This is a genomic window from Chryseobacterium sp. YIM B08800, from assembly GCF_026163565.1.
In the GTDB taxonomy this organism is placed as follows: Bacteria; Bacteroidota; Bacteroidia; order Flavobacteriales; family Weeksellaceae; genus Chryseobacterium.
In genome coordinates this window covers 1-57,671 of sequence record NZ_JAPDKN010000034.1, presented here as the reverse complement: position 1 = coordinate 57,671, position 57,671 = coordinate 1, and the positions used below count along the sequence as shown (strand labels likewise).

Here is a 57,671-nt window from a genome sequence, read left to right as displayed (position 1 = left end):
AATATGTTGTCCCATCAATTACACTTTTTGAATGTACCTCAATTTCATCTCCAAGTAAAAAAGCGGCTAGAACTCCAATTCCAAATTTACCATTTCTATTAACTTTTGATTTACCATCTTCATCAATGAACTTTTTCTTCCAATCCATACTTTTTCTAAATGAAGTTCCAACACTTAAAAAATAATTGATAATTTCATATTCATTCATACCTTTTCCATTATCTATAATAGTAAAAGTGCTAATTGTATCATCAATTCTATTTAATGATACATTTATTTCTGGAACATAATTATAATTATCTTTTGAATACTCTAATTCTTTTCTTTCAAGACAAGAATCTATAGCATTTTGTAGTAATTCCCGAACGCCAAATGTTGGATTATCACCATATAAAGGAGCTACAAGTAATCTTGAAAGATTGTTGTCAACATGAAATCCAATATTCTTGGTCAAAAAAGGTAAACTCTCTACAAAATTTTTGTTTTCTAAATTTGAACTTATTCTTCTGAATTTTATTGAAGGTTTGTTTTGAGGTATAAACCCGTAAATTTCACCTAATACGGCCCAAGATGTATCAAATTCTTTTTGAATATCGTTAATTAAATTATATATTTTGATGAATTGGGAACTATCTTTAGGGGTACATTCAATGTATATTTTTTCAGAATCAATATGATTGTAGTTTATGGATTCTATTGCTAAATGAGTTTTGTGTTCAATACTTGAAATGGGGCTATTGAAAGTTTTAACCTTTAACAAATATTGATTTACTCGATTTTTATCAATTTGAATATAATCAGCTAATCTAATTATAACCATTAAATAAACAATATTAATATTTAGCGGGTTTCTCCAGCTGTCACTACCAATTTTCTTAAGATAATCAAAACAATCTCGAATATTTAATCCATGGCTTCTCGCTAGAATTCCAGCTAATTCACGATTTTTATTTTCTAATTTTTCACTTCCAAATACAATTGTATCATTATTTCCAATTAGTCCTTTAAGCGCAATTTCATGAGCAAATCGTGGATGATTTCGTCTTATAAATTCTCCGATAACTTTTTTGTCAATACCATCTAAATTATCTTTATTAGAAAGATCGGGTATTTTAAACTTAATATTCTCGTCTCCAAAAATATTTTTCTTTTGATATGTATTAAATCTCTTCACCTCAGATAAATAATCTAGCCAAAGCTCATTCCATGTTTTAGAATCAATATCACATTTTACATCATCATATTCACCCTCTAATAAAGACTTAAAAGTTGAATATTCTATGTGCATTCCTAAATCGTGAAGTATTACGGCAAGAATTAGTGTAGCAACTTCATTAGGATTGAGGTTTTTATATGACTCATCTGTTATTATAAATTCACAAGAATCTAAGACACTTTCTATATGATTTATGCCATGATCTGTATATTCTTCAAAAAAATACAGTTTATTATCTTTTAAAATTGATTCAAAAGAGGTTATAACGTCAAGAACGATTGAATAGAATGTTTGATTCTGTTTTAAAATTTCTTCAAATCGGAAAGGTATTTTCATTTATTACAGTTTGTCTCAAATATAAAACAAATCCCAATTAAAATCACTCTCTAAAGAAAAATCATACTGTTGAAAGTTCCATCAATTCTATCAATATGCTTTAGTTTTCTGAAGAATTTCAAGGATTTGTCATTATTTAAATATCAATTTTCAAAAGTTTTTTATAATTTTAGTCTTTTCTTATCCTATGTTAATCATTAAGCCTTCAAATTTTCGGAGGTTTGCAGAGTCAAAACAATAAAATAAAAGTTTTGAGGTTTTATTGAGACAACAAACAACATTAATATTAAATACTTTAAAAAATGAAGAAAATTGGCGTAATCGCTTTGGCAAGTTTAGGTTTACTTCTTGCATCGTGTGGTGACAAAAAAGAAGCTGCAACTGCAGGTCAGGAACAAACAGTAGCTGAAAAACAAGGTAATGTTTTCACTGTTGATACAGCTGCATCTAAAGTAAACTGGAAAGCCTTCCACAAAGGAGGTTTTGCTCCACGTTGGGGAACTTTAGCAATTTCTACAGGAGAATTATCTGTTGCGGATAATCAATTGGCATCTGGTGAATTTGTAATCGATATGAAGTCGATCAAAGTAGATCCTGCTTCTGTAACTGAAAAAGACAAAAAATATACAGATCTTGAAGGACACCTTAAAAATGCTGACTTCTTCGACGTAGAAAAACACCCAACTGCTGATTTCAAAATCACTAAAGTTGAAGATCTTGCTGCAGGTGCTCAAAACGCTGTAGAAGGCGCCAACAAAACGGTAAGCGGAAACCTTACTTTATTAGGGAAAACAATGAACGTAACTTTCCCTGCAAAAGTAGAAATCGTAGACAAATCTGCTACTTTGAAAGCTCAATTCACTGTAAACCGTGCTGACTGGGGAATCAAATTCGGAACTGACGAAACTGATCCTGCAGAATGGATGATCAGCAAAGATATCGAAATCGGTATCGATGTAAAAGCTGCTCAAAAGTAATAAAGAACACCAAAATATGAAGACATCTGTATAAATGCAGATGTCTTTTTTGTTTTAATTAATGAAATTCTGCCGTCAGTTCGAGTGTTTTTCCGTATCGAAGAGAAGGAAAAATGTATCGAGAACTTTAGTTAAGAATTAAAAAGTTCTCGACACAAAATTCTTTCAGAATTTCACTCGAACTGACGTTTAATTTATCTAGGCTTTACGTTTTTTTTGATTTTTGAATTTACCTATATCTCTAAAATCTGCTAAATCCCCAAAATCTGCGAGAGAATTACTTAAAACCTTGTTCTTTCTTCCATTTTCTCAATCTCAATCTTGCATTAGCATAAGAAAATAATACCTTCAAGAAGGTGAGCTCCGTAGGAGCGACACATTTAATAGATTCTAGAATTTAAAATGTCGAAGTTTTTCAAAATCAGCTTTTTCAAAAATATTACTAATGATCCCATTTTCTAAAGTAACGATTCGGTCGCAAGTATGAAAAAGTGTTTCAATAATATGCGAACTGATAATTACCATTTTATTACTTTGTTTCAATTCAAGGATGATGTCATACAATAAATGAACACCTTCAAAATCGACTCCGTTAAACGGTTCATCTAAAATATTGATGGGCTTATCGAGCATCAACATTCCAATTAAAGCCAGTTTTTTTTTCATTCCGCTTGAATAATATTGTACATATTTATCTAACGGAAGTTGAAATTTTTCAGCGAGCTCTATCGTTTTCGGAAGTTTATCTTTTGCGAAATAAGAAAGATATTCCCTTCCTGTAATGTAGGGATAGAAATAATTTTCCGTTTCAAGATAAGAGATGTTTTCACGGAGAAGTTTCTGGCTTTGCCACAAAATTTCACCATTGTATTTCTGGCTTTGATATAAAGATTCAAACAGTGTCGTTTTTCCGGCTCCGTTTTTCCCGAGAATGCCTAAAATAATGCCTTCTTCAATTTCTAAACTCAAATTTTGAAGAACATTTTTATCTTTAAAATTTACCGATATATTTTTAATTTCCAACATATTTGCTGATGTTTTGCTGTGCTTCTTTACTGTTTAAACGGATCATGATCAACGCAGGAATAATGGTTATGCTGTATGCAAAATATTCTATAAACACTGCGATGCTAAAATAATTGGCTTTTTCGTGATGATGATAAAGCCTGTATTTTCTGGTGAGAATTAATAAAAAATAACAATTCATAAAGAAAATATAGTACAGAAGATATAAACTTTCATTAAAATTTAAAATTAAAAACAAGATATAAGTTGGCGAAAGAAGCGCATTGAAAAAAATTACGTTTTTATATATTTTGTCTTTAAAATTCATCTTTTTAAAATAAACTTCAAGCATTTCTTTGTTCTCGTTATTCTCATAAACATGAGAAAGGTAATCGAGAAGGAAAATTCCGCATAAAATTAAACTTGCGCTATAATAAGCCGAAGCAATCATAACGATGTAGGTAAGAATAAACATCCATGTGTTTTTTCGCATGTAGCTTTTCCATTCAAAAAGATCATTTGATATAAAATTCCATTGCAGAGTAGGGAATGGTTTAGATTTGGGCTGTAAAAAACATAATGAAATGATTGCTACAAATGTCAGCAAACCAAATTTTTCAATCTTATAATTGATATTTGCCATCAAAAAAAGCATGTAAATAAACGCAGATTCCAGAAAAATAATTAATCTCCAACTACTAATAAATGTCTTTTTCAAAAACGGAATATCTTTTCTGTTGATATGAAAAACCAAAACCATTGAAAAATAGAGAAGCGGATAAAAAATAGTTTGCGGCAACTTAACAATCATTAATGTGCCGAAAACCAAAATGACAGATAAACTGACTTTTGGATTGAAATTAAAAATCCTAAAACTCTGATTAAATCTAAACTGAAAATGTTGATAAATTTTATGCAATGAAATTATTTTAGCATTGAATTAGTTTTGGATAATTTAATCAACTATCCAAAACTTTTATAGGTTTTCAAATATAAGAAAATCAATTTTAAACATCACCAAGTAAGGAAAATTTAGCGCCTCAATGAAAAAGAGAAACTCGAAAGTCTCTCTTTTAAATTTAATTTTTTCTTAGCAACAGTCCCAATTAAACCAAGCTTTTTCAAAACGTTTATTTTTTAAGTCTTCCGGATTGATAAAAAAATTGGCAACGCCAGAATCTCCAAACATAATTTCTTCATCGGTATCAATCTGTAGTAACAGCAAATCTTGCTTAAGATCTTTGTTGTAATCTCTAATGTCTGCCTGAGTAAAATAGGCATAACCTCCAATTTTGTGCCCCGTTCCATCGATGATTTTTTCTATTTCTTCTGCTTGGTTTTTTGTAAGAGTTTCTTGAAAATCCCAATAATCTTTACCATTAAACTTCATATCAAATCGAAAATCTTCAGAACTTCCGTATTCAATTTCTTTACTGAAATCGAGTTTATGTTCACGATAAATTGGTGATTCTTCATACATTTCTTCTGTTAAAAAAGAAAAATCAATTTGAAACTCTTGAGTGATCTTATCATGAAAAACAACTTTGTAATCATCCATATCAAACCATTCTGCAGATACAAAAAATTGCAATATTCCTTGATCAGGATAGCCATCAAGAGGCGGAACATCCGCAAAATTGATCTGCGTCCACAGAACCATCGGCTTATTTTCTTTGTCTTTAGGGTATTCCATATCTTTTGGTAAATAAGGTTTTCCTAAAAATTTACTTGAATGAATTTGAAGAGATTCTTCGTTTTTAAGAGGCGTGGCAGAAATTTTTATTGTTTCAAGCTTGTATTTTTCAAGCTGAGTTTTAAACTCATTGAGAAATTCTGGTATCATTTTGTTATTAGTTTGAGAAGTTATTAGTTTTTTTCAAAAATAGGAATTAAATGCTCCCAATTGAGCTGTTTCGCATAATCTAGGGCTGATTTTCCTTTATTTGTTTTTAAATCTTTATCTGCTCCGGCTTCGAGCAGTACTTCTACAGAACTTAAATTTCCGGCAATTGTTTCTCGATGAAGAAGGGTAAACCCATTTTCATCAATATTGGTCAGTTCGTTTGGATATTCCTCAAGAAATTTTATAAAATCTTCTTTCATATTTTTGCTCATCGGATGTTCGATGAGGTTTTCAGGCTTTTCTTTTTGTTCGTTAACGACTTCAATGTCATTAAAATCTCCAAAATCAAGTTGCCACGCTTCATCATGATCTCTTCTTTCAGATTCCGACATATCTCCGCGCATTTTCTGAATGGTAAATCCGCCATAAGCTTTGGGAAAAGGTTCTGAAGAAGATGAAAATAATTTTGAAAGCCCTTTTGCTTTTTTCTGCATCGGAGTAATGGCAAAAAGCCAGTCGCTGATTTCATTTAGAGGAATTTCAAAATAATCTCCGGGTTGTATGGTAGTCAAATCATTGGGTTGGTTGATGAGATATCCGCTAACTGTGTCGCCATCAAAATTGATGTCATTCATCCACATATGTTCTACGATTTTATCCCCATCGGAATTTACTTCAGAGAAAGAAGCTTTTACGCAGGCAAGATTCAACCCTGGAATGATTCTTCTGTATTCCCAAGATTGCTCTCTCCAGAAATATTTAAAAGTTTCCTGCGCTTTTTTATACGCTTCAATCATTTTCGGGTCTCTTCCGTCCGTAAAAATAAACGAGTTATTTTCCATATATTTTAAAAATTTGGTGATTTAGTTAAAAAAATATCAATACATATTCTGCCGAAAAGCCGATGAATAAATATGTAATGATATATTTACGTTACTAAAATACAGAAAATAATTAAACAGGAGTTTAAATTATCTCATGTTTAAAGAATTTTAACAATCATAAATTTTCCAGATCTTTTAGAAGATTCTCAGGATTGTATTCATAATCTTTTGGAAGCTCATTTCCATAAAGAAAATACTCAAAATATAATGGAGGTAAGCCTACTGATTTTCTTCTTTTATCAAGATTTTTGATGTCAAAGTATGTGGTATTGTAATTTAAATTTCCAAGAGTGTTTAAAGTATAAATAGAACCAGAATTTGTTTTATTTATAAAGTCATTCATTAAATTTTCAAATTCTTCGAAATCAACAAAAAAATCTTTGTTAATATTGTCTTTTTTTATTTCGTTCTCTAAATAAGGTTTGAAAAAATCCCAAACAAGTTTTTCTTCATTTGTATATCCTCGGTGATGCCACAATAAAATCCATGCCCTGTCTTCCCAACCATATTTTTTAGTAAGTTCTATTAGCTTGGTAATATTCGTGGAATCTGTTTTTTTAGCTAATTTACCGAAAACTTTATCTTCTTTTCTTATAAGCTGATCTGTGACTATAAGGTTTTGAATTTCCATATATGCCGCAGGATTTTTAAGCTCTCTGTAGTATTGATTTTCCAAATCATCATATTGAGCCAAAACTTCCTTCAATTCTTTAGAATCTTTATAAGGTTGAAGGTTTTCAAAATCTCTTAAAAAATCTAATGGAGCTAATTGTTTGGTAATACTTTGGGTAAGTAATTCTTTAGCTGTTTTATTATTTTTAAGTTTAAAAGCAATTGCTGCAGCTTCTAAATACGCATCACTATTGGGTGTTTTTGAATTTATTTTAAATGCTTCCAAATAGTGGTCTAAAGCTTTCTGATCTTCTTTTTGATGGGCATAATATTCTGCTAAATAGATTTGTTTTTGTGATTTAAAAACATTTTGTGCAGATGCTAAAGGAAATACCAATAGAATTAGTAATAAGATAATTTTTTTCATGAGATGTGTTTTTTTTGTGTTGTTAATATACTAAAGTTTTGTTTAAATTTTTCTTTTATTTCCACATTTAGGACAAAATGTAGCTGTTTCAGTTCTGTACGGTTTCCCACAATTTTCACAATCGGGACCATACATATCTATAAAATGATGCATAATGGCATTGTGATTTGTTTCTTCATAGCCCGTTATCTCTTTATAATAATCTAACAGTTTTCTAAAATTTTCCGAAAGTGGAGTTTTTGCTTGTTTTTTTATTTCCTGAAAGCCTTCTGCTAATAACTTTGATGCAATTTTACCTTCCTCGGAATCTAACATGGGAACATCCATTCTGCATCTCCAGCAATACCTTATTTTCATAATTAAACATCTTTTATAAAATCTTCATACTCATAATAAAACCTTTCAAAACCATCCATTTTTTCAACAAAAAACTCAAAAGCTTCCCGCCATGTATTTTTATTGAAAACAGAAACTCCTTCTTTTTCAACCCAAATTCTACTGATAACTTTTCCGCTTTCTAAAGTATAAAATTCTTCTTTATGAAAATCACCCACAAAATCTTTAAGAATATCTTCAAGTGACCATATCTTATTATAATAAGCATCTCTGAAAACTTCATCTTTCATTTCGATATCCAAAGAAACTTCTGCTTTCTTCTTATCTGCATAAAATTTAAATGAAAAATCCTTGATTTTGGTATTATACAAAAGCCATTTTCTCGGAAACGATTTTCCGAAAGCCGTCCAAAATTCTTTTTTTAATTGCTGTGCTTCTTCTTTACTGAACATGAAACAAAGATAAGTTTTTTTGGCTGGAAGTTAGGTGTCAGAAGCTGGAAGCTAGTAAGGGTAAGGCATCTGCAATTTATTATTAATCCGATTTTTTTAACCTCCGGCTTCCATCATCAAACTTCCAATCTCAATATCCAAACTTTTTCCTATTTTTGTGGTAATGCTGTCAAAAAAATCTCAATATGCTTTTAAGGCGCTTTCATATCTTGTAGAGAAGAGAAATGAAGGCCCGATTCTTATTTCTGAAATTGCAGAAAACAAGAAAATTCCGTTGAAATTTCTTGAAAACATTTTGCTCGAACTAAAAAAAGCAGACATCCTCGATAGTAAAAAAGGAAAAGGAGGCGGATATTTTTTTAAAGAAAATCCCCAAAATGTAACATTGGCAAAAATCATTCGTCTCGTAAATGGTCCTATTGCTATGCTTCCTTGTGTGAGTCTTAATTTTTACGAAAAATGTGCAGATTGTAATGAGGATCACTGCAGTTTGCACGATGTTTTAATTGAAGTAAGAGACGCTTCGCTTAAAATTTTAGAGAAAAAAACGCTTTTAGATTTAATAGATTAATTAAATCATAATTTTAATTTTATAAGTCTACTTATTTGGTAGGATAATATTTTTGTTCGATATTTGCTGATATCAAACAGAAAATTATGTTTTCAAAAGAGGATATAGACACTTTGCAGCAGCTTACTTTGGAGGATGGGTTACAGTTCATCACCTCTAAATTTTCAGAAGGGGTTGTTTTCTCAACTTCGCTTGGTCAGGAAGATCAGGTTATTACAGATGCTATTTTCAAAAATAATTTACCGATAAAAGTTTTCACCTTAGATACAGGAAGGCTTTTTTATGAGCATTACGATTTACTTTCAAAAAACAATTCGCGTTATCGAAAGAAAACTGAAGTTTACTTCCCTGAATCTTCTGATGTTGAAAAATATTTGATGGAAAAAGGCGTCAATGCTTTTTATCATTCTGTTGAAAACAGGAAAGAATGTTGTTTCATCCGAAAGGTAAAACCACTAAATCGTGCCTTGGAAAATGCCAAAGTATGGATTACCGGTTTACGTTCTGAACAATCTGAAAACCGTGAAAATATGCCGATTCTGGAGTGGGATGAAGAACGGAAATTATACAAATACAATCCTTTAATTAACTGGAATTATCAGGATGTTCTGGATTATTTAGAACAAAATAAAGTTCAGGAATTGTCTTTACATAAAAAAGGTTTCATCAGTGTAGGCTGTCAACCTTGCACAAGAGCCATCGAAGAAGGTGAAAATCCGAGAGCCGGAAGATGGTGGTGGGAAACTTCACAAAAAGAATGCGGTCTGCATTCACATTAATTTTAATTTAATCTTTCAAATAATAATGAGTGACTACAAACTAAATTATCTCGAACAATTGGAAGCTGAAAGCATTTACATCATGCGTGAAATTGCGGCTCAGTTTGAAAAACCTGCTTTGCTTTTTAGTGGCGGAAAAGATTCAATTACATTGGTTCATCTGGCGAAAAAAGCGTTTGCTCCGATGAAGATTCCTTTTCCTTTTGTGCATATCGATACGGGACACAATTTTCCGGAAGCATTGCAGTTCAGGGATTATTTTGCTGAAAGTCTTGGTGCAGAATTAATTGTAAGAAAAGTAGAAGATACGATTAAAGCTAAAAATTTAACCGAACCAAAAGGAAAATTTGCCTCGAGAAACTGGTTACAAACTCATACTTTATTAGATACGATTGAAGAATTTCAATTTGATGCCTGTATTGGCGGAGCAAGAAGAGATGAGGAAAAAGCCAGAGCAAAGGAGAGGTTTTTCTCTGTTCGTGACGAATTCGGACAATGGGATCCTAAATTACAGCGCCCAGAATTGTGGAATATCTACAACGGAAGAATCAACAAAGGAGAAAATGTAAGAGTTTTCCCGATTTCAAACTGGACAGAACTTGATGTCTGGAATTATATCAAAAAAGAAAATATTCAGCTTCCATCGATTTATTTTGCGCACGATCGTGATGTGATTGAATATGACGGACAATTAATTGCAGTTTCAGATTTTATTCAAATCGATGAAAATGATCAGATTCAAAATAAAAAAGTACGTTACAGAACCGTTGGAGATATGACCTGCACTGCTGCAGTGGAAAGTACAGCCGAAACTTTAGACCAGGTTGTAAACGAAATTACCGCTTCCCGAATTTCCGAACGTGGTGAGACCCGAATTGACGATAAAGTAACGGAAGCCGCAATGGAAGACAGAAAAAAAGGAGGATATTTTTAGGCTGGAAGCTGGATGAGGGAAGCTGGAAGTTTTTTTAGTTAAGCGTTCAACATTAGCCTCCACCTCAATCTTAGCCTTACTCTTATTATTCATTACCAATTACTCATTACTAATAAAATAAACGTGGACATATTAAGATTTATAACCGCAGGAAGTGTAGACGACGGCAAAAGTACGTTGATCGGAAGACTTCTCTACGACAGCAAAAATATATTGATCGACCAGCTTGAAGCACTGGAAAAACAATCAAAAAATAAAAACGGAAATGGAGTAGACCTTGCCATTCTGACAGATGGATTAAGAGCCGAAAGAGAACAAGGAATCACCATTGATGTGGCGTATCGATATTTTTCAACTCCAAAAAGGAAATTCATTATTGCCGATGCACCGGGACATATTCAGTATACCAGAAATATGATCACGGGGGCATCAAATTCTCAATTGATCGTGATTTTGATTGATGCAAGACAAGGGGTAATTGAACAAACCAGAAGACATTCCATCATCGCTTCATTATTAAAAATGAAGAATGTAGTGGTTGCGATTAATAAAATGGATTTGGTAGAGTATTCCGAAGAAGTTTTCAATGATATTAAAGCTCAATACGAACTGGTTGCTAAAAAACTGAAGCTTGAAAACGTCAATTATTTTCCTATTTCGGCTTTTAACGGCGATAATATTGTTTCAAAATCTAAAAATACGGATTGGTATCAAGGTTCTACACTTTTAGATTTCTTAGAAAGTGTAGAAATTAACGGAAACCAAGAAAATGAAGATCCAAGATTTCAGGTACAGTATGTTATTCGTCCGCAAACGGATGAACTGCATGATTACAGAGGGTATGCTGGAGAAGTGATTTCGGGAATTTACCAAAAAGGAGATGAAATTACGGTGCTTCCACAAAATATTCAAACCAAAATTTCAAAAATTGAAACCGGAGGAAAAGAAGTAGATTTTGTATTCACAAATCAACCAGCCGTGATTCATATTGAAGATGATATCGACATCAGCCGTGGTGATTTTTTAGTGAAAACGAATCAACAGCCGAAAGTTGAAAATGAGCTGGAAGCTGTAGTTTGCTGGCTCGACAAAAAAGAACTGAACGAAGGCAACAAATATTTTATTCAGCATAAAAGCAAAACTTTGAAAGCCATCATCAAAGAAATTGAATATAAAATTGATGTGAATACTTTAGAACAAACTCCAATTACTGAAAGTGTAAAACTAAATGAAGTGGTAAAAGTACGATTGAAAACGGCATCGCCTTTGGTTTTTGACAGTTTTGAAGACAGTAAATCTACCGGAAACGCAATCCTGATTGACGAAACCAGCAATTCTACCGTTGGAGCGGTGATGATCTTATAATTTTTGATTTAAAACCAATTGATGATATGGTAATTTCACAAAAAATTCAGTTCAGGCTCAATGTACTTTTTATTACGGTTGCAGTTTTGGCAATTACATTTCTGTCGCTATACAGTTTAGGATATTTGGATGAACTTGAAATTATTCTTGCCAAAGACAATTATATTTTTTATTGGATGCTTTTGGTAGGAGTTTTTGCTGAAGTTGTCGCCGGATCAATGGGAATGGGGTATGGCGTGATTTGTACCACCACACTTTTATTTTTGGGAATTCCTCCACATGCAGTGAGTGCAAGTATTCATTCTGCCGAAAGTTTTACAACAGCGGCGGGAAGTATCAGTCATATTAAACTGAAAAATGTAAGCAAAAGTCTGGTTAAAAAACTTGCTATTCCTGCAATTATCGGAGCTATTATCGGAGCTGTTTCACTGACTTATCTTGGCGAATATTATTCGAAAATTACAAAAACAGTAATCTCTTTTTACACTTTGTATCTAGGAATTCAGATTTTGTCGAATGCTTTTAAACCTAAACAGAATAAAGCATTAAAGAAAAAAACAAACCTTACCAGATTGGGAGTAATCGGTGGTTTTATCGATTCTTTTGCCGGTGGAGGATGGGGACCTTTGGTAACCGGAACTTTAATTAAGAATGCTTTTACACCAAGATTTGCAGTAGGAAGTTCTACGGTTGCAAAATTTATTCTGACGGTAACTGCTGCAGTGACTTTCTTTTTAACCTTAGGAATTCAACACTGGAATATTATTTTAGGTCTTCTAATCGGTGGAATTATTACTGCGCCATTTTCTGCAATGCTTACAGCAAAACTTCCTGTGAAAAATATGTTTATCATTATCGGAACTTTGGTGATTGTGATGAGCTCGATTACGATTTATAAATCTGTTTTTTAGTTTCGAGTTAAGAGATACGAGATGCGTGTTTCGGGATTCGGTTTGGAATGTTTTTTTAAAGATGATTTTAGATAATTGAGATGTTTTTTGTGAAAAATTTAGCAGAATTTGAATTCAATTAAAATCAAAAATAATTTACATTTACAGCCTAAAAATAATACATGAATTTACATATCGTTGCTCTTTTCAGATTTAAAGAAAATAATTTGATGGAAGCTGTAGAATTATTTCAAACTTTGGTGAGAGAAACCAGAAAAGAAGATGGATGTCTGCAATATGATTTAATTGAAGATAAAGATAATAAAGGTACATTTTTCCTGATTGAATTATGGGAAAGTGTAGAACATCATAACCAACACAACGGAGCAGATCATCTGATGGATTTCAGAAAAAATGCCTCTAAAATACTTGAAGAAACAACACATGTTTATAAAGGTTTTAAGATTTATTAATTTTGCTGGAAGTTAGAAGTTAGAAGCTAGAAGCTAAAAAAGTCAAAAGGCAGTTTCATCATTCTTGAAACTGCCTTTTTATTAGAAAAAATAGAAAGTATATTTTTAAAGGTGAATACTAATATGTGAATTTGCTTCGCAGTGAATATGTCAATTGTCAGTTTTGAAATTTACGATTGACAGCAAAGTGGATTCACTATTCACGTTTCTTATTTTACAATAAGTTTTTTGGTTTCCGTTTTACCTCCAAAAGAAATTTTAACTAAATAATTTCCGGATGGAAGATGAGATAAGTTAAGGTCTTGTTTGTAGAAACCAGCCTGATTGCTTAGTTCTGCATTGTAAACTCTTTTACCGGTAAGATCATAAACTTCAACGTTCCCTTTGTTGTTATCTTTTTCTTTTACATCAAATAAAACCGTTACTTTTTTGTCAGCCGTTGTAGGGTTTGGATAAATCCCGAAAGATGCTTTTTTGCTTACTTCTGTAATCCCTAAAGTTGTAGTAATGTTTTTGTATTTGAAATACATATTTCCGTTTGCTTCTCCACCATTGGTAAGAAAATACATTCTGTAATAATCTGATCCTTGCTTTACATAATAAACTACATCTGAAATAGGAGCACCTGATGTAGGTTTCCAAGAATGACCGATGCTTGTAATATTACTCGAGAATGTTGTAGATGAAGGAAGCGTTGCTGTTGGCGTATCCTGAGTTTCTGGTTGTACTCTTGCAATGGTAACCGTTGGGCTTTGGATGATTCCTGCCATTCTGTACATCATTATGTTTCCAAAAAACGTCCAGTATCTTGTAAACATTAGATCCCAATTTGCTTTTGCAGGCTCTAGGTTTGGAACCTTTTCCCCTGTAGTGAATGAGAAATAATTAAAATAAGCATCATCCGAACCATTAGCGATAGTTCTGGTTTCTGTAGCACCCCATGTTGAGGTTGTAGCATTCCATTTAGAGTATTTGAAAGTATAACCTCCGTAATAATCTTCAATAGCAAATTTGATGTAAGAGTTATCAGGATACTGAAGCACAAAAATTACTTTTCCTTCTACGTGATGATTGACTCCGTTATACTGTCCCCATCCTGTAGGAGCAGAGCCTTGCTCGAAAGCACCGTCTTCTAATGCTGCTGTTTGATCAGGATTGTATAATGGCGCTCCCCATGAAGAAAGATTTGCAATACTGATATTGTCCCAGTTTGCCATATTATTAGATGCTTCATAAACTTTTACATTAAGAGCATCGTTAATTCTCGTTCCATAGCCATAAGTTGAATTTCTGTAAAAAGCCACATCCCAAGTATTAGCTGTTTGCGAAATGATATTATTTGCGCTAAAATCAAAGAATACTCTGTTTTGATAAGCAGATCCCATTGTAAGGTTTACCGTAGTATATCCGTTTGCATCTGTCTGAGCCAATACAGTTTGCTGAACTGATAAAGCAAAAAGTGACGCCAAAAATAGTTTTGTTTTCATAACCTCATTCCTTATTTAGAATTATTCTACAAAACTATAGAATTATTTTTAATAATTCTAAATAAAGACATGACATTTGTCTTGTTTTGTAAATTTTTAAATTAATTTTTATTTTTAAAGTGTTGTTTCTTATTAGTTTAAAGCAAAAAAGTTGGCTACGTAACGTAACCAACTTTTTTTAATATATTTTAAAATCAATTATTTCTTGATAAACTTTGATTTAATAGCTTTACCATCTTTTGTTTCAATTAAAATATAGTAAACACCAGTTTGAAGAGTATTGATACTAAAACTATTATCATTTGCTTTTCCAGAAGCTACATTTTGTCCAGTGGCAGAATAAATATTTACATTTTTGATTTCTGTCTTACCAACAAATTTTAATGCTGTATTATTTGAATTTACAGCGAAATTAATATCGTTATTTTTAAACGCATCAGATACAGCTAAGTTACCAGCTGTATTATATTTTATGTTATCTACAGAAAGTACAGCATGCGACGATGTAGAACCCGGGAATAACGGTTGTGGATTACGGTATCTAAATACAATATATTGATTAGACGATGCAGGTACTGTAAATGGAGTTACTGTAGGCGTATTTGTCGTAGAAAAGGTGTATGTCTGAAGCAATTGGTATGAAGCTGGAACACCGCTGTTTGCAGCAAGACTTTCAGGATTGTCGACTAATCCTACTTCTAATGTTGCATATCCTTCTAAACGGTTTACTGTAAAGCTTAACTGTTTCGTACCATCCGGCGCTACGATCTGTGGAGAAATTAAAAAAACGTCAGCTGCCAATGAACCTGCAGAATAAAAATTTACATATTTATTTCCATTAGCTTGATCAACATAAATATTATGCGGTGAAGTTTGATTCACCTTTTTTGTCCAGCCATTTACAAGGTTGTTGTAGTTTGCAGGAGTTGAAATAACTGCGCTCTCAAAATTCTCATCAAGTGTAGATAATTGTGCATTAACAGTAATAGCTGAAAATGCTAATCCTGCAAAAAGTAATTTTAATTTCATTTTTTCTATTATTTTAAATATGGTGCAAAATTAATAATTAGTTTTTAATTATTCTAAATAAAACATGATTTTTATCTTATTTTTAATTAAAATTTAAGTTGAAGAAAAGTCTAAAAAACTACTTTTCAGATGTTTGTTATCATTATCAAACTTTACTTATCATTATTAACCTATAAAATATCATCTCACAAAACCTGAATTATTTTTACTTATTCTAAATAAAGCGCTATATTTGTCGAAAATTTTGAGTTTATGAAGAAGAAGGTGTTTTCAGTGGTGTCATTATCTGCAATTTTTTGGATAAATGCACAGGAAAAAGATTCTCTAAATCAGAAAAAAATAGAAGAAGTTGTCATTACCGGACAATATATGCAGCAATCAATCAACAAATCAATTTATAAAGTTGAGGTGATTGATGCACAGCAAATTAAAAATATGGCTGTAACGAATGTTGCAGAAGTTCTTAATCAAAATCTAAACATTTTAATAGAACCAAGCAGAGGTTCAGGAAATTCTAACGCAAATATTATGGGATTGAGTGGTGCTTACACAAAAATCCTTATTGATAATATTCCCGTAGTAACTGACGAAGGAATGGGTAATTTGGTAGACCTTACCAAGTTGAATGTAAATAATGTGGAAAGAATTGAGGTTGTAAAAGGCTCAATGGGTGTAGAATATGGTAATAATGCAGTAGCTGGAGTTATCAATATTATTACAAAGAAAAATTACGCAAAGAAATTTACGGCAATTGCATCTCTTCAGGAAGAAACAGTTGGAAAAGATTACGATTGGTTCAAAAAAGGAAATGGTCGTCATATTCAATCTTTAAATTTAGGATATCGAATTAATGATAATTGGTCGGTAACTGCAGATGTTAACCATAATGATTTTCAAGGATATAAAGGTCTTTTAAATGGCTACAAATATTTCAACGAAAGCAATGATGGGAAAAGAGGTTATGACTGGCAACCCAAAGATATGGTTACAGCAAATGGAGCCGTAAGATATAGCAAAGGAAACACAAGTTTATTTTATAAATTAAATTTTCTTTCAGAAAAAATAAATTACTATAATCCTTTAGTCATTGAAGATTATCTTGGGGAAGGAAATAGAACATATACTTCGGAAGATATTGACTACAATACAAAAAGATGGATTCATCAGTTTAATATTCAAACTAAAATAGGTAGAATCAATTATCATGGAGATTTCTCTTACCAAAGTCAGGAAAGAAAATCTCAGGATTATATTTATGATGTTCCTAACAGACAAGAGGTTTCCAGACAGCCGGAAAAAACTTTTTATAAATCTGATGTACTGTATTCAAGGGGGATGTTCAGTAACTTTTTAGATAATGAAAAAATCAATTTCCAATTAGGTTACGAATTAGACAGAACAAAAGGCTTTGCAGATGCTACAACATTTGAAAGTAATAATAATGGAATCAATATTGAAAGAACTATTTTCAATTATGCCAATTTTATTTCTGCTGAATGGAATATAAATGATTGGTTATCACTACGTCCCGGAGTACGTATGGCTTTAAGCGATAAATTTGATTCTCAATACAATTATTCTGCAACAGCAAGATTCAAAACTTCAGGAAAATCAGATCTTCGTGCAGTTTTTGGTTCGGCAAACAGGTTTCCAACATACGATGAGCTATATACTTATGTTGTTGATAATAATCATGATATTAGAGGTAACGAAAATCTTACACCGGAAACAGGATATTCTGCAAGTTTATTTTGGGATTATGCATTAACAAACTCAAACAATTGGAAATTCAATTTCAGTCTTTCAGGAATGTATCTTGATGTGAAGAATAGAATTGAAGATGTCGTTATTAATAACAGCCCTTTACAAATTACTTATCTGAATGTAAATAATTACAGATCATTATTATTTGGTGGAGGTGTCAATGTAAGAAAAGGTGATTTAACGTTGAATGCAGGAGTTTCAGTGATGGGGATTTCTCAGGCTTTAAATTCAGGAAATCTTACATCTCCAGATGATTATAATTATTATGCAGAAGCAAATTTTGCAGCCAATTATACACTTTCAAGTAGCAAAACATTATTTGCGCTTTATTACAAATATTCAGGTGAGCAAAGAAAATATACATTGAGAACTGATGCTCAGAATCCACAAGATCCGGGACAATATGTTTTAGGGGAAATCGGAGGGTTTAATATGCTTAATTTTACGGTGAGTCAACCTTTCTTTAACAATCATTTCGAAGTTAGTTTAGGTATTAAAAACATCTTTGATGTAACAAGCGTACGAAATACGGTACAAGCTGGTAATTCTCACAACGGACCTGCAGATCAACAGAATCTTTTCTATGGTAGAAGCTATTTTGCCAGATTAAATTATAATTTTTAATAAGAATTAAAATGAAAAAAATACTATTTTGCCTATTAATTGGTACTTCTTTTATTTCGCAGTCTTGTATTAACGACAACGAAGATCCGGTTTTGGTTACTAAATCAGATGGTGCAAGAGTTGATCCTGATGTAGGAGGGCCTACACAGCCCAATCAGGTCTGGTTTGATTTAGGTACAGAAACAGAAATTCTTACCAAAAGATCCAATTGGGATTTGGGATTTTATTCTGGAAACGAGTTTAAAGTAATTTTAAATTCTTCAATTATGATGGCTGCCGGAAAAATCGAGGGTGCTACCAATATTGATTTGGTAACTGAAGCAAGTGTAGCAACTCTTAAAACTCAGGTACAGGTTGCCAATTTCAATCCTTCAAACGTTAATTATATTGATGATGTAAAAGGTAATATTCCTGTAGGTTATACGGCAATTGAAGATATTAAAGCGAATGATTCTGATAATGCAGTCTATCTTGTAAATATGGGTAAAGAAGTTTATAATGGTTCAGTACCAGTTGGATCAGTTGTAACTGGAGGAGATGATAGAGGTTGGATGAAAGTGCAGGTAGTGAGATCTGGAACAGGATATAAAGTGAAATACGCAGCACTGAATTCTACATCTCACAAAGAATTATCAATAAACAAAAATGCTACATACAATTACAATTTTGTTAGCCTGAAAAATAATTCGGAAGTTTCTATTCAACCAGAAAAAAAGAGATGGGATATCTGTTTTACGGTTTTCACTAATACAATTACCGGAGCGGGAAGTTATATTTATGCAGATTTTGTAACATTAAATAATGTTGGTGGTGCAGCAGCTTACGAAGTAGTTGTTCCTTCAACATCATCAGGAGTTGAAGCTTATACAAACTTTAAAACTTCTGATATTGATCAGTCTAAATTTATTAGTAATGATCAGCGTGTAATTGGTTCAAATTGGAGAAATCCTGTAGGAGCAAATGGTTTGGAAGTGTACGGTGACCGCTTTTATGTGGTGAGAGATGCAGAAGGCTTTTTCTTTAAATTAAGATTTACAAGAATTACAAAAGCTACAACTGATAGTCAGGGACAGGCTGGAGAAAGAGGTTTTCCAACTTTCGAATACAAACCTTTATAATTTAAAAATAAATTAGAGTAAATAAAAATGAAAAAATTCATCCTTGCAGCTTCTGTTTTAATGGCAGTGTATTCTTGCAAAAAAGAAGTTCAAAAACCGACAGAAAACGGAAATGAAGTTGTTGCTGAAGCTCCAAAAACAAATAATAAAATAGTTTCTATTAGCGGTGGTATTACAGAAATTGTAGCAGCGCTTGGTCACGAAAAAGAAATTGTAGCTACAGATGTTACCAGTACTTATCCGGAATCTTTAAAAACAACAGCCGAAAACTTAGGTCACGTAAGATCGATGACGATAGAGCCGATTATGGCAGTAAATCCTACTTTAATTCTGGCGTCAGATAAAGATATCAACCCGGATTTATTAGGCAAAATCAAAGCTTCTGGCATCAAAACTGAATTATTCAAGCAGGAATATACAGTTGACGGAACCAAAAAACTAATTGCTGATGTTGCAAAAGCGGTAGGAAATACAGATTATCAGAAATTAAACGATAAAATTGATGCAGATTTAAAACAAATCCAGCCGATGGCTAAAAAGCCAAAAGTATTGTTCATCTACGCAAGAGGAAACATGATGATGGTTTCTGGTAAAAATACGCCTATGGCAGCTTTAATTAATCTTGCAGGAGGTGAAAACGCAATCAATGATTTTGAAGATTTCAAACCTTTAACTCCGGAAGCGGTTGTAAAAGCAAACCCGGATGTGTTATTTTTCTTCTCAACAGGTCTTGAGGGATCGGGAGGAAACGAAGGTGCATTAAAAATGCCGGGTGTTTCTCAAACCAATGCCGGTAAAAACAAAAAAATTATCGCAATGGATGGAGGTTTAGTTTCAGGTTTCGGACCTAGATTGGGTGAGGCAGCATTATCATTAAACAAACTTTTAATTGAAAGCACAAAATAAATTATACATTTATTTAATTTCTAGTGCCCTTTTGCTGGTTATACTGGCAATTGTGGCACTTTATGTTGGTGTATATGATTTCAATGGCGTTTCGCCTTTTAAGATTTTAGGTCAGTTTATTCAAGGCGATCCCAATTTGCAGTTAAGCGACAAATATGTACTTTGGGATGTAAGAGCGTCTCGAATTGTGATGGCAATTTTGGTGGGAAGTATGTTGGCGGTTTCAGGAACGAGCTTGCAGGGAATGTTCAAAAATCCTTTGGCAACGGGAGATTTAATAGGTCTTACTTCGGGAGCTACTTTATTGGCGGCAATTGCAATTGTTTTAGGAGGGCATTTTAAAGAATATCTTCCTGAAATGGTACAGTTTTCATTAACGGGTATTTCGGCTTTCATAGGAGCTTTATTAGCAATGATGTTGGTGTACAGGATTTCTACAAGTGGTGGAAAAACAAATGTCGTGATGATGTTGTTGAGTGGTGTTGCAATTACAGCAATCGGGTTTTCTATCACAGGTTTTTTGATTTATATATCTAAAGACGAGCAGTTAAGAGATCTTACTTTCTGGAATATGGGAAGTTTAGCGGCGGCAACTTGGACGAAAAACATCGTCTTGGCAATCGTAATTGTCATTTCTTACACGATTCTTCTTCCAAAAGGAAAAGCTTTGAATGCAATGATGTTAGGTGAAAAAGATGCACAGCATTTAGGAATTAATGTTGAAAGATTAAAAAAGCAGATTGTTATTTTAACGGCTTTAATGATCGGAACCTGCGTTGCATTTTCAGGGACGATTGGTTTTGTAGGTCTTATTGTACCGTATATTTTGAGGCTTTTATTTAAATCGAATTATACTTTCATTTTACCGTTGTCTTCAGTTTGCGGAAGTATTTTACTTTTGGTGGCAGATACTTTTAGCAGAAGCATTGTACAGCCTTCAGAATTACCAATCGGTATTTTAACGGCGTTAATGGGAGGACCTATTTTTATCGCTATTTTAATTAAATTTAAAAAATCATTCTAATGTTACAGGCACGTCAGATTGATTATAAGCATAAAGAATTTTTTATTCTGAATGATGTAGATGTCACTTTAGATTACGGCGACTTTTTGGCTATTGTTGGTCCAAATGGAGCTGGGAAATCGAGTTTGCTGAGTGTTTTGGCAAATGAGGTGAAGCAGGGAAAACAGAAAATAATGTTTAAAAATAAAGACATTTCAGATTGGGAAGTGAGAGAATTATCTTTACACAAAGCCAAATTTTCTCAGCACAATTCCAACGAAATTCCTTTGCAAGTAAAAGATGTGGTGATGATGGGACGTTATCCTTATTTTGATTCTCAGCCAAGAAAAGAAGATTTCGAAGCGATGAACAAATTAATGTACGAGACCGATGTTTACCATCTTAAAGAAAGAGATTACAATACTTTATCGGGTGGTGAAAAACAAAGAGTACATCTTTCGAGAGTAATGGCGCAGCTTGAAAATGAGCTTGAGAATAAGCTTGTTTTTCTGGATGAACCATTAAATAATTTAGATGTAAAACACCAGTACAAAGCTTTAGAAATCATAAAAAAATTTACACAAAATGCCAATTCAGCCATTGTTGTTTTGCACGATCTGAATTTGGCCGCCCAGTTTGCAGATAAAATTTTATTGATGAAATCAGGAAAAGTTTCCGCTTACGGTACGCCGGAAGAAGTATTTACTTCCGAAACTATTTCGCAGGCTTACAACTTTCCTTGCACTATTTGTCCGCATCCTGTCAATTCAAACCCTATGATTATTTTTGGATAAATGGAAGAAAAAGATTTAAAAATATTAGCGCAAAACCTTGCCAATCCTCAAGGTGAAAAAGGTATTCAGATTGGAGAAATGATGAATGAAACCAACATCGGAATGACGTTGGAAAGCATCAAAACTCTTTTAATTGAAGATGATGAGCATATTCTTGAAATTGGTCATGGGAATGCAGCTCACGTAAAAAGCCTTTTAAGTTTAGCTCAAAACATAAAGTACACCGGAATTGATATTTCCGAAACGATGCATCTTGAAGCTAAAAGATTAAATGAAATATTTAAAAATCAGGCAGATTTTGTTTTGTATGAAGGAACGAAACTGCCTTTTGAAGATAAAACTTTCGATAAAATATTCACTGTAAACACCGTTTATTTCTGGGAAAATCCGGTAGAATATTTAAATGAAATCTACAGAGTTTTAAAAAACAACGGGACATTTGTTCTTACTTTCGGGCAAAGAGATTTCATGGAAACTCTACCTTTCACTCAATTCGATTTTACCCTTTACAATTCGGATGAAATGGAGGAAACGGTTTCTAAAAGCTTTTTTAAAAGAATGAAAATTTCCGAGAAAGAAGAAGAAATAAAAAGCAAAACCGGAGACGAATTAATCAAAAGAAATTACACAATTTTAACCATAAAAAAATAAATAAAATGAATACAATAGTTAACGACCTTAAAGAAAAATGGGAAGCTCTGAAAGCAGAAAATCCACATTTAAGAATAAGAAATGCCGCTGCAGAATTGGGTGTAAGCGAAGCAGAATTATTATTAACTAATGTAGGAGAAGAAGTAACCGTTTTGAAACCTGAATTTGCAAACATCTTAACAGAAGTTGAAAAATTGGGAAAAGTAATGGCTCTAACAAGAAACGACGAGTGCGTTCACGAAAGAAAAGGAACTTACTTAAACGGTGATTTCAGTAGTCCTCATGCACAGCTTTTTGTAGGTGAAGATATCGATTTGAGAATCTTTCAAAACCACTGGAAATTTGCTTTTGCTGTGGTTGAAGGGGATAAAAAAAGCCTACAGTTCTTCGGAAAAGACGGTTTAGCACTTCACAAAATTTATTTAACGAAAGACAGCAATGTTGAAGCTTTCGATCCTATCGTTGCTCAATTTAAAGCTGAAGATCAGAATGAAGTTTTCGAATTTGAAGCAGTTGCTCTAAAAGCTCCTGAAAAAGAAGATTCAGAAATCGATGCTGAAGGGTTCAAAAAAGCCTGGACAGAATTGAAAGATACTCACGATTTCTTTATGATGACCAGAAAATTCGGTGTTTCAAGAACTCAGGCTTTGAGATTAGCTCCGGAAGGTTATGCTAAAAAAATTGATCCGTCAAAAGTGGTAAATGTTTTGGAAGATGCTTCTGAAAAACGACTTCCGATCATGGTTTTCGTTGGAAACAGAGGAATTATTCAGATCCATACCGGAGAAGTGAAAAAAACAATGTGGCACCAACAATGGTTTAATGTAATGGATCCTGATTTCAATTTACATTTAGATGTAACCAAAATCGCTGAAGCCTGGATCGTGAAAAAACCAACTGAAGATGGTGAAGTTACAGCAATCGAAGTATTCAACAGCGAAGGTGAATTTATTGTACAATTCTTCGGAAAAAGAAAACCGGGAATTCCTGAATTACAAGAATGGAAAGATCTGGTAGCAGATCTTGAAAAATAAATAATTAGATGATTGGATGAAGACCGTTTTGTTTGAAGATTCAAAACGGTCTTTTTTGTTGAACTTAAACACAAATTTCACAAATGTTTTTTCACGAATAGCACTAATTTGTAAATTTATAATCAATAATTATTTGTGATATTTGTTAAGTCATTCGTTCCATTTGTGTTTAAAAAAATCAAAAAAATAAAATGAAAAATATTTTTATCGCCATATTGATTTTAGGATTTTCTGCATTCAAAGCGCAGAATTTTAAACCTTATCAGTTTTACAATAAAAAAGGAAAAGCCATTAAAACAGAGAAGTTAATCAAGCAGCTTGCTGATTACGATGTTGTTTTCTTTGGGGAACTTCACAATAATTCGATCGTACACTGGCTTCAGTTAAAAGTTACAGAAGGGCTTTACGACAAAAAAAATAAGCAGATCACTTTGGGTGCCGAAATGTTTGAAAGAGACAATCAGCCGCAACTTAATAAATATCTTGCCGGTAAAATTGAAGCTAAAAGTCTGAAAGATTCTGTTCGTTTGTGGAATAACTTTACCACAGATTACAAACCTTTGGTTGATTTTGCAAAAGATAAAAATCTAAACTTTATTGCGACCAATATTCCAAGAAAATACGCGTCACAGACGGCAAAAGAAGGTTTGGAGTCTTTAAATAAACTGACTGAAAAAGAAAAGTCTTACATTGCACAATTGCCGATCAATGTTACTTTAGACACGCCGGGTTATCCTGAAATGAAAAAAATGATGGGCGACCATGCAGAAGGAACCAAAGTGATGAATTTTATTTCAGCTCAGGCGACAAAAGATGCTACAATGGCAGAATCTATTCTAAATAATTTACAACCAGGAAAAACATTTATTCATTACAACGGAAACTTTCACAGTAAAGAATTTGGCGGAATTTATTGGTACATCAAACAGAAAAACCCGAATCTGAAAATGGCGGTGATCTCTGTTTTTGAATCTGAAGATGATGAATTAAAAATTCCTGAAAAAGAATACATCCCGACAGATTATAATCTGATTATTCCTGCGGATATGACGAAAACGTATTAAAAAGAGACAGGTTAAAAGTTAAAAGAACCAAGTTTTTATCTCACGCAGATTATGGAGATTTTGCAGATTTTTTTATCTGCTTAATTTGCTAAATCTGCGTGAGATTATAAATAAATACAAAGTTTGTCATTCACTCCGTCGAATCCTTTGGATTTCTGTAAGAATTTCAAGAAAACATATCAATAGAAACGGGCTTTAGCCCGTTTTTTTATTGCAAAGTTGTCATTCTGAAAAAAGTAAGCAAAGTGAAGAATTTCTAAAAATGAAGTCGAGATTCTTCCTTCGTCAGAATGACAAACATTATTTTTAAAAGACAATGGTTATCTTTGCTCAACATTCTTTTAAAAATGAAAAAAATCTCCATACTCTTCATACTTTTCATCGGTTTTATTAATGCTCAGAAATTGACTTCCAGCGAAATTTCATTAATCAATCAGGGTGATATTAATTCAGCTTTGCCGATTTATCAGACCACAGATGCTCATCAACATAAAACTTTACTGAACCTTTCTACCGAGATTAATCCGCTTGACAAAAACACGGCAACTTTGGTCAAAAGAATGGAGAGATCACTTCTTTCAACTGACGGTGGAGTAGGAATTGCCGCTCCGCAAGTAGGGATCAACAGAAAAATAATTTGGGTACAACGTTTTGACAAAGCAGGAGAGCCTTTGGAATATTTCATCAATCCGGTGATTACCTGGAGGTCAGAGTTACAGAATCTCGGCCCGGAAGGAGACTTATCAATTCCCGATTTTCATGATCAGTTTTACAGAAGTAAAGTCATTCAACTGGAATATGTTGATTTGAAAGGGCAAAAATTCTCAGAAATGGTAGAAGGTTTTACGGCAATTATTTTCCAGCACGAAATTGATCATCTTTTTGGAATTTTAATTTCAGATAAAAAGAAAAAAGAGGAGAATGATTCTTATCTAAAAGTAGATGCTTTTAAGAAAAGTGATTCTGTGGGAAGGTAAATAATAGCTCTTTTTTATTTGTTGACATCTTCAATCATTTTGATGATTTCTAAAAAATCGTTTTCTTTTTTGAAAGCTTTTATTTTGTCAACAATTTCTGGGTAATCTTTAAAAAGAATATAAAGGTCTTCTTTTGCTTTTTCATATTTCTTTTCTTTCATTCTAAGTCTGAAAGGATAAGCATAGAGCTTTTTTTCAGCATCATTAGCATCCTGAAATACAAAATTAGGATAATCTTCTAACGTTCTTGCAATTGCATTATATCCTCTGATTGACGTAAAATAAATATTGAATTTTCCTTCTGAAATCACTTCTCCAAATGTCTCTGTAATTTTTGTTGGGATTCCAACTAATGCATAATTGTCAGCGTAAGCTTTGAAATTATACAAAGGAACAAACTTCAAGTTTTCAGCAGAAAAGCTTGTAATCTCATTGGGAGTATATTTTGCGGGTTTTTCTTTTTCATCTGATCTGAAATGTAATTTATCATTTTGGCTGGGATACCATTTTATTTGTCCATTCAGTTCAGATAAATCTTTAAGAATTACTTTACCGTTAACAAATTCTGTGGCAAATGGATAGTTTTGTCCGTAAGAGAAAAGTGCAGACAGAAGTAAACCTAAACTTAAAATATATTTCATGATTGTAATGTTTCGAAAAATGAGAACCAAAAATAAGAAAATAAATCTTTTGTTAAGTGAATTAGTATTTCTTTATTTGTACACAAGAAACATTTTTTATTTTGATTTTTTTACCAACTTTTTTTAATAATCCTGTTTCAAAATTTCTTTTAAACACAACCACGTTGCTGGTTCCGGTATTGGTTGCAATTAAAAACTTTCCGCTTGGGTCAAGATTAAATGTTCTTGGATGTTTACCTTTTACTGACTGATAACCTACCGTTTTCAACTTCCCATCGTTCTGAATTGAAAATATGGCAATATTATTTTCTTTTCCACGGTTTGAGGCATACAAAAATTTCCCATCGGGCGAAATGTGGATATCAGAACTTTCAAAATTATCTTTATATTTTTCTGAATGGGTATTGATTCGTTGTAGATTATTCGGTTTCCCGTTTTCGTAAGAATATGCACTTACTGCGCCTCCCATTTCTTCAATGCAATAAGCAAATTTTCCGTTGGGGTGGAACGTAAAATGCCTCGGTCCGCTTCCTAAAGTTGTTTTTGTAAAAGCAGTTTCAGCTTCTTGTAAAGGTTGGTCGTTTTCATTTTTAAATTGATAGGTTCTGATTTTATCTGCTCCCAAATCAGGACAAAAGATATAATCAAAGTTTGGAGAAAAAACAGTAGAATGAATATGCGAACGTTTTTGTCTGCCAGGATCTATACTTCCTTCCAAAAACTGAAAATTTTGTACATAAGGTTCAATTTTTCCATTTTCTAAAATAGGATAAACAGAAATACTTCCTTCTGTGTAGTTTCCATTCACAAGCCATTTTCCATTCTTATGAGCGGTAAGATACACCGGATTTTCACCACCACTTTTTTGACTGTTGATAAAAGTAAGCGATTTGTTTTCAGGTCTAAACTCAAAACTACTTACACTTCCCCCATTTTCGGTTTTACTTTCAGTACATGCGAAAATATATTTTCCATTAGGCGATACTGTAAGAAACGAAGGATTTAAAATACCGGTAACAGCTGTCACTTTTGATAAATTTCCGCTAATAGTATCTAATTGATAAACATAAATCCCTTCCGTATTTTTATCCCAATTGAAAGAGCCGAAAAAAGCATACGTGTTTTGAGAAAAGAAACAGATCCAAGTACAAAAAGTAAAGGTTAAGACGAAAATTTTTTTCAAAATATAGAGTTGACTGTGTTAGGTAAAGAGTACAAAAATTGGTTTTTACATTTTAAGCTTTTTGCTGTGTACTCAATTTTTATTTTCAAATATAATACAAATCCTTTAAAACTCGAACCACAATAAGTTATTTTAGCATTTTAATGACTGATTATTAGTTTTTAAATTTTTTGAATTTCAAACTATCAACCGTCAACTAAAACCTATCAACTACTTAATTAAGTATGCTAAATTTAATACTGAATTTCTGTGCTTTTTATCTGCAATTTTAGCAAACCACTTTAGAGGCAAGGTTTCCCAATTTGGGACGAGGCAAACCTGTTTCCGGGGAGACTTTCCCAAGTTGCGACAGTGCAAACCAGTTTGAGGGAAAGCTTTCCCAAATTGAGAACGGAAAAATTTCCAATGATATTTTTCTTTTTTTGGTAATATGTTTATTCTCAATTTTTAGGATAAATGCCGAAGGTAATTATCATATAAATGTTACCATTCAACATTTTCTGCGTACGGTTTATCTATATAATCTCGGAAGTTTAATTTCAGATAAAAAGAAAAAAGAAGAGAATGATTCTTACCTGAAAGTAGATGCTTTTAAGAAAAGTGAGGCTGTAGAGAGATAATAAATATTACTGATTAGGCCTTTTCCATTCTTCAAGCCATTGTAATTTCACAGAACCTTCAAAAAGACCTTTATAGAGTTGCCCTGCATCCCAGGCAAAATCTCCATTGCTCAGTTTTATATTAGGAATCCAAAGTTTCGATTCTTCATCAAGTTCAACAACCCATTGGCTTTCTTTTACATTTTTAATGTAATATTCTCCGTAAAACGCTAAAACTGAGGGGAACCAACTTTTAAATAGTTGAGTGTTGTCATGATTCCAGATGATCGCTTCATCCACCGTTTCAAGTCCGTTATAGTCAAATGTTAATTTTTCTTTTTCAATATTTAAAACAATTGAAAGTTTATCAATTAAATCCAGGATATTTTTTATAAAATTCTTTCCATATTGATCTGAAATTTTTTGATAGAAATATTCTGAAATATTGGGATTATTTTTAAATTTTTCATATTCAGCTTGTGCATTTCTTAGTTCAGAAAGATTTTCAAAAATATTTACTTCAACGATTTTCATTTTGCTTCCTGCGCCATTTTTTTGATTGACTTCATCGATGAGAAAGTAATAACCATTTTTGTCAGATTTATAAAGATTAGCATAGAAATCTTTAATATAAACTTTGTCTTCTAAAAATTTTAATTGATGATTTTTAATCAAGTCATCAATATAATTCGGATAAATATGATGTTCATTAGGTTCATAGTCAAGCATTGCATCACCGTTTGCGAGTTTTTTCATTAAATCTTCTTCATTATCGACATTGTAATATATTTCTGAAATATTTACTTCATCTGATGAAAGAGTTTTAAGATCAGGATAGATACCGGCATATTTTTTTGTTCCGTAATCATTTAAAAATAAAATCTGACCGTTTTTCAATTCATAAACTCCATCTTTTTTTAGTCCGTAGATTTCGTCAAACTGTGTTAATCTTTTTGGTTTTTGCGTTTGAAGAATTCTTAAACCTTTCTCATATAAAAGTTCTGTTTTGTAAGAAATATTCTTTCTTAAATTCCAAATTTGGTTTTTAACAAATCGAACATCTTTGATTTTATTAAAGTCATTTTCATTATTTATCAAAGCACCTTGTCTGTCAAAAAATTCAATAATGATTTCATTATTGTTTAAAGTATAGGTTTTAGAAGTCCAGTTTTTAAACTTTAAAGAATCTATTTTACCTGAAAATGAGGAAACTAAGTTTGCGATTTTTGAGCTATCAATTATTTTAATATTTATTTTAGAATTGTCTTTTGTGGTAATAACCATTTGCTGGCTAATTGCTTTTTGACTGATCAGAATAAATACAAATAAATAAATGAGTTTCATATTTTCAAATATAAAACAAATTCCTAAAATGAGATGTTTACAAAGAAGCAATTTGAAAATTCCATAAAAATGAAAAGTTCCTTTTCTCAACCTAAATATATCCCAATATGATTTTTTTAACCTTTTTGAATTTCGGTATTTCTTAAAAAAACACGACATTTGTAGACGCAAAATTCAGAGGTGTTTCATAGTTGTTAAAAATGATGAATACAGAATCTGAAGACTAAATTTTTAAAATTCTAGCAATGAAAATATCAAGCAACTGGCTGAAAGACTACATCAAAACAGAACTGAAAACCGAAAGAATCGGTGAATTTCTTACCGATATAGGTCTTGAAGTAGAGGGAATCGATCAATTTGAAAGTGTAAAGGGAAGTCTTGAAGGCATCGTTGTAGGAAAAGTTTTGACTTGTGAGAAACATCCGAATGCTGATAAATTAAACAAAACCACAGTAGATGTAGGAAACGGAAAAGTTTTAAATATCGTTTGTGGAGCTCCTAATGTTGCAGAAGGACAAACTGTTCCTGTTGCAGTAGTGGGAGCTAAAATTTATGCTAAAGACGGAAGTTTTTTCGAAATTAAAGAAGCAAAGATCAGAGGTGAGGTTTCTCAGGGAATGATCTGTGCAGAAGACGAATTAGGTTTGAGTGACGATCACGGCGGAATTATGGTTTTAGATGAAACCAAATATGAAGTAGGAAAAAACTTTGCCGATTATTTTGAATTAACGAATGATGAAGTTCTTGAAATTGGTTTAACGCCAAACAGAACCGATGCAATGTCACATTACGGGGTTGCAAGAGATCTTCATGCATTCCTTTCAACAAACCAGCAAAAATCTGAGTTTGAAAAAGTTTCTTCTGTTGCCTTAAATAATGAAGGTTCGCACAGCTTTACGCTTGAAGTGGAAGATACTGAATTAACACCAAGATACATCGGTGCAGTGATCGAAAACGTAAAAGTTGCAGATTCTCCGGCTTGGTTAAAAGACAGATTAAAAGCAATAGGTTTAAGCCCGATCAACAATATTGTAGATATTACCAATTATATTCTTCACGGTTTCGGTCAGCCGCTTCACGCTTTTGATGCAGATAAAATTGCAGACAAAAAAGTGAAAGTAGGAACTGTTGCAGAAGGAACAAAATTTACGACTTTGGATGGTGTTGAAAGAACATTAAACGGTTCTGAAATCATTATTAAAGACGGACAAGATAATCCGATGTGTATTGCGGGAGTTTTCGGTGGTGCCAATTCGGGAGTTTCTAATGAAACAAAAACTATTTTCCTGGAAAGTGCTTATTTCAATCCGGTTGCGGTAAGAAAAGGAGCTAAATTCCATGGCTTGAATACCGATGCTTCTTTCAGATTTGAAAGAGGAGTGGATCCTAATATTACAAGAACGGCCATTACTCATGCCATCAAATTGATCGAAGAATTAGCTGAAGGAAAGTTGACAGGAGAGTTATTGGAAGAATATCCTAAGAAAATTGAGGATAATTATATCATCATCAGATTTTCAAAAATCGAACAGATTTTAGGAACAAAAATTCACAGAGAAAAAGTAAAAGAAATTTTAAAAGCACTGGAAATTCAGGTTTTAAATGATATTCAAAATGGTTTTGAAATCTCTGTTCCTGCATACAGAGCCGATGTAACAAGAGAAATCGACGTTATTGAAGAGATTTTAAGAATCTACGGGTACAATAAAATCGACGCTCCACAAAAAATTTCATTTACTCCTGTAAAATTAAGTGCAAACGATCAGGATGAGCTGGAAAATTCTTGGGCAAGAACTTTACAGAGTTTAGGCTTCAACGAAGTAATGAACAACTCATTAACTTCTGTAAAAGACGAAACTGATGCTGTAAAATTATTAAACCCTTTAAGCGGTGATTTGGCATTTATGAGAAAGTCTTTATTAGAAGGACTTTTGCAGAATGCAGTGTACAATATCAACAGAAAAAATCAGGATATTAAGTTTTTTGAATTCGGAAAAATCTACCACAAAAGAGAGAAGTACGAAGAAAGAAAACAGTTGGCTATTTTGGTTTCAGGAAGAAATGTTGCTGAAAACTGGTTACAGCCAAAGTCTGCTACAGATTTTTACAATCTGAAAGCTTATGTGAAAGTTTTGCTTGAAAGATTAGCGATCGATTATAAAGAAGTTGCTTTGTCTGACGAAAGATTCTCTGACGCAATTGAATATAAATCTGAAGATAAAACTTTGGTAAGAATCGGAAAAGTGGCTCCTCAAATGCTGAAAGATTTTGATATAGACCAGGAATGCTTCTATGCAGAAATCGAGCTTGAATTTGCTCAGGAATTGCGTTCTAAAAACGAATTGAAGTTTAAAGATATACCTAAATTCAACAAAATCAGAAGAGATTTAGCTTTATTGATTGACAAGAATATCTCTTATCAGGAATTATATCAAACGGCTAAAAAGAATAAATCTCCATTCATTAAAAACATTAATCTTTTTGATGTGTATGAAGGGAAAAATCTTCCGGAAGGTAAGAAGTCTTACGCAATGAGCTTCGAATTGTTAAACGAAGAAAAAACTCTTGAAGAAAAAGAAATTTCTCACGTAATGGATTCTTTAATTAAATCTTTCCAAAAAGAGTTTAATGCTGAATTGAGATCGTAAAAGAAAATATCATATATTGGAAGCGGACATTTGTCCGCTTTTTTTGTTTTAAAGATAATACTACATTAATATGAAATCATTTATAGCTCTTGTTTTTCTACTTGTTTACAATTCTTTTCATTGTCAAAATAATGAATTGACCAATAAGAAATTAATCAGCTATTATGAAGCCATAAATTTTGCAGAAGATAAGATTGCGACTAATGAGTTAGAGAGTGCAGATTTTTATTATCAGAAGGCGTTTAAAACTTTTAAAGAACCTCATGCGAATGATTTGTATAATTATATGAAAGTTCTGCTGAACAAGAAGGATTATGAAAATGCTTTTAAACATTATCAGTCTTTAGATTGTATGAAATATAAATTTGAAGAAAATTTTCTTTCATCTCATTTTCCAAATAGTGAACAATACAAAAAGCTAAAATGTAAAAATAAGTTTGATGATAATTACCGAAAAGAACTTGATTCTTTATTTATCATTGATCAGCATTACAGAAAACTTTCCGGTGGAAATTATGCAAAATATAAAAAAGAAATTACCAAAAATGACAGCATTACGAGTACGAAACTTTTAAGTTTGATTCAGAAAAAAGGATTTCCTAATGAATATGATTTGGGTTTAAGTTCTGCCAACTTAGTTTTTTTTCAAAATTTTTATTATATCATTTGGCATCAATTGGCGACTAATCTTTACAGTCCTCAAGTTGTTAATTTTTCAAGTGAAATTATAAAAGCTTTAAACAAAGGAAAAATTACTCCTGAAAACGCAGCTTTTCTTTTAGATTTAAATAATGGAACCACAAATTATTCTAATGGAAATTTCGACATAATGCAGTTTTTAAAAAATGAAGATGATCCGGAAAGACCTCATGATTATATGGAAAAAATGTTGGAAAAAGCAGATTGTTGCTATGTACATCAATGGTTTTATCCTGAAAAAAGAGGAGAAAAAGGAAATAATTTGGTGAAAGATATAGATAAAAGACGGAAGGGTATAGGAATGAGCACTTTAGATCAGAGTTTGAGAAAAAAGGCTTTCCTACTAACTAACAAAGAATATAAAATGAGAGGTTCGAATCTTGTTGGGATAAATTTTCTGAAAGATGAAGATGCCGAAAATTTTAAGAAGAGTTTTATTAAAATTAAATAGTATTAAGAATACATTTAACATAAATCTATATTTTTAGAAATTAATTATTAATAATTTCCGTAAATTTGAATTAAATCAAAATTAAAAATGAAAAATCTTTTTTTAAGTATATGCACATTTGCCGTTTTGGCATCTTGCGGAACAACGAAAAACGCATCTTCATCAAATGTTGGAAAAGCGCAGCCGTCAATTGCCAACACAAAATGGGTTTTAGCGGATAACGTAAAAGGGCAGGTTCCTACTTTGAATGTAGAAGGTTCAAAAATCAATGGAAACGCCGGATGTAACAGATATTTTGGTGGTGTAACCATGGAAACAGCATCAGGGAAATTTGAAGCTTCACAAATGGGTTCTACAAAAATGGCTTGTGCAAATATGAGTGTTGAGCAAAACTTCCTGGATATGCTTAATAAAGCTAATAAATATGTAGTTTCAGGAACTACTTTAGAATTGTATCAGGATAATTTGTTGCTTTTAAAATTCAACAAATCTGAATAAAAATAAAAAAGGAACTCAAATTTTGAGTTCCTTTTTTTATAAGTGGTTTTTCTTATTCTTCCTCTTCTTCGTCGTACTTAGCCAACTCTTCGTCGCACCATTTGAATGCTGCTTCAACTACTTTAGTAGCTTCGTCTGCCATCGTTTCTTCATCGTCACCTTCCAAATCATCAAGCCATTCTACTTCTTCCTCTTCAACGTTTAAGATGAATCTTGGATATTCTGTATGTACTACGAATAAATCTTCAGGAAATTCCGAATTATCTGCTAATAAAAACTTTGGTAATTTCATTTTTTTTAATGTTTTAACTTTGAATCAAAGATAATAAAATTATTGGTATTTTCTTCTCGATCTTAATTTTTTGTAAAACTAAATTTTGTAAATCTGCTTCTTAAGTCATTTTCAAGTGAAGCCAATTTGATTTCAATTTAAAATTTACGATTGACAGTTTACCTCTTTATTTCTTCTTATTTTGCAAACATTTTTGCTACTTTCTCAGCTTTTTTGCTTTCAGAATAATCATAGAAACCTTCTCCAGATTTTACGCCTAATTTTCCTGCCATTACCATGTTTACCAATAACGGGTTTGGTGCGTATTTAGGATTTTTGAAACCATCGTACATTACGTTTAAGATAGCTAAACAAACATCTAGACCGATAAAATCTGCCAACTGAAGTGGTCCCATTGGATGAGCCATTCCTAATTTCATTACCGTGTCAATTTCCTCAACTCCTGCAACACCGTTGTATAAAGTTTCGATAGATTCGTTAATCATCGGCATCAAAATTCTGTTCGCAACAAAACCAGGGTAATCATTCACTTCTACAGGAACTTTTCCTAAAGTTTTGCTCATTTCGTAAATCGCATCAAAAGTTTCTTTTGAAGTAGAGTAGCCTTTGATAATTTCTACCAGTTTCATGATTGGAACCGGGTTCATAAAGTGCATTCCGATTACTTTGTCTGCTCTTTTGGTAGCGGCAGCAATTTTAGTAATAGATATTGATGAAGTATTGGTCGATAAAATACAGTTTTCCGGAGCAAACTCATCCATCTGAGCAAAAATCTTTAATTTTAAATCCTGATTTTCAGTTGCAGCTTCCACTACCAAATCTGCGTTGGTTACCGCATCTTTTAGCTGAGTGAAAGTGGTGATGTTTCCTAAAGTTTCTGCTTTTTGTTCTTCTGTAAGGTTTCCCTTTGCAATGATTCTGTCAAGGTTTGTAGTAATAGTTTTCAATCCTTTGTCTAAAGCTTCCTGAGAAACGTCTACTAAATTTACACTAAAACCGCTTTGTGCGAATGTATGTGCAATACCATTTCCCATGGTTCCCGCTCCGATAACGACAATGTTTTTGATCATTTTAAATTTTCTTTTTTATATATAGTTAGATTATTTAATGTATTTAATTTTTCCTTTTTAACAATTTTCTGGCTTTCGAAATTTACAATTCCGTCACTGCTTTCATTTCTGGATTTATTCTGCGAATTGATTTCTGCTTCAAGTCCTTTTATGAATTTAGCTTTTTTGCTTTTTGAGAGTGCATCAATTCCAATGAACAATTTATATTCACCTTCTCTTCCCAAACGTGACTGTCGGTATACTTCAAGAGTATTTTTTTTACCTTGAAAGCTGTTGATATAATTCATTACCGGACTGCTTGAAGGCGGTCCGCAACAAATGCTGTTGTAGCTTATTTCAATATAATTTTCACTTTTCTGAGCAAAGAAAAATGCACCACTGAAGACTGCTATTGTTAAAAATAATTTTTTCATTTTAATGGTTTTAAAATTAAGCTTTAAATTTTACTTATTAAAATGATCCCAAACTGCTTTTGAAATGTTTGAAATCATCTTACAATTCACTTCTTCTGTCTCAGTAGAATTGCTAATAAATACTACTATTGCATAATGCTTGCCATTTGGTAAAGTAACAATTCCCGAATCATTTTCTGCAATTGTTAAATCTCCATCTTTCCCTGAAGAACCTGTTTTGTGAGCTATAGATTGTTTTGGTAATTGTTCTTTTAATTTATTTCCTCCTGTAGAGGTATTCAGCATAATGTCGTATAAAAACTTTGTAGATTTTTCAGACAAAATTTTACCATCGTAGAATTTTTTATAAAGCTGGCTCAAAGAATTGGTTGTGGTATAATTTTCATATAAATATTTTGCTCCTTTGTGCATTTGCTCTTCATTATGTTTAATCTGGAAATCTTTCACTCCTTTAGAATCCATAAATTTTTGAACAACTTGTGTACCTCCAATTAATCTTAATAATATATCACAGCCATTATTATCACTCCACGCAACGGTATAATTAATGATTTCACTTAAAGAAAGTTCTATATTTCCATTAGGGTATTTTTCCCGAATCGGCGACCATGTATCAAGTAATAATTCAGATTCTTCTAAAAGAATTTTCTGGTCTAATGAAAGTTTCCCCTTATCTACTAAATCGAGAACTGTAGCTGCAATATGAAACTTAAAAACACTAAGCATCGGTAGCTTTATTTCTGCATTTTTATTGAATTTAAAACCGTCTTCAAAACCTAAAACAGAAACTCCAACAGTTGCTTTTTTATCTTTAATAATTGAATCAACCTTGTGTGCTAAAACAGATTTCTGAGCAAAAGTAAATGCTGAAATCAAGAGAAAAAGAAGTGCTGTTTTTTTCATAATATTCTGTTTAAAAACAAATCCCTTTCAGACAATAAAAGGCATTTGCAATTTAAGATTTTTTACAATAAACTTGTTTAAACTTTTTATTTAACCACAAAAGAGGCAAAAGATTTAGATATTTCTATTTAATCTTGAAAAAAGCACACAAAAACCTTTAAAAATCTTTGATTTTTTATTCTTTTGAGAACTTTGATTATCTAATAATAACTTTATAATTGTCTTTTGTGCCTTTTTGGTTAAATTTTACATTAGTTTTTAAACTCAAAATAATTTACTTATTTGAATTTGCGTCTTATTGTGATGACTCTTTATTTTCCGAACATTTCCAATAAAGAATTTTTATAAGTATCGCCAATCTGAAGTTTTAAAAATTGGTCAGCTTCATTAGATATCGTTGTAATTATTTCGTTAGTGGATAATACTTTTACAGACGATAAAGCAATAATTTCTTTCTTATTTACCTGCGCAAAATCTTTTGAAGGAAGCATTTCCAGAAGAGATTTGAAATTGAGGTTTTTTAAAACAATCGTTGTTCCGTCTTTCAGAATAATGTCTTTATCACGGCTGTCGATCTCAGAGGTTTTAATATAAACGATTTGTTCAGTGAAAATTGTGGATTTACCAATGTTGGTATTCCATTCGATGAACTCTTTTTTCTGACTGTTGTTTAAGAGATCCGCTGCTTTTTCAAACGCCTGAATCAGCCTTTCTTTTTTAATTGGTTTTCTTACATAATCTACCACATTCAGATCAAAAGCTTCAGCAGCATATTCTTTGTAAGCCGTTGTAAAAATAATTTTTTTTGAGTCAGAAATAAGCTCGGCAACCTGCAATCCTGTCATTCCAGGCATTTCTATATCTAAAATACAGAGATTACAGTCTATATTTTTGATTTCGTTGAGGAAAATTTTAGGATCGTTGAAAGCTTTTACAACTTCTACATTTTCAATCTGTTCGCATAAAAGTTTTAGGTAGCTTATTGCCAACAATTCATCATCAAGAATAACGCATTTTATCATAGAATTCTCCTAAATTGATTGTTAATTCTGCAGTGAAGATACCGTTTTTTGAACTTTTTTGAAGTGAATAAAAATTGGCGTAGATCATTTTTAATCTTTGATCTAAAGACTGACTTCCAAAACCGCTGTGATCTTTATGCAGTACATTTTTAAGCGAAGCTTTATTGCTCACTTTTATCGAAAAGACACCGCCTTCGAGTTCTAATATAATAGAAATGAAAGAATCTGAAGCCAGAAAATCGGTATGTTTAAAAGCATTTTCAATTAAATCAACAGAAAGCAACGGAGCAAATATTTTTTCTTCAAAAACAGCATCAGATTTGTCAATTTTAGATTTAATTCTAAAATCAAAAAGCGGATTGATCTTTATTTTATTAATTTCAATAAGGCTTAAAGCAAAACTTAATTCTTCTTTTGGACTTACAAATTTGTTGTTGCTTTCGTACAGAATATAGTCGAGAACATTCGCCAGTTTGTCAAGCGACATGTAGGTTTGATAAGCATGCGACTGTACAGAATTGAGAATGTTTTTAAATAAATGTGGATTGAGCTTGGTTCCTATATGTTCCAGCTGAAACTCATTCAGTTTATGCTCAATGAGTTTATTGCTTTCAGAAAGTTTTACGTTTCTGTTTTTTAATCGCTGATTCTGACTGAAAAGATAAATACTTACCGTAAGAAAAAAGAAAATAGCAAATACTCCAAAGAAGATCAGATAATCATGAATCATGTAGTAATTGCCATCCATTTTTAGAGAAATATTTAGATTTTAATTGCCACGAATGCACGAATAATAATTAATGAGAATTTGTGTATTCGTGGCTAAAAAATATTTTATTTAAGCTTTTTCAGAGAATTAAGAACTGCTTTTTCTTCACATTTCTCAAAAGTGATTTCGTATGAAGGATTTTTCTCAGGATAAGTGATAACGTAATCAGGGCAAGGTTTTTTCTGCGCATGACTACGGTCAAAATCTATTTTACCTAAAGTAATGATACTGTCTTTTAAAAACTTTTCATCAACTTTTAAAGTGTTCATTTCATTTTTAAAATTTTCAGAATACTCAAATTGTTTTGAAAGGGTTTCTGCAATGACACGGCTGTTTGGTAAGTAACCGCTACAGCTTGCTCCTTTTGCATTAAGTACAAAAAATACGATGATAAGTCCGGGAATAAGCCCGATGAGAAAGAATTTTATTTTCTTCATACGTTGATTTTACAATCTATAACTGATGAATGATCATTGATAAATCATGATCGATTCTTTGTTTTCGAAAAATTTATTAGAATATTAAAAGATTGATGTCGTGATATGTAAGTCCGAAACGATCGCAGATCACTTTTTTGGTATGTCTGCCTTTGTACATATACAAACTCTGCTTCATTTCGTTTTTGCGGATCAGCATGTTTTCAAAACCACCTTCAAGATCGTAGTTCAAAATATAGGATAGGAAGAAATTAGAGATTGCTTTTGTTGTTGTTCTCGGCATTTTTGACGTAAGATTCGGTAATCCGCAGTGAATAACGCCGTGTTTGATGATGTAAGGATCATCCATTGTGGTCAACTCAGAAGTTTCGATGGCTTTCCCGTTGTCGATAACGATGTCGATAATGACGCTGCCTTTTTTCATTTTCATTACCATATCTTCGGTAACGATGGGTTGCATATTGAGTCTTGGTAAAGCACCGATCACAACGTCGGCTCTTCTTAAACTTTTGCTTAATTCTTTAGGATCGATGATCGATGTAGGAACTCTGCTGTCTACCAAGGTATGAAGTCTTCTCAGTTTTGAGAGCGAATTGTCAAAAACTTTTACACTTGCTCCTAAACCGATGGCTGCCTTTGTAGCAAACTCGCCAACAATTCCTGCTCCTAAAACTACTACTTCTGTAGGTCTTACTCCGGTGATTCCGCCAAGCATTAATCCGTTTGATAAGGCTAATAATTCTGAAGCGTATAAAATAGAAACTGAGCCTGCAATTTCTCCGATCAATCTTACCAAAGCAAGTTGCTTATATTCGTCTGCAATAAATTCAAACGCAATGGCATTGATTTTTTTCTCGGCAAGTTTTGTGAAATATTCTTTCTCTCTTAAGTTGATCTGAAGTGCAGAAACTAAGTACGTATTAGGTTTGAAATAATCAATTTCTTCTTCTGTAGGTGGATTAATTTTTAAAACCAAATCCTGAGAAAATGCTTCTTTGGCATCCTGAGTAATTCTTGCTCCTGACTCTGAATACTGTAAATCTGTGAAAAATGAGCCTTGTCCTGCGCCAGATTCAATGATGATTTCATGGCCACTTTCTACCAAAACCTGTACTGCATCGGGCGTTATGCACGTTCTTCTTTCGTTGAGACAGGTCTCTTTAGGGATTCCTATGCTAAACTGTTTCCCTTTTTTAATAACTTCCAGCTTCTCTTCCTTCGGAATTAATTCTTCCTCTGAAAAAGGAGTAAAAATATTTGTAGTACTCATTATTGTTTAATTATGACTTACAGATTTTTTTTATTACAATCGATTTCTATAAGCAAAGATATAATATTTAATCGAATGTAATTTCTCTGTTTTCTCCGGTATTATTGATGCTCATCGAATGATAATTTAGCCCGTAAAGTTCGTCTTCATATACTTCCGGCCATTCTATGATACACAAAAATGCATTATCAAGATATTCTTCAATACCGATGTCATACACTTCGTCTATGTTTTTTAAACGATATAAATCGAAATGGTAGATTTTTCCTTTTGGCGAACTGTATTCATTTACAATCGAATAAGTAGGAGAGTTTACTTCATCTTTACTGCCTAAACTTTTAAGCAGAAACTGAGTAAACGTTGTTTTTCCTGCTCCTAAGTTTCCTTTTAAAAGAAGAATATTGTGTTTCAGTTCCGGTAAAATTGAGTCTACGACTTTTTGCCAGGCGTTAATTTGATTAATTTGAAAATTCATTTTTAATATTTAAAAACTAAAATAGAAATTTAAAAGGGTATTTTCTGCAAAGTTAATAATTCAGAATTTGATAATATATCTCGATTAATTTGTTGATATTATTGCCATAATTTAAATATTGCAGACATTAGTAATAATTTACAATATTTAATAATTTGTTATTTATTATTTAATAAAAATAACTTTTCTTTGTTTTGTATTTGTTTTTAAGTATGATTTTATTATATATTTGTTTAATTAAAAAAAATCATTATGAAAAAAATCTATTATTTTATTTTTGTATTTGCTACCTTTATTATGAATGCCCAAGTAGGGACTACCTGCAATAATCCTATCGTTATAAGCTCTTTGCCTTATACTACTACAGATAATACCGCTAACTATGCAGATAATTATGATATAGCAAATCCCAGTAGCTCAGGGAACGGAAGCACAATTTGTCTTCCTGCAGTAACTAATCCTAGTAGTCAATCAATTTATGGAGGTTATTATATGTCAGGAAATGATGTAATATATTCTTATACACCTGCATCAAGTGGAACGATAAAGATTGAAATTCCTGTAGCTCCAGGATGGTCTAGTATGTATCTTTATACGAGTTGTGCCAATATTGGCGTTACTGCAGAAGCATGTTCTATGACTACATCTAGCGGAGCCAGAACTATAGATAATTTTTCGGTTACAGCAGGGCAAACTTATTATATTTTGATTTCATCATGGCCAGATCCGCAAACAATTGCTTATACGCTGAACGTTACTCAACTTACATTAGATGTTAATGATATTGTAAATAATAAAAAAGCTGTAGGAGTTTATTTAAGTTCTACAGGAGAAGAATTGATTTTTAAATCAGATAAGAAGATCGTGTCTGCAAATATTTATTCTATGGAAGGTAGAAAAGTAAGCGTTCATGCGAAGGTTGAAAATGATAGAATTTCGGTTCGCGAATTACCAACTGCAAAATATATTGTTGAATTTTATTATAAAAATGGAGAAGTTATGACTAGAGCCTTCTTCAAAAAATAATTATTTTACGTTTAATTCAAAAAAATAAAAATCTCCTTTACGGAGATTTTTTTGTTGTAAAGCTTTATTGTCATAATTTTACAGCATGATTTCCAAACAGACGATAGATAAAATATTTTCCACAATCCGAGTAGAAGAGATTGTTGGCGAATATGTGCAGTTGAAGAGAGCGGGATCGAATTTTAAAGGTCTGAGTCCGTTTCATGAAGAAAAATCGCCCAGTTTTGTAGTTTCTCCAAGTAAGCAAATTTGGAAAGATTTCTCAACAGGAAAAGGAGGTACTGCGATTTCTTTTTTAATGGAAATCGAAAACTTTACTTATCCTGAAGCTCTCCGTCACGCTGCCAAAAAATACGGAATCGAAATTGAGGAAGATCAGCGTGAATTTTCTGAGGAAGCAAAAAATGCTCAGTCTGAAAGAGATCTGCTTTATAAAATACATGAGATTGCCAATGATTTTTTCCAAAATACGCTTTGGGAAAATGATGAAGGAAGAGCGATCGGACTTTCTTACTTCAGAGAACGTGAGCTGAAAGATGATATCATCAAAAAGTTTCAGCTTGGTTTTTCGCCCGAAAAGAAAAATGCTTTTACAGAATTTGCCATTGAAAAAGGTTATACAAAGGAAGTTTTAGAAAAATCCGGACTTTCTATTTTCCCCGAAAATGCTCCGAACGGAATCGACCGTTTTCGTGAAAGGGTAATGTTCCCGATTCACAGTTTTTCGGGCAGAGTTTTAGGTTTTGGAGCAAGAATTCTTAAAAGTAACGTTAAAACTGCCAAATATCTCAATTCCCCGGAAACAGAAATTTATCACAAATCGAATGTTCTTTATGGTTTAAACCAAGGCAAACAGGCGATTTCCAGGAAAAACATCTGTCTTTTGGTGGAAGGTTATATGGATGTGATTTCACTTCATATGTCCGGAATTGAAAACGTTGTAGCGAGTTCAGGAACTTCTTTAACAACCGAACAAATTAAGCTTATCAAAAGACTCACAGAAAATGTGACGATTCTTTTTGATGGTGATAATGCCGGAATTAAAGCGAGTTTCAGAAGTATCGATATGCTTTTGACAGAAGGAATGAACATTAGAGTTCTTCTTTTTCCGGATGGTGACGACCCCGATTCTTTTGCCAGAAAACATCCGCAGGAATATGTTGAAAAATTCATCGAAAATCAGGCATTAGATTTTATCGATTTTAAAGCTGAAATTCTTTTAAAAGAAGTTGGAAACGATCCTATTAAAAAAGCTGAAGCGATCCGGGATATTGTAAAATCTGTCGGGTTCGTTCAGAATGCTTTGAAAAGGGAAGTTTACCTAAAAGAAGTTTCCAATAAATTTGGTCTTTCTGAGCAGAGTTTGTTTAATGAACTGGATGTTCAGAGACAGGTTAATCAAAATCATAATCAAAACGCTCAACAGCAAAAGGAAAATGCAGCTCCCGTAAAAATGGAGATCGTGCCTTTTGATGAAGAAAAAGGAGATCCTTATCTGTACGATGTTTTATTTATGGAAAACAAATTGGTCGATCATATGTTGATGTTTGGTGATGTTGTTTTAAAGCGAAAAGATGACAACAATACTGACTATCAGATTACGGTCATTGAAGAAATTCTGCATCACTTTGAAGAAGAACAATATCAGTTTCTGGTAAAAGGAAACGAAATTATTATTGATCAGGTGAAAGAAGGTATTCAGAATGACGAGCTTAGAAGTGGAAGTTTTTTTGTCAGTTTTATGGACGAGCAGATTACCACAAAAGTAGTTGATGCTTTAATCCCTTTAGATGAGCTTGAAAATTGGAGTTCAAGAAATATTCATCCACCCAATTATGGCGATAAAGTTGCCGAACAGATCAAAGGCGACGTCTTGCTTCATAAATATCGTTATATTGATTATTTAATTAAAGAAACTATTGCTGAGCTCGAACAATACAGCAGTACCGATGAGGTGAAATATTTTGAACTAATTAAAAAAATTACCTTGCTGAAACAGGCCTCAATGAGATTGAATGATATTATTGAATATTCGCCGATCAAAGGAATCTATGTTGATAGAAAGCGATAATTGTTTGATAGTTTTTGGTTGTCGGTTGATGGTTTAAAAAATTAGCTTTTCATTTTATTATAAAAAGAATCTGCAACCTTAAAACTAAATTCTGCAACCTAAAGTGACAAAAAGTCTTATAAATTTTTAGGAATAAAAGTTGTAATTTACATTTCAAATAAATTTTAAAATAATACCGATAGAAATATGGACATTAAAAAAGAATTCAGAGATTTCTCTACGAAACACTTGGGAAATAACGGTTTGGTAACCGATCAGTATATGGGAATGTTTAATCCTACCAATCTTACACCTTACATCATGGAGGAAAGAAGATTAAACGTAGCTCAGATGGACGTTTTCTCTCGTTTGATGATGGATAGAATTATTTTCTTAGGAACAGGAATTGACGATCAGGTGGCAAATATTGTGACTGCGCAGTTGCTTTTCTTAGAAAGTGCAGATCCTTCAAAAGATATTCAGATCTACATCAACTCTCCTGGTGGAAGTGTTTATGCTGGTTTAGGAATTTATGACACAATGCAGATCATTAAGCCGGATGTTGCTACGATCTGTACAGGTATTGCTGCTTCTATGGGAGCTGTTCTATTGGTTGCTGGTGAAAAAGGAAAGCGTTCTGCTTTGAAACATTCAAGAGTGATGATTCATCAACCTTCTGGTGGAGCTCAAGGTGTTGCTTCTGATATGGAAATCAATTTAAGAGAAATGTTGAAGCTTAAAAAAGAATTGTATGACATTATTTCTGAACATTCAGGACAAACTTACGAGTGGGTTGAGAAAGCTTCAGATAGAGATTACTGGATGACTTCTACCGAAGCTAAAGATTTTGGAATGGTAGATGAGGTTTTACAAAGATCAAAAGAGAAAAAATAATTTTTTCAGGTTATAATATGAATTCGGCGCGCCCAAAGGGCGCGCCGAACTTTTTTATGATTAAAAATCAAACTATTTTTTGATAATTTTATGAGTCGTTGTCGACTGATTGGTTTTAATTTCAATAAAATAAACACCCGAATGTAAACTTTGAATATTAATCTTTTTATTCTGAGTGTTCATTACTCTTTGCCCGGAAACAGAGTAGATATTGATGTCTTTGATGTCATCCTGAGTTTCAATAATAACAAAATCTTTAGCTGGATTAGGATAAATCTTAAAGCTTTGTTTTACGGCATCTGAAACACTTAAAGTTACATCGGCAACGGTTGGAGTAAACGGTATTCTGTTTCCAAAACTTAACCCGAACCAATCGTTATTGGTAAGCTGAATTTGTGAAAGATTACTCTGTCCTCTCCAGCTTGAAAGGTCTTTTCCTTTGTATAATTTCCAAGAATCGTTTACTGTTGAGTTTCCTGAAAAATTGTTTAATGATAATGCTGAAATTTGGTTGGCTGCTGATGTGTAATTGAATTCACTTACTTGAGCATCAATTAGCTGTAAAGCCTGTTCTGCTGTAATAGTTCCATTATATTGAATTCCAAAAGCAAAAGAATCAGAAATTCCGTTACCATTGTCAGTTCCGAAATCTATAACAACTAAACTTTTATTACTTCCTGTTCCGATCCAATTAATAATTTGAGACGAATTAAACCACGTAGAATTATATGCAGGAACCGGAGTTGAAGGCGGACCAAATGTTGTTCCAGGAGTGAAACCATATCCATAAGACATTCCATACCATTTTCCGTCAACAAGCGGATCATTGTTTACACCATTATTGGTGGTCATGTTATTTGAAGCAGTTCCCGACCAGGTCGACCAATAATCATCGGTACTTGGAGTGTGGTGATTATAATCAAAACTATATAAAAAACCACTTGGTACTTCTGCGGTAACTTTAGAATCTGCTGCGTCGATTGCATTGATTAGATCTTCCATTGTTAAACTGGTAGAATCAAATCTATAGCCCCAAACATAAGAAGTAGGATCGTCTGAATCGTTGAAATCTGCGATGAGATAAGCTTTTTTAGAACCTGTTCCTATCCAGAATTTGACATCATTTTCTGTAAGTTGAGCAAATGAAAGCTGAAATATGAAAATTAAAAAAAGAAGTATTGATTTTTTCATTGATGAATTTTAAAGTGAAAAAAAGAGCATCATAAAGATGCTCTATGTTGATTTATTTTTTGATGATCTTATGAGTGGTTGTTGATCTGTCTGTTTTAGTTTCAATCAAATAAACTCCCGATCTCAAACTTTGAATATTGATCTTTTTATTTTGGGTATTCAAAACTTTTTGTCCGGAAACAGAATAGATGTTGATATCTTTAATGTTATCCTGAGTTTCAATGATCACAAGATCACTCGCAGGATTTGGGTAAATTTTAAAGCTTTGTTTTACAGCATCAGAAACACTTAAAGTTATGTTTGCTTCAGTTGGAGTAAAAGGTCTTCTTGTTCCGAAACTTAATCCAAGCCAATCGTTATTATTTAAAGTGATTGTTGAAAGATTGGCGTTGGTTTTCCAGTTTGATAAATTGGTTCCTTTATATAATTTCCAGGTGTTTGTTCCGCTTGCTGTTCCTGAAAAAGAATTTAATGACAATGTTGAAACCTGATTCGCTGAAGAACTGTAACTGAAAGAATTTGTTTGTACATCAATTAGCTGTAAAGCCTGTTCAGCCGTAATAGTTCCGTTATACTGAATTCCAAAAACAAAAGAATTGGCGTTTCCGTTAGGATTATCGGTCCCAAAATCTACAACGACTAAACTTTTATTAGTTCCTGTTCCAATCCAATTAATGATTTGAGATGAATTGTACCATAAAGAACTATATGCAGGAATTGGTGTTGCAGGAGCTTCGGCTGTAGGATTGCTAAAACCGTAACTTGCGCCATACCATTCTCCGTTTGAGATGGTTCCGCTGTTCATCCATCCTGCCATCGACCAACCGTTTGTGTTATCACCTGCCCATAAGCTCCAATAATCGGGAACAGACTGTGCAGAATGATCATTAAACTGAACTTTATCTAAAAATCCGCCTCCGAAACTTGTTCCAAAATCAAATGCAGGTTCTGCAGTTTTTATCATCTGAAGCATTTGCGGACCGGTGATATTTTGTCCGGGATTAAATTTTACTCCCCAAACATACGATCTGTCATCGGTACCGTCTTTAAAATCGGCAACAAAATATGCCGTTTCTGAGCCTGTACCTACAAAAAACTTTACATCGTTGGCTGTAAATTGTGACATATACAGCGCAACGATGAAAGTAAATAGAAAACTTGATGCCTTTTTCATTTTAAAAATTACTTAATAATTAACTTTTCGCTGAAGTTGATATTCTTATCTGTAATTTTTACGACATAAACGCCTTTAGATAATGCGCTTACATTAATTCCTTTTTCATTGTATTTCTCATTCATAACAATTCTTCCATTTAAATCATAAACCTGAATATTTCCAGAATTTAAGCCTTGTACAAAGAATATGTCACTTGTAGGATTTGGATATACAATTATTTTTGATGTTTTTGTGTTTTCAATAGTAGAAAGAGATGCATTACTGTAAGCAATGATTTGATTTGGCAAAGAGGTTACTGTAAAAGTATTCAGTAAACTACCTTGTAAATCATAAGTGTAAATTTTCCCTGCTGCAACATATCCTGAAGGATCGGCTGCATAGATTTTATTATTAACAACATTAAATCCGTACGCAGTTCCATAACTGTTTACGGTAATTGGTGTAACTGCAATAGGAGAGGTGTTAATTGACGGTGAAGCAATTGGTGTTTTGTAAATTGAAGCTTCATTCATGTAATAAATATTCGTTCCGTCGGTATCCATATAAGATGGTTTTACCCCTACCGGAAATGTAGTGCTAGAAACTGTAGTTTGTGTAGTTGTATTATAAACCGTCAATGTTCCGAAAGATGTTGAAACATAAGGATCTCCCGAACTCATAATGTACAGTAAATTATCTTTTTCAAAAATACTGTTTGGCGAGTCTCCAACATTTACCTGCGATTCTACAGTATTGGTCGCAGTGTTGATTACATCCATAAAATTATTCAATCCGTAACCTCCTTTTAGCAAAACGTATAGTTTATTGTTTTTGGCAATGATTTTTTCAGGACCATTTCCTACAGGGATATTCGTTTCGTGAGTATAATTGTTAAGATTAAACACTGCTACATAATCATCAGTAGTGCTACTGCCGCTTCCCCAATTGGTTACGTAAGCTTTGTTCCCATTAAAAGCAATATATCTTGGATTGTTAAGATTGGTTGAAATCGTTGTAATCAATGAAAAATCAGATTTGTTTATGACTTTTATTGTATTGGAATAATTTAAAACTACAAAAATTTTATCACCAAAAACCTTAATGTCCTGACCAGTATCGCCCAATGTCGCATTATTGTTTTTAAGTTTAAAATAATTATTGGTGACAACCGATTGATTGTCGATGAAAGATACTTCTGCAGTACTGCTTCCGATACCGCCTTCGTTGAGTACTAAAACTCCTTCGGTTTGGGCATTTGTAAATGAAAATACAAACGCAAGAATAAGAAAATAGATTTTCTTCATGATATAATTAAATTTAAAGTTTTGTTCCCGAAACTTCACTGCAGGAAAAAACAGTCATGAAAAAATATCCGAAGATTTGATCTCATAAACTTTTATTCCCGAAAGTTGAAATTAATCTAAGGCAGGTCTCCTGGCTTGCATCTTATTATAACCTTCCCAAACCTGAAGTTCAGTGGTGTACTTAATAATAAGTTGAATAGCTTACAGTTGCGGGTACAGCTCAAGAATTATTTTATTTCACTTGATTCCCTATTAATGAACGCATGGGTTCAACCTTAAACTTTTGCAAAGATATTATTTAAAAATTGATTATTGTTTTAGCAATAATTTAATAATTTAAAAATTATGTTGAATAATGATTGTTTATTAAATGTTTGTATTGTTGAATTAATCAAAAAAGACATACCAAATGATATGTCTTTACTTTTTTAATATGAATTATTTCTTAATTAAAACCTTCAATAATTTTTGAGAAATCTTCCAATTTCAATGCAGCGCCACCAATCAGACCACCGTCGATATCTGGCTGAGAGAAAATTTCTTTAGCATTATCTGGCTTTACAGAACCTCCGTAAAGAATAGAAATTTCGTCAGCAACTTCTTTTCCGTATTTTTCAGCGATAATTCCTCTGATGTGAGCATGAATTTCCTGCGCCTGTTCTGGTGTAGCAGTTTCACCTGTTCCGATTGCCCAAACTGGTTCGTAAGCAATCACTACTTTTTTAATTTCCTCTGCAGAAAGAGTGAAAAGAGCTGTTTCAGTTTGTGCTTTTACAACGTCAAGATGCTGTCCAGCTTTTCTTTGCTCTAAAGTTTCACCGTTACAGTAAACAGGAATTAAACCTTTATCTAAAGCCAGTTTTACTTTTTTGTTGCAGCTCTCATCAGTTTCTCCGTGATATTGTCTTCTTTCAGAGTGACCAATCAAAGAGCCTGTAGCATCGATAGATTCCAACATATCTGCAGAAAGTTCACCTGTGTAAGCTCCGCTTTCATATTCGCTCATATCTTGTGAGAAAACTCCGATCTCGTCTTTTTCGAAGATATCTTTTGCCATCATTAAATATAAAGAAGGCGGTGCAATCCAAACTTCACAGTTGGTGGCGTTGTTATTTTTATAGCTTAGTAATTGAATCATTAATTGTTGAGCATCAATGACGTTTTTGTTCATTTTCCAGTTTCCTGCAACTATTTTTCTTCTCATAGTTTCTATATTATCTTTTTATTTCTTTTGTTTTATTTAATATCAATTTTTATTTAAACGCAATGCTCGCAAAGCAAGCTTACATGCTCATTATTATTTCGTTCGCAAAGGCGTTTCACTCAGCTATGTTCGCTGTTTGTCTTTGCTGAACGAAGTGCCTTTGCGAACGAAAAATATTTTCAAGTTGCTAAAAAAACTTTGCGAGCATTGCGTTAAGAATATTTTTGTGTTATTTATTAATTCCCTCCAGTTTAAACATGAAAGCATATTCCAGCGCAATATCTTTCAGGTAATCAAATCTTCCGGAAGCACCTCCATGACCGTAATCCATATCTGTTTTTAAGAACAAAACATTTTTGTCTGTTTTTAAATCTCTTAATTTGGCTACCCATTTTGCAGGTTCAAAATACTGTACCTGAGAATCATGTAATCCTGTTGTAACAAGGAGGTTCGGATAATTTTTTCGCTCAATATTTTCATACGGAGAATAAGATTTCATATAATCGTAGGCTGCTTTGTTGTTAGGATTTCCCCATTCATCATATTCATTCGTTGTCAAAGGAATACTTTCATCCAACATGGTGTTAACAACGTCTACGAAAGGAACCTGTGCAATGGCTCCATTCCAAAGTTCAGGTTTCATGTTCACAACTGCACCCATCAAAAGTCCACCTGCGCTTCCTCCTTGAGCATACAAATGTTTTGGTGAAGTGTATTTTTCTTTAACTAAATATTCTCCAACGTCGATAAAATCGGTAAATGTGTTTTTCTTTTTCATCATTTTTCCGTCTTCATACCATTGTCTTCCCATTTCTTGTCCACCACGAATATGCGCAATCGCAAAAGCAAAACCTCGGTCTAAAAGACTCAGTCTTGTACTGCTGAATGTCGCATTCATTGAGTTTCCGTACGATCCGTAAGCGTAGAGTAGAAGTGGGTTTTTGCCGTCTTTTTTATATCCTTTTTTATAAACAATTGAAATCGGAATTTTTGTACCGTCTTTTGCAGTGGCGAAAAGTCTTTCGGTGACATAATTAGCTTTATTATAACCGCCTAAAATTTCCTGTTGCTTTAATAAAGTTCTTTTTCCTGTTTGTAAATTTTGCTCATACTGTGAACTCGGAGTAATCATCGAAGTATACCCAAATCTGAAATAATCTGTATTGTATTCAGGGTTTCCTGATGGATAAACCGTGTAAGTTGGTTCATCAAACTTTAAAAATTCCCGTTTATTAGTTCTTCTATCCAAAATGACCAATTGCGAAAGTCCGTTTTGTCTTTCACTGAAAACAAGATAGTTTTTAAACTCACTGATTCCTTCCATCAAAACATCTTTTCGGTGTGGCATGAAATCTTTCCAGCTTTCATCGCCTGTTTTATCCAAAGGAGTTTCCATCACTTTGAAATTAAGCGCATCTTTGTTGGTTGTGATTAAAAACTTATCTTCTAAAGGAGTTACATCATACAAAACATCTTTCATTCTTGGCTGGAAAACCTTGAAAGCCGCATTCGGTTCATCTGCATTGATGTATCTTGTTTCTGAAGAAGTTGTTGCCGAAGAAACAATCATAATGATTTTTTCGTTCTTCGATTTTCCTACGCCAATATAATTGGTTTTGTCTTTTTCTTCGTACACCAAAACATCTTTTGAAGGATCAGTTCCTAAAGAATGCCTGAAAATTTTCTCTGTTAAGAGCGTTTCAGGATTTTTTCCGGTGTAGAAAATGGTTTTGTTGTCATTTGCCCACGTTGCAGAACCTGTTGTATTTTTAATTCCTAGATCGGTTGTTTTTCCGGTGTTAAGGTCTTTTAAAAATAATTTATACTGTCTTCTTGAAACATCATCAACTCCGTAAATCATTTTAGAATTATCAGGACTGATACTGAAACCCGATGCCGAATAATAAGCATGACCTTCTGCAAGCTGATCTACATCCAGAATAATTTCTTCTGGAGCACTTAGGTTTCCTTTTTTTCTGCAATATTTGAAGTATTGTTTTCCTGTTTCTGTTCTTGTGTAATAGTAATATCCTTTTCTGAAAACAGGTACAGACTCATCTTTTTCCTTGATTCTTGCTTTCATTTCCTGAAAAAGCTTTTCTCTGAAAGGTTCTGTATCTTTCATCATGCTTTCCCAGTAAGAATTTTCAGAGGTTAAATATTCTACAACCTGCGTAGAATCTCTTCCTTTTTTGAAAAAATCAATCATCCAGTAATAAGGATCATTTACCTTATCGCCGTGAATATTTCTTAAATGCTGTTTCTTTTCGGCAATCGGGGCTTTTAGATCAGGAAATATCTGAGACTGAAATGGGGCTGTACTCATACTCATTATTAATAGGGATAAGCAAATTTTTTTCATAATTGTATTTTTGTTTTGGTGATTTTACTTCAGATTCCAAAGATTTTTCAAAAGAACGTAGAAAGTATGTTCTTCGTCTGTCACTTTATCATCAGCTTTAATCAGAGTTTTGGCAAACTTGATAAAATTTAAACGTTCTTTTTCCGTAGAATCCTCAAGGAAACAACGTCCGTGAAATTCAAAATGATCTTTCCATTCTTCAGGCTGAAGCAATGCAATAGTTTCCAATTCGTTATCTAAATTCATTTTAAAAGGAAATTCATCAGCAAGATATTGCTGTACCAACATTCCTTCTTCAGGAGCAAATTCTCCGTCAACAGAAGAAAGAATCATTAATAAGTGATAACCGGCGATAGATTTATTTGATTTATGCATTTTTATATATTTAAAGTTTAATGTTCTAAGTTTAATGTTTTCCTAGTTTCCTGGTTTTAAAATTGACTATAAAATTCTAATCAACGTAATATTTTGCAGGTTGTTTGTCAACAATTTTTCCTTTTTCTAAAACCAATACAAAAGGATTGCTTCTTGCAATGGTTTTGATAGCAGTACCGTCCATCATTGCGTTTTTAATGGTTTTAAAAGTATTTTGATCGGTAGAAACACCGTAAATTACAGCTCCTTTCTGAGCATTTACTTTTGCTTCTACGTTTTTAATTAATTCCGGAGAAACTTCTTTCGGATGATAAGAAAAAACTAAAATCGCTTTTGGTGCATTGATAACTTCATCAGTTAAATCAATTCCTGTAGGATCTTCAATTTTGAATTTTACAATTTCAGATTTATAACCTTCTTTTACAAGTTTAGATTCGTTTTTACCTTCTTCAATTTTCCAGGGCGAACCTTCTTCCCAATATTTTGTCTGGTTTACATAATCGTCAGAATTTACCTTTAAAACTTCACCGGTTTTAGTGTTTTTCATGGAGTAAAAAGTCTTGTATTCAAACGGATTTTTCAGGATTTTAGCTTTTTCAGCTTTCAAATCAGTTCCTATTTTATAATCACGGAAATCGATAATTGGCTCGTTGATGATTCCAATAGCCATAATCACAATCATGCCTAAAGATAAAATACCTAAAATGATTGATTTGAATTTATTATTTTCGGGTTTATTGCTCCCACCGTAAGCATCTTTTTTCTTGAATTCTTTTCTATATAAAACGAAAAGAATAATCAGCCCAACCAAAAGCACAACGTCTTTCACAAAGCTTTCCCAAGGTGTAAATTTAATCGCATCACCAAAACATCCACAGTCGGTTACTACATTAAAGTATGCTGAATAAAACGTTAAAAATCCAAAGAAAATACAAAGTGCAATCAATGCAGAAAGCGTGAATTTCAGTTTTAATTTTAGTAATAATAAAAAGCCTAAGAACAATTCAAGAACTACCACGATAATTGAAAAAAGCAAGGCGAATTTCTCCAAAAACGGCATATTAAAGACCGATGGCGAAAAATATTCCTCCATTTTAAAGGAAAAACCTACCAAATCTACAGCTTTTACAAAACCTGAAGCGATGAAAATAACAGCGATAATAAAACGTAATAAACCTTTGATCATAATTAATTAGTTTTTGGGTTCGTTTGGAATTGTTTGTTCAGAAAACTTAATAAGACAGAAAACTGCATAATTCAACATGTCAAAATAATTGGCATCCAAACCTTCAGAAACCAAAGTTTTCCCCTGATTGTCTTCAATCTGTTTGGTTCTCAATACTTTTTGATAAATTAAATCGGTGATAGAAGAAATTCTCATATCTCTCCATGCTTCACCGTAATCATGATTTTTCTTTTCCATTAAAGCTTGCGCTTCAGCAGAATATTTATCGTAAAGATTTAAAATTTCTGTAGGATCTTCATTAAAATCGTTCGAAAGACCTTTCTCTAACTGAATTAGTCCGATAATTGAGTAATTAACGATAGCAATAAATTCTCCTTCTTCGCTTTCGTCAATCATCTTTACATCAGTCATCTGTAACGTGCGGATTCTGTTGACTTTAATATAAATCTGATCCGTAATTGAGCTTGGGCGCAAAACTCTCCACGCTGCACCATAATCATGCATTTTTTTACTGAAAAGATCACGACATTCATTGATGATTTTACCGAACTGTACTGAAGTTTTTGACATAAATTTTCTTAATCTTTCAAAGATACAAATTAGGTTTTAGGTAAGAGGAATCAGGGCGCAGTTTTTTGGCTATAACTTGGAAGTAAGAAGCCAGAAGTCGTATTTTTGTGTTATGGAAAATCATTCATCATTCATCAAAAATCATTCATTAAACTGCAACGGAAGATTAGTCGATTTAAGTTCGCCAAAGATCATGGGAATTCTAAATCTTACGCCTGATTCTTTTTCTGACGGCGGAAAATTTAATAATGAAAAATCAGCATTGCAACACGCTGAAAAAATATTGAATGATGGAGGAGAAATTATTGATATCGGTCCCCAATCTACAAGACCGAATGCTGAATTTCTGAGTAGTGATGAGGAAATCAGAAGAATTGGAACTATAATTTCAGAAATCAAAAAAGAGTTTCCTGAAGCTTTAATTTCTCTGGATACTTTTTATGCTGAAACGGTGAAATTTGGCTTTAACGAAGGAATTGATCTTGTTAACGATATTTCAGGCGGACAGTTTGATGAAAAAATGTTTGATGTAGTTGCTGAAACAAAGCTTCCTTATATTCTGATGCACGTTAATCCTTCTTACCAAACAATGCATGACAAAGTAAATTTTGATGATATTACTTTGAATGTTAATCAATATTTTACAAAAAAAACGAACGAACTATTACAAAAAGGAATCAAAGACATTATTCTAGATCCCGGTTTTGGTTTTGGGAAAACAGTGGAAGATCAGATGAAAATGATCAATGAGGTCGCATTCTTAGGTTTTGGAAAATATCCTTTACTGATAGGCATTTCAAGAAAATCTTTTATTTATAAACCTTTAGGAAGATCACCTTTAGAGATCAACGAAGAAACTCAAAAACTGCATTTAAAAGTTTTGGAACAAGGAGCAAAAATCCTTCGGGTTCATGATGTTGTGGAAGCAAAGAACTGTGTTTTAGAGTGGGAGAGTGGTCGTGTTTGAGAGTGGAGAGTTTTAGAGTTAAGGAGTAATTGTGTGATTCAGAATCGCTAAATCTCTAAAACTCTCCGACACTAAAACCCTCCAACCTAATTAAGGCTTGATAGTTTATCAGAAAACTGCTTAGAAAATTCCTTACGGTCTTCTTCCAGTTTTTCTGGATTTGAAGGAAGAATATAATTGAAAAGTATTTTTTCTTCGTTATCTAAAAAAATGATTTCTTTTTCTTCCCCATCAATCATTTGAGCAAAAACAGACCACATTGAAGTGTCTTTTAGTTTTAATAATTCAAAAAACTGTTCTGCTTTTATTTCTATTTTTTTCATTGATTTATTTTTAAATATTAATTGTTATTTTTTTACCACCCCGTCAAAAATTCTTCCAAATTTTCGCCACCCCTCCAAAGGAGGGGAATTTTAAAACTCTAATAATTTAAGCTTAAACTGTATTGCAAAATTTTGTTTAAAATTGGTTGTCGTGTAGTATCCAACCCTGTAAAATAATCCGAGATTGAAGTAAGATGATAAAAAATTATTCCATTCCAATCCAACTTCCTGATACAAATGATCCAGCTTTTCAAATCTGTAATCATGATATTCGGGATGTTTCATATCTCCAATTGTTCCACGAAGCACAAAATCAAAACTCGTCACATTCTGACCGATGCTCTTAAAATAGAATGGTAATTTATGAGTGAAATAATAAGCGATAAATTTATCGTTGTAATATTTTCCACCTTCCAAAGTGGCAAAACCGAGATAAGAAGTAAGGTTAAAATTAATATCCCGACTTGGAGAAGCCAATCCATTTGTGGTGAAATTTTTCCAAATTGGCGCTTCACCCAAAAGAAAACCTCCATATAAACGAACGCCGGTAGTTCCCAATCTTGTTTTAAAATTGTGCACAAACAAGGCATCAAAACGGGTATAATTAAAATCTCCGCCAAAAACTTTCATACTCTGCTCGTAATTAAAATATAGCTCGGGATATTTCTGATCAATCAAAGATTTTCCTTGCGGAGTCATAATATTGGTTGAATTTGGGGAATATTTTAACGTCATCAAAGTATTGAAGTTTTCAAAAGCTCCCCCTTTTCCGCGGAAATTATAATCAAATAACGCTTCTTCAGAATTTCTTCTTGTCGCAAAAGCGAGTGTTAAACCGTTGGTAACGTCATTCAAATAAGATAAAGATGCGCCTTTGTAACGGTAATATTTATCGTTGTTGATGTTGTTTCCGTAATTCATCATACGCATTCTGAATGTCCAAAGTCGGCGGTAAAATTCACCTGAAGAATTTACATCGTCATAATATTCTAACCTGAAATAAGAGTTTTTTTCGAGCGTAGTTTTCATATCAATACCAATTCCGTATTTGAATTTATCATCACGTAGACCATAAGCGAAATAATAATCTGGCGAAAAATAAGGATCAAAATTTTCATTCAGTTTACCTTTTAAACCCAACCTGAAGCCTTCATACAAGTTATAATTAACGATTTCACCAATATCAAAATCAAAACTTCCTACACGAACCTGCCCGTTAATTAAGCCCGTCAAAATTCTCGCTGTTCTATCGATCTTATAAACTTTTCCTAAACTGTCAATGGTTTTGTAGGTATGACTTTCTCTAAGAGATAAGGGGTCTGGGCGATAAAGATGAAGCGTGTTTCCTGTAGTGTTTTTTACAGAAAAAGTATAGCCTTTAAAATCTTCAGGATCTTCTTCGATAGGAGAGATGTAATTGAAATATTTTGAGTTGAGATAAGCGTACGTTCCGAAACTTTTCTTTTTTTCTTTCTCTTTTTCGGGATTTTCATTGTCTTGCCCCATCATCATCCGGCTCATACGAAGTTTCACGCTTTCTTCGGATAGAAACCATTTATTATTAAAAAAAGTCCAAATACTGGTAATATTTCCTTCGTTTTTTTCTTTGCTTACGCTTTCAATTTTCTTGATGCCGTACGTTTGAGTATCAATATATATAGTACCGCTGAATTTTCTTTTTTTTACCGGTTTTTTATAATTGGCTTCACGAAAACGGATTACATAATTTTGTCTTCCATCTATTTCGATGCTGTCAGTAAGAAAAAAACGGTACAAACCGCGATTTTCCTGCTTGATCTGATTGGGGATTTTGTTTCTATTGCTTTGCAGCGCAATCATTTCGTAGATAGGCTGTTTCAATCCGGAAATTCGGTTGTCAAGAATGTTTATTTTTTCACCATATTTTTTAGAGTATAAAAATTCCTGAGCTCTTTCCCATAGAAAAAGTTTACTGTTGGCAAAAATTTTCCTTGCCGAAACATCTTGTGCGGAATCTTCTTTTTTATTGTTTTTAAATAATCCTAAATTGTTGGTGAATACATTATTAAATGCAGTAATACTATCTTGATCGATATCGAGAGAAACCTTTTCATAAGATTTGTAGGAATAAGAATCTAGACTTTCGGGAGAGTTACTTTTAAAAAGCTTGTCTACTTTTCTAAGGATTTCCAAAGCTCTGGGATCGCTTTTATCTTCAAGAATGATTGTTTCTATTGCAAAAGTTTTAGATGAAGTAGGGGTAAGGGAAACCTTGATAATCTTTTCTACCAAAGTACTTTCTTTGTAAAAACCTGAAGCTTCAATCTGAATATTTTTACATTTAGTTTTAAATTCCAAAAAGCCTGCAGCATTAGTTTTACCTAAAATCTTGCCATTACATAATACATTTGCGTCGGGAATTGGAGTTTTGTCTGCTTCATTAAATACAGTGATTTTTGATTGCGAAAAACCAAAAACAAATACCCACAAAAAAATAAAACTCAGAAGCCTTTTCATACCATTATGCTCGTTCAAAATTACTGATATTTCTTATTGTGAGAAAGTTTTTAAAGTTAACTTATTTCATATCAAAAAAGATTCCGAAGATTTCCATAAATAAGGACACAAGTATATTTAATTAACTCTTGAAATAATCATTACTGAAGATATCATTCTCTCTGAAATTTTCAGGGACATTTTTTATCATATATATAATGTAAGTATATCTTCAACTCTCCAACTCTCCCATTCTCCAACCCTCGAACTTAATTAGAAGCTTTTTCCCGCTTTCCGTTGCAATCTTTTTTTTCAAAAAAGGA

The 57,671-nt window shown here is 32.7% G+C and carries 56 protein-coding genes and 1 riboswitch (1 of these 57 running past the window's edge); of the genes, 24 read left to right on the top strand and 32 right to left on the bottom strand.

Going from position 1 to position 57,671, the window contains the following annotated elements; all coding sequences use genetic code 11:
• On the bottom strand, positions 1 to 1,552 hold the 5' portion of the coding sequence (locus OEW74_RS13705) for an ATP-binding protein (RefSeq protein WP_265429012.1). 1,199 nt of this gene lie to the left of the window's left edge; only the first 1,552 of its 2,751 coding nucleotides appear in the window; its start codon is at positions 1,550 to 1,552; the stop codon falls past the left edge of the window.
• Between the two features lie 302 nt (positions 1,553 to 1,854).
• On the opposite strand from OEW74_RS13705, the gene OEW74_RS13700 reads away from it, so the two are divergent.
• A complete protein-coding gene (locus OEW74_RS13700) occupies positions 1,855 to 2,529 on the top strand; it encodes a YceI family protein (RefSeq protein ID WP_265429011.1) in 675 nt (224 codons plus the stop codon).
• A gap of 390 nt (positions 2,530 to 2,919) precedes the next feature.
• Here OEW74_RS13700 and OEW74_RS13695 read toward each other — a convergent pair whose 3' ends face one another.
• From OEW74_RS13695 to OEW74_RS13665, 7 genes are all read right to left on the bottom strand, one after another.
• On the bottom strand, positions 2,920 to 3,555 hold the full coding sequence (locus tag OEW74_RS13695) for an ATP-binding cassette domain-containing protein (protein WP_265429010.1): 636 nt from the start codon (positions 3,553 to 3,555) through the stop codon (positions 2,920 to 2,922).
• Positions 3,542 to 4,345: a hypothetical protein gene (locus OEW74_RS13690; protein ID WP_265429009.1), complete on the bottom strand. Its 804-nt coding sequence runs from the start codon at positions 4,343 to 4,345 to the stop codon at positions 3,542 to 3,544. The genes OEW74_RS13695 and OEW74_RS13690 overlap by 14 nt, the downstream gene beginning before the upstream one ends.
• A 279-nt stretch (positions 4,346 to 4,624) precedes the next feature.
• Positions 4,625 to 5,377: a YwqG family protein gene (locus tag OEW74_RS13685; protein WP_265429008.1), complete on the bottom strand. Its 753-nt coding sequence runs from the start codon at positions 5,375 to 5,377 to the stop codon at positions 4,625 to 4,627.
• 23 nt (positions 5,378 to 5,400) lie between these two features.
• Positions 5,401 to 6,219 carry a DUF2314 domain-containing protein gene (locus OEW74_RS13680; protein ID WP_265429007.1) on the bottom strand — a complete coding sequence of 273 codons (819 nt, stop codon included), beginning with the start codon at positions 6,217 to 6,219 and terminating at the stop codon, positions 5,401 to 5,403.
• A 157-nt stretch (positions 6,220 to 6,376) separates the two neighbouring features.
• Positions 6,377 to 7,300: a tetratricopeptide repeat protein gene (locus tag OEW74_RS13675; protein WP_265429006.1), complete on the bottom strand. Its 924-nt coding sequence runs from the start codon at positions 7,298 to 7,300 to the stop codon at positions 6,377 to 6,379.
• Between the two features lie 42 nt (positions 7,301 to 7,342).
• A complete protein-coding gene (locus OEW74_RS13670; protein WP_265429005.1) occupies positions 7,343 to 7,657 on the bottom strand; it encodes a hypothetical protein in 315 nt (104 codons plus the stop codon).
• A gap of 2 nt (positions 7,658 to 7,659) precedes the next feature.
• Positions 7,660 to 8,088, bottom strand: a complete 429-nt coding sequence (locus tag OEW74_RS13665; RefSeq protein WP_265429004.1) for a DUF4268 domain-containing protein — start codon at positions 8,086 to 8,088, stop codon at positions 7,660 to 7,662.
• Between the two features lie 163 nt (positions 8,089 to 8,251).
• Here OEW74_RS13665 and OEW74_RS13660 point away from each other — a divergent pair, with 163 nt between their 5' ends.
• The 6 genes from OEW74_RS13660 (at position 8,252) to OEW74_RS13635 (ending at position 13,100) form a co-directional block, all read left to right on the top strand.
• Positions 8,252 to 8,659 (top strand): RrF2 family transcriptional regulator, encoded by a 408-nt coding sequence (locus OEW74_RS13660; protein ID WP_204536219.1) that lies wholly within the window; start codon positions 8,252 to 8,254, stop codon positions 8,657 to 8,659.
• 86 nt (positions 8,660 to 8,745) lie between these two features.
• The gene (locus OEW74_RS13655; RefSeq protein WP_265429003.1) at positions 8,746 to 9,438 is read left to right on the top strand and encodes a phosphoadenylyl-sulfate reductase; all 693 of its coding nucleotides are present in this window, start codon (positions 8,746 to 8,748) and stop codon (positions 9,436 to 9,438) included.
• A gap of 25 nt (positions 9,439 to 9,463) precedes the next feature.
• A complete protein-coding gene (gene cysD, locus OEW74_RS13650; protein WP_265429002.1) occupies positions 9,464 to 10,372 on the top strand; it encodes a sulfate adenylyltransferase subunit CysD in 909 nt (302 codons plus the stop codon).
• A gap of 123 nt (positions 10,373 to 10,495) precedes the next feature.
• Entirely contained in the window at positions 10,496 to 11,737 is a 1,242-nt protein-coding gene (locus OEW74_RS13645) for a sulfate adenylyltransferase subunit 1 (protein ID WP_265429001.1), read from the top strand.
• A 26-nt stretch (positions 11,738 to 11,763) separates the two neighbouring features.
• The gene (locus OEW74_RS13640) at positions 11,764 to 12,648 is read left to right on the top strand and encodes a sulfite exporter TauE/SafE family protein (protein WP_204536211.1); all 885 of its coding nucleotides are present in this window, start codon (positions 11,764 to 11,766) and stop codon (positions 12,646 to 12,648) included.
• Between the two features lie 161 nt (positions 12,649 to 12,809).
• On the top strand, positions 12,810 to 13,100 hold the full coding sequence (locus OEW74_RS13635) for a putative quinol monooxygenase (protein ID WP_265429000.1): 291 nt from the start codon (positions 12,810 to 12,812) through the stop codon (positions 13,098 to 13,100).
• A gap of 209 nt (positions 13,101 to 13,309) precedes the next feature.
• Here the strand turns inward: OEW74_RS13635 and OEW74_RS13630 are convergent, their stop codons facing one another.
• A complete protein-coding gene (locus OEW74_RS13630; protein ID WP_265428999.1) occupies positions 13,310 to 14,587 on the bottom strand; it encodes a T9SS type A sorting domain-containing protein in 1,278 nt (425 codons plus the stop codon).
• Positions 14,588 to 14,785: 198 nt separating this feature from the next.
• On the bottom strand, positions 14,786 to 15,616 hold the full coding sequence (locus tag OEW74_RS13625; protein ID WP_265428998.1) for a T9SS type A sorting domain-containing protein: 831 nt from the start codon (positions 15,614 to 15,616) through the stop codon (positions 14,786 to 14,788).
• A 252-nt stretch (positions 15,617 to 15,868) separates the two neighbouring features.
• On the opposite strand from OEW74_RS13625, the gene OEW74_RS13620 reads away from it, so the two are divergent.
• From OEW74_RS13620 to OEW74_RS13580, 9 genes are all read left to right on the top strand, one after another.
• On the top strand, positions 15,869 to 18,004 hold the full coding sequence (locus OEW74_RS13620; RefSeq protein ID WP_265428997.1) for a TonB-dependent receptor plug domain-containing protein: 2,136 nt from the start codon (positions 15,869 to 15,871) through the stop codon (positions 18,002 to 18,004).
• 11 nt (positions 18,005 to 18,015) lie between these two features.
• Positions 18,016 to 19,122, top strand: a complete 1,107-nt coding sequence (locus OEW74_RS13615) for an HmuY family protein (RefSeq protein ID WP_265428996.1) — start codon at positions 18,016 to 18,018, stop codon at positions 19,120 to 19,122.
• 27 nt (positions 19,123 to 19,149) lie between these two features.
• Positions 19,150 to 20,028, top strand: coding sequence for a heme/hemin ABC transporter substrate-binding protein (locus OEW74_RS13610; RefSeq protein ID WP_265428995.1), 879 nt, complete (start codon positions 19,150 to 19,152; stop codon positions 20,026 to 20,028).
• Positions 20,012 to 21,052: a FecCD family ABC transporter permease gene (locus OEW74_RS13605; protein WP_265428994.1), complete on the top strand. Its 1,041-nt coding sequence runs from the start codon at positions 20,012 to 20,014 to the stop codon at positions 21,050 to 21,052. Before OEW74_RS13610 ends, OEW74_RS13605 begins: the two co-directional genes overlap by 17 nt.
• Positions 21,052 to 21,825, top strand: a complete 774-nt coding sequence (locus OEW74_RS13600; RefSeq protein ID WP_265428993.1) for a heme ABC transporter ATP-binding protein — start codon at positions 21,052 to 21,054, stop codon at positions 21,823 to 21,825. Before OEW74_RS13605 ends, OEW74_RS13600 begins: the two co-directional genes overlap by 1 nt.
• The gene (locus tag OEW74_RS13595; RefSeq protein ID WP_265428992.1) at positions 21,826 to 22,476 is read left to right on the top strand and encodes a class I SAM-dependent methyltransferase; all 651 of its coding nucleotides are present in this window, start codon (positions 21,826 to 21,828) and stop codon (positions 22,474 to 22,476) included.
• A 5-nt stretch (positions 22,477 to 22,481) separates the two neighbouring features.
• Entirely contained in the window at positions 22,482 to 23,510 is a 1,029-nt protein-coding gene (locus OEW74_RS13590) for a hemin-degrading factor (protein ID WP_265428991.1), read from the top strand.
• Positions 23,511 to 23,701: 191 nt separating this feature from the next.
• Positions 23,702 to 24,574: a ChaN family lipoprotein gene (locus OEW74_RS13585; protein ID WP_265428990.1), complete on the top strand. Its 873-nt coding sequence runs from the start codon at positions 23,702 to 23,704 to the stop codon at positions 24,572 to 24,574.
• A gap of 347 nt (positions 24,575 to 24,921) precedes the next feature.
• Positions 24,922 to 25,551: a peptide deformylase gene (locus OEW74_RS13580; RefSeq protein ID WP_265428989.1), complete on the top strand. Its 630-nt coding sequence runs from the start codon at positions 24,922 to 24,924 to the stop codon at positions 25,549 to 25,551.
• 14 nt (positions 25,552 to 25,565) lie between these two features.
• Here OEW74_RS13580 and OEW74_RS13575 read toward each other — a convergent pair whose 3' ends face one another.
• Positions 25,566 to 26,192: a hypothetical protein gene (locus OEW74_RS13575; RefSeq protein ID WP_265428988.1), complete on the bottom strand. Its 627-nt coding sequence runs from the start codon at positions 26,190 to 26,192 to the stop codon at positions 25,566 to 25,568.
• Between the two features lie 61 nt (positions 26,193 to 26,253).
• Positions 26,254 to 27,378 carry a lactonase family protein gene (locus tag OEW74_RS13570; RefSeq protein ID WP_416207910.1) on the bottom strand — a complete coding sequence of 375 codons (1,125 nt, stop codon included), beginning with the start codon at positions 27,376 to 27,378 and terminating at the stop codon, positions 26,254 to 26,256.
• Positions 27,379 to 27,677: 299 nt separating this feature from the next.
• Between OEW74_RS13570 and OEW74_RS13565 the strand changes: the two genes are divergently transcribed.
• Positions 27,678 to 27,995, top strand: coding sequence for a hypothetical protein (locus OEW74_RS13565; protein WP_265428986.1), 318 nt, complete (start codon positions 27,678 to 27,680; stop codon positions 27,993 to 27,995).
• Between the two features lie 6 nt (positions 27,996 to 28,001).
• On the opposite strand, the gene OEW74_RS13560 is transcribed toward OEW74_RS13565, so the two are convergent.
• Positions 28,002 to 29,318 carry a hypothetical protein gene (locus tag OEW74_RS13560; protein WP_265428985.1) on the bottom strand — a complete coding sequence of 439 codons (1,317 nt, stop codon included), beginning with the start codon at positions 29,316 to 29,318 and terminating at the stop codon, positions 28,002 to 28,004.
• 245 nt (positions 29,319 to 29,563) lie between these two features.
• Between OEW74_RS13560 and pheT the strand changes: the two genes are divergently transcribed.
• From pheT to OEW74_RS13545, 3 genes are all read left to right on the top strand, one after another.
• The gene (pheT, locus tag OEW74_RS13555) at positions 29,564 to 31,966 is read left to right on the top strand and encodes a phenylalanine--tRNA ligase subunit beta (protein ID WP_265428984.1); all 2,403 of its coding nucleotides are present in this window, start codon (positions 29,564 to 29,566) and stop codon (positions 31,964 to 31,966) included.
• Between the two features lie 70 nt (positions 31,967 to 32,036).
• Complete coding sequence (locus OEW74_RS13550) at positions 32,037 to 33,116, top strand: hypothetical protein (protein ID WP_265428983.1); 1,080 nt, start codon at positions 32,037 to 32,039, stop codon at positions 33,114 to 33,116.
• Between the two features lie 87 nt (positions 33,117 to 33,203).
• Positions 33,204 to 33,614: an META domain-containing protein gene (locus tag OEW74_RS13545; protein WP_265428982.1), complete on the top strand. Its 411-nt coding sequence runs from the start codon at positions 33,204 to 33,206 to the stop codon at positions 33,612 to 33,614.
• A 52-nt stretch (positions 33,615 to 33,666) separates the two neighbouring features.
• Here the strand turns inward: OEW74_RS13545 and OEW74_RS13540 are convergent, their stop codons facing one another.
• From OEW74_RS13540 to tsaE, 9 genes are all read right to left on the bottom strand, one after another.
• Positions 33,667 to 33,906: a hypothetical protein gene (locus OEW74_RS13540; RefSeq protein ID WP_007845674.1), complete on the bottom strand. Its 240-nt coding sequence runs from the start codon at positions 33,904 to 33,906 to the stop codon at positions 33,667 to 33,669.
• 176 nt (positions 33,907 to 34,082) lie between these two features.
• On the bottom strand, positions 34,083 to 34,973 hold the full coding sequence (locus tag OEW74_RS13535) for a 3-hydroxybutyryl-CoA dehydrogenase (protein WP_265429041.1): 891 nt from the start codon (positions 34,971 to 34,973) through the stop codon (positions 34,083 to 34,085).
• Positions 34,973 to 35,389: a hypothetical protein gene (locus tag OEW74_RS13530; RefSeq protein ID WP_265428981.1), complete on the bottom strand. Its 417-nt coding sequence runs from the start codon at positions 35,387 to 35,389 to the stop codon at positions 34,973 to 34,975. Before OEW74_RS13530 ends, OEW74_RS13535 begins: the two co-directional genes overlap by 1 nt.
• Positions 35,390 to 35,419: 30 nt before the next feature.
• Positions 35,420 to 36,292, bottom strand: a complete 873-nt coding sequence (gene bla, locus OEW74_RS13525; RefSeq protein ID WP_265428980.1) for a class A beta-lactamase, subclass A2 — start codon at positions 36,290 to 36,292, stop codon at positions 35,420 to 35,422.
• 311 nt (positions 36,293 to 36,603) lie between these two features.
• Positions 36,604 to 37,314 (bottom strand): LytR/AlgR family response regulator transcription factor, encoded by a 711-nt coding sequence (locus OEW74_RS13520; protein WP_265428979.1) that lies wholly within the window; start codon positions 37,312 to 37,314, stop codon positions 36,604 to 36,606.
• Entirely contained in the window at positions 37,292 to 38,062 is a 771-nt protein-coding gene (locus tag OEW74_RS13515; RefSeq protein ID WP_265428978.1) for a histidine kinase, read from the bottom strand. Before OEW74_RS13515 ends, OEW74_RS13520 begins: the two co-directional genes overlap by 23 nt.
• Positions 38,063 to 38,148: 86 nt before the next feature.
• Positions 38,149 to 38,520 carry a hypothetical protein gene (locus OEW74_RS13510; RefSeq protein WP_265428977.1) on the bottom strand — a complete coding sequence of 124 codons (372 nt, stop codon included), beginning with the start codon at positions 38,518 to 38,520 and terminating at the stop codon, positions 38,149 to 38,151.
• A gap of 76 nt (positions 38,521 to 38,596) precedes the next feature.
• Complete coding sequence (locus OEW74_RS13505) at positions 38,597 to 39,790, bottom strand: alanine dehydrogenase (protein ID WP_265428976.1); 1,194 nt, start codon at positions 39,788 to 39,790, stop codon at positions 38,597 to 38,599.
• 67 nt (positions 39,791 to 39,857) lie between these two features.
• A complete protein-coding gene (tsaE, locus tag OEW74_RS13500; RefSeq protein ID WP_265428975.1) occupies positions 39,858 to 40,265 on the bottom strand; it encodes a tRNA (adenosine(37)-N6)-threonylcarbamoyltransferase complex ATPase subunit type 1 TsaE in 408 nt (135 codons plus the stop codon).
• A 252-nt stretch (positions 40,266 to 40,517) separates the two neighbouring features.
• On the opposite strand from tsaE, the gene OEW74_RS13495 reads away from it, so the two are divergent.
• The 3 genes from OEW74_RS13495 (at position 40,518) to clpP (ending at position 44,235) form a co-directional block, all read left to right on the top strand.
• On the top strand, positions 40,518 to 41,291 hold the full coding sequence (locus OEW74_RS13495) for a T9SS type A sorting domain-containing protein (protein WP_265428974.1): 774 nt from the start codon (positions 40,518 to 40,520) through the stop codon (positions 41,289 to 41,291).
• 85 nt (positions 41,292 to 41,376) lie between these two features.
• Entirely contained in the window at positions 41,377 to 43,362 is a 1,986-nt protein-coding gene (gene dnaG, locus OEW74_RS13490) for a DNA primase (RefSeq protein WP_265428973.1), read from the top strand.
• Between the two features lie 186 nt (positions 43,363 to 43,548).
• On the top strand, positions 43,549 to 44,235 hold the full coding sequence (gene clpP / locus OEW74_RS13485; protein ID WP_074231705.1) for an ATP-dependent Clp endopeptidase proteolytic subunit ClpP: 687 nt from the start codon (positions 43,549 to 43,551) through the stop codon (positions 44,233 to 44,235).
• Between the two features lie 72 nt (positions 44,236 to 44,307).
• On the opposite strand, the gene OEW74_RS13480 is transcribed toward clpP, so the two are convergent.
• The 8 genes from OEW74_RS13480 to OEW74_RS13445 all read right to left on the bottom strand — a co-directional run bounded on the left by OEW74_RS13480 (position 44,308) and on the right by OEW74_RS13445 (position 53,583).
• Positions 44,308 to 45,426, bottom strand: coding sequence for a T9SS type A sorting domain-containing protein (locus OEW74_RS13480; RefSeq protein WP_265428972.1), 1,119 nt, complete (start codon positions 45,424 to 45,426; stop codon positions 44,308 to 44,310).
• 52 nt (positions 45,427 to 45,478) lie between these two features.
• A complete protein-coding gene (locus OEW74_RS13475) occupies positions 45,479 to 46,600 on the bottom strand; it encodes a T9SS type A sorting domain-containing protein (RefSeq protein WP_265428971.1) in 1,122 nt (373 codons plus the stop codon).
• 8 nt (positions 46,601 to 46,608) lie between these two features.
• On the bottom strand, positions 46,609 to 47,886 hold the full coding sequence (locus OEW74_RS13470) for a YncE family protein (RefSeq protein ID WP_265428970.1): 1,278 nt from the start codon (positions 47,884 to 47,886) through the stop codon (positions 46,609 to 46,611).
• 102 nt (positions 47,887 to 47,988) lie between these two features.
• A riboswitch (cobalamin riboswitch) is annotated at positions 47,989 to 48,179 on the bottom strand.
• Between the two features lie 152 nt (positions 48,180 to 48,331).
• A complete protein-coding gene (gene tpiA, locus OEW74_RS13465) occupies positions 48,332 to 49,090 on the bottom strand; it encodes a triose-phosphate isomerase (protein WP_265428969.1) in 759 nt (252 codons plus the stop codon).
• A 229-nt stretch (positions 49,091 to 49,319) separates the two neighbouring features.
• Complete coding sequence (locus tag OEW74_RS13460; RefSeq protein WP_265428968.1) at positions 49,320 to 51,452, bottom strand: S9 family peptidase; 2,133 nt, start codon at positions 51,450 to 51,452, stop codon at positions 49,320 to 49,322.
• Between the two features lie 24 nt (positions 51,453 to 51,476).
• A complete protein-coding gene (locus OEW74_RS13455) occupies positions 51,477 to 51,827 on the bottom strand; it encodes a TerB family tellurite resistance protein (RefSeq protein WP_175621032.1) in 351 nt (116 codons plus the stop codon).
• A 76-nt stretch (positions 51,828 to 51,903) separates the two neighbouring features.
• Positions 51,904 to 53,013: a BT_3928 family protein gene (locus tag OEW74_RS13450; RefSeq protein WP_265428967.1), complete on the bottom strand. Its 1,110-nt coding sequence runs from the start codon at positions 53,011 to 53,013 to the stop codon at positions 51,904 to 51,906.
• A gap of 6 nt (positions 53,014 to 53,019) precedes the next feature.
• Positions 53,020 to 53,583 (bottom strand): DUF1599 domain-containing protein, encoded by a 564-nt coding sequence (locus tag OEW74_RS13445; RefSeq protein WP_265428966.1) that lies wholly within the window; start codon positions 53,581 to 53,583, stop codon positions 53,020 to 53,022.
• Between the two features lie 112 nt (positions 53,584 to 53,695).
• Between OEW74_RS13445 and folP the strand changes: the two genes are divergently transcribed.
• Positions 53,696 to 54,550, top strand: coding sequence for a dihydropteroate synthase (folP, locus tag OEW74_RS13440; RefSeq protein WP_416207909.1), 855 nt, complete (start codon positions 53,696 to 53,698; stop codon positions 54,548 to 54,550).
• An 86-nt stretch (positions 54,551 to 54,636) separates the two neighbouring features.
• Here the strand turns inward: folP and OEW74_RS13435 are convergent, their stop codons facing one another.
• Both OEW74_RS13435 and OEW74_RS13430 read right to left on the bottom strand, forming a co-directional pair.
• Positions 54,637 to 54,873: a hypothetical protein gene (locus OEW74_RS13435; RefSeq protein ID WP_265428965.1), complete on the bottom strand. Its 237-nt coding sequence runs from the start codon at positions 54,871 to 54,873 to the stop codon at positions 54,637 to 54,639.
• Positions 54,874 to 54,963: 90 nt separating this feature from the next.
• The gene (locus OEW74_RS13430; RefSeq protein WP_265428964.1) at positions 54,964 to 57,369 is read right to left on the bottom strand and encodes a hypothetical protein; all 2,406 of its coding nucleotides are present in this window, start codon (positions 57,367 to 57,369) and stop codon (positions 54,964 to 54,966) included.
• Between the last annotated feature and the right edge of the window lie 302 nt (positions 57,370 to 57,671).

What these genes read in the sequence shown, in the direction of transcription:
- OEW74_RS13665 (WP_265429004.1), bottom strand. Translation starts at nt 8,088, where the DNA reads ATGTTCAGTAAAGAAGAAGCACAGCAATTAAAAAAAGAATTTTGGACG.
- OEW74_RS13585 (WP_265428990.1), top strand. Translation starts at nt 23,702, where the DNA reads ATGAAAAATATTTTTATCGCCATATTGATTTTAGGATTTTCTGCATTC.
- OEW74_RS13635 (WP_265429000.1), top strand. Translation starts at nt 12,810, where the DNA reads ATGAATTTACATATCGTTGCTCTTTTCAGATTTAAAGAAAATAATTTG.
- OEW74_RS13640 (WP_204536211.1), top strand. Translation starts at nt 11,764, where the DNA reads ATGGTAATTTCACAAAAAATTCAGTTCAGGCTCAATGTACTTTTTATT.
- OEW74_RS13580 (WP_265428989.1), top strand. Translation starts at nt 24,922, where the DNA reads ATGAAAAAAATCTCCATACTCTTCATACTTTTCATCGGTTTTATTAAT.
- OEW74_RS13670 (WP_265429005.1), bottom strand. Translation starts at nt 7,657, where the DNA reads ATGAAAATAAGGTATTGCTGGAGATGCAGAATGGATGTTCCCATGTTA.
- OEW74_RS13545 (WP_265428982.1), top strand. Translation starts at nt 33,204, where the DNA reads ATGAAAAATCTTTTTTTAAGTATATGCACATTTGCCGTTTTGGCATCT.
- OEW74_RS13435 (WP_265428965.1), bottom strand. Translation starts at nt 54,873, where the DNA reads ATGAAAAAAATAGAAATAAAAGCAGAACAGTTTTTTGAATTATTAAAA.
- OEW74_RS13480 (WP_265428972.1), bottom strand. Translation starts at nt 45,426, where the DNA reads ATGAAAAAATCAATACTTCTTTTTTTAATTTTCATATTTCAGCTTTCA.
- OEW74_RS13680 (WP_265429007.1), bottom strand. Translation starts at nt 6,219, where the DNA reads ATGGAAAATAACTCGTTTATTTTTACGGACGGAAGAGACCCGAAAATG.
- OEW74_RS13620 (WP_265428997.1), top strand. Translation starts at nt 15,869, where the DNA reads ATGAAGAAGAAGGTGTTTTCAGTGGTGTCATTATCTGCAATTTTTTGG.
- OEW74_RS13675 (WP_265429006.1), bottom strand. Translation starts at nt 7,300, where the DNA reads ATGAAAAAAATTATCTTATTACTAATTCTATTGGTATTTCCTTTAGCA.
- OEW74_RS13430 (WP_265428964.1), bottom strand. Translation starts at nt 57,369, where the DNA reads ATGAAAAGGCTTCTGAGTTTTATTTTTTTGTGGGTATTTGTTTTTGGT.
- bla (WP_265428980.1), bottom strand. Translation starts at nt 36,292, where the DNA reads ATGAAAAAAACAGCACTTCTTTTTCTCTTGATTTCAGCATTTACTTTT.
- OEW74_RS13690 (WP_265429009.1), bottom strand. Translation starts at nt 4,345, where the DNA reads ATGATTGTTAAGTTGCCGCAAACTATTTTTTATCCGCTTCTCTATTTT.
- OEW74_RS13515 (WP_265428978.1), bottom strand. Translation starts at nt 38,062, where the DNA reads ATGGATGGCAATTACTACATGATTCATGATTATCTGATCTTCTTTGGA.
- OEW74_RS13685 (WP_265429008.1), bottom strand. Translation starts at nt 5,377, where the DNA reads ATGATACCAGAATTTCTCAATGAGTTTAAAACTCAGCTTGAAAAATAC.
- folP (WP_416207909.1), top strand. Translation starts at nt 53,696, where the DNA reads ATGGAAAATCATTCATCATTCATCAAAAATCATTCATTAAACTGCAAC.
- OEW74_RS13445 (WP_265428966.1), bottom strand. Translation starts at nt 53,583, where the DNA reads ATGTCAAAAACTTCAGTACAGTTCGGTAAAATCATCAATGAATGTCGT.
- OEW74_RS13615 (WP_265428996.1), top strand. Translation starts at nt 18,016, where the DNA reads ATGAAAAAAATACTATTTTGCCTATTAATTGGTACTTCTTTTATTTCG.
- OEW74_RS13540 (WP_007845674.1), bottom strand. Translation starts at nt 33,906, where the DNA reads ATGAAATTACCAAAGTTTTTATTAGCAGATAATTCGGAATTTCCTGAA.
- tpiA (WP_265428969.1), bottom strand. Translation starts at nt 49,090, where the DNA reads ATGAGAAGAAAAATAGTTGCAGGAAACTGGAAAATGAACAAAAACGTC.
- OEW74_RS13530 (WP_265428981.1), bottom strand. Translation starts at nt 35,389, where the DNA reads ATGAAAAAATTATTTTTAACAATAGCAGTCTTCAGTGGTGCATTTTTC.
- pheT (WP_265428984.1), top strand. Translation starts at nt 29,564, where the DNA reads ATGAAAATATCAAGCAACTGGCTGAAAGACTACATCAAAACAGAACTG.
- OEW74_RS13630 (WP_265428999.1), bottom strand. Translation starts at nt 14,587, where the DNA reads ATGAAAACAAAACTATTTTTGGCGTCACTTTTTGCTTTATCAGTTCAG.
- OEW74_RS13610 (WP_265428995.1), top strand. Translation starts at nt 19,150, where the DNA reads ATGAAAAAATTCATCCTTGCAGCTTCTGTTTTAATGGCAGTGTATTCT.
- OEW74_RS13450 (WP_265428967.1), bottom strand. Translation starts at nt 53,013, where the DNA reads ATGATCAAAGGTTTATTACGTTTTATTATCGCTGTTATTTTCATCGCT.
- OEW74_RS13655 (WP_265429003.1), top strand. Translation starts at nt 8,746, where the DNA reads ATGTTTTCAAAAGAGGATATAGACACTTTGCAGCAGCTTACTTTGGAG.
- OEW74_RS13470 (WP_265428970.1), bottom strand. Translation starts at nt 47,886, where the DNA reads ATGAAGAAAATCTATTTTCTTATTCTTGCGTTTGTATTTTCATTTACA.
- OEW74_RS13550 (WP_265428983.1), top strand. Translation starts at nt 32,037, where the DNA reads ATGAAATCATTTATAGCTCTTGTTTTTCTACTTGTTTACAATTCTTTT.
- OEW74_RS13595 (WP_265428992.1), top strand. Translation starts at nt 21,826, where the DNA reads ATGGAAGAAAAAGATTTAAAAATATTAGCGCAAAACCTTGCCAATCCT.
- OEW74_RS13625 (WP_265428998.1), bottom strand. Translation starts at nt 15,616, where the DNA reads ATGAAATTAAAATTACTTTTTGCAGGATTAGCATTTTCAGCTATTACT.
- OEW74_RS13700 (WP_265429011.1), top strand. Translation starts at nt 1,855, where the DNA reads ATGAAGAAAATTGGCGTAATCGCTTTGGCAAGTTTAGGTTTACTTCTT.
- OEW74_RS13510 (WP_265428977.1), bottom strand. Translation starts at nt 38,520, where the DNA reads ATGAAGAAAATAAAATTCTTTCTCATCGGGCTTATTCCCGGACTTATC.
- dnaG (WP_265428973.1), top strand. Translation starts at nt 41,377, where the DNA reads ATGATTTCCAAACAGACGATAGATAAAATATTTTCCACAATCCGAGTA.
- OEW74_RS13590 (WP_265428991.1), top strand. Translation starts at nt 22,482, where the DNA reads ATGAATACAATAGTTAACGACCTTAAAGAAAAATGGGAAGCTCTGAAA.
- OEW74_RS13475 (WP_265428971.1), bottom strand. Translation starts at nt 46,600, where the DNA reads ATGAAAAAGGCATCAAGTTTTCTATTTACTTTCATCGTTGCGCTGTAT.
- OEW74_RS13560 (WP_265428985.1), bottom strand. Translation starts at nt 29,318, where the DNA reads ATGAAACTCATTTATTTATTTGTATTTATTCTGATCAGTCAAAAAGCA.
- OEW74_RS13455 (WP_175621032.1), bottom strand. Translation starts at nt 51,827, where the DNA reads ATGCATAAATCAAATAAATCTATCGCCGGTTATCACTTATTAATGATT.
- OEW74_RS13505 (WP_265428976.1), bottom strand. Translation starts at nt 39,790, where the DNA reads ATGAGTACTACAAATATTTTTACTCCTTTTTCAGAGGAAGAATTAATT.
- OEW74_RS13460 (WP_265428968.1), bottom strand. Translation starts at nt 51,452, where the DNA reads ATGAAAAAAATTTGCTTATCCCTATTAATAATGAGTATGAGTACAGCC.
- OEW74_RS13600 (WP_265428993.1), top strand. Translation starts at nt 21,052, where the DNA reads ATGTTACAGGCACGTCAGATTGATTATAAGCATAAAGAATTTTTTATT.
- cysD (WP_265429002.1), top strand. Translation starts at nt 9,464, where the DNA reads ATGAGTGACTACAAACTAAATTATCTCGAACAATTGGAAGCTGAAAGC.
- OEW74_RS13695 (WP_265429010.1), bottom strand. Translation starts at nt 3,555, where the DNA reads ATGTTGGAAATTAAAAATATATCGGTAAATTTTAAAGATAAAAATGTT.
- OEW74_RS13660 (WP_204536219.1), top strand. Translation starts at nt 8,252, where the DNA reads ATGCTGTCAAAAAAATCTCAATATGCTTTTAAGGCGCTTTCATATCTT.
- clpP (WP_074231705.1), top strand. Translation starts at nt 43,549, where the DNA reads ATGGACATTAAAAAAGAATTCAGAGATTTCTCTACGAAACACTTGGGA.
- OEW74_RS13495 (WP_265428974.1), top strand. Translation starts at nt 40,518, where the DNA reads ATGAAAAAAATCTATTATTTTATTTTTGTATTTGCTACCTTTATTATG.
- OEW74_RS13520 (WP_265428979.1), bottom strand. Translation starts at nt 37,314, where the DNA reads ATGATAAAATGCGTTATTCTTGATGATGAATTGTTGGCAATAAGCTAC.
- tsaE (WP_265428975.1), bottom strand. Translation starts at nt 40,265, where the DNA reads ATGAATTTTCAAATTAATCAAATTAACGCCTGGCAAAAAGTCGTAGAC.
- OEW74_RS13575 (WP_265428988.1), bottom strand. Translation starts at nt 26,192, where the DNA reads ATGAAATATATTTTAAGTTTAGGTTTACTTCTGTCTGCACTTTTCTCT.